The following is a 57671-nucleotide window of genomic DNA, read 5'->3' as shown; positions in this document are numbered from 1 at the left end:
CCCATCAGGGCCCCCATCATCCGCAGAATCAGGATGCATTCTCGGCCTGGCGCGAGGCCGGGCTTTTTGCCGTGGCCGACGGCATGGGCGGCCATGCCGCCGGCGATCTCGCCAGCCAGTCGATCGTCGAAATCCTGCGGGCGGTGGTCGAGCCGGGAGCGACGCTTGCCGTCCGGGTCGCGCTGGCGGAAGAGGCGATCGAGGCCGTGAATGGCGCGCTGCGCGCCAGGGCCGCAAGTTCGCTCCATAAGGACATCATCGGCTCGACCGTTGCGGTCGCGCTGGTGGGTGAGGGTATGGCGGTCAGTCTCTGGGTCGGCGATTCCCGCGTCTACCGCTTCAGCGGCGGGCGTTTGTCGCAACTGACGCGCGACCATTCGCTGGCCGAGGAAGAGGACAGTGGCAACAGCCATGTCCTGACGCGTGCGGTCGGCTCGGCCGCCCAGGTCGAGATCGAGCGCGCCGTCACCGAGATCCATCCGGGCGATACGCTCCTCGTTTGCAGCGACGGCCTGAACAAGGCCCTGAGCGATGAGGACATCGCCGGCTTTCTGAGCGAGCCACTATCGGGCCTCGCCGAGCGCCTGGTCGCCCGTGCGATCGTGGCCGGCGGACGCGACGACATCACCGCCGTCATCGCACGCTGTCGCTGACGACCGGCAGCGCAGCATGGCCAACGCGGCGAAGACGGCGATCCATCGGTCAAGCTCGTGACAACAAGGTCTGTGAAACACAGTCGATGAAACGCAGTCGCGGCAGAGTGCATCCCAAACCTCGAGAGCGGGCACTGCCCATCCCGCTCGGCACGAAGGTGCGCGAGCGCTTCAAGATCATCGACGTTATCGGCCGCGGTGGCATGAGCACGGTCTATCGCGCCATCGACCTCGTTCGCGTACGCGCCCGGGCCGTCGACACCGACGTCGCGCTCAAGGTCATCGATGTCGACGAAGGCTATCGGCAGGACGCGATTGCGCTGCTCCACCGCGAAGGGCGGCGTCTGCTCGAACTTCAGCACCCCAACATCGTCCGCGTCTATGATTCCGACGAGGACGGCTCGTTGCATTTTCTGGTGATGGAGTTGCTGCATGGCAAGACGCTCGCCCGGGCCCTGGCAGAGCGGGAAGGACAGCCGCTGGACCCTGCGGTAGCCCTGCGGATCATCGCCGGCGTCGGCGCTGGACTCAGCGCCGCCCATGCCGCTGGCATGATCCATGGCGACATCAAGCCGGGCAACATCTTCATCACCCGCGACGGCGGCGTGAAACTGATTGATTTTGGAACGGCACAGGCGACGGCGCGGCGAGACCAGCCGCTCGATGACGACGACACGTCGCTGTACATCGACCGGTTGCGGGCGGTCACACCGGCCTATGCCTCCCTCGAAATGCTGGGCGGCGATAGCCCCGATGCACGTGACGACGTCTTCTCCTTCGCCGTGATCGCTTACCTCATTCTCGCCGGCAGCCATCCCTTCGAAGGCAAGACCGCTGCGCAAGCTTGGCAGGAGGGGATGGCGCCATCGCGGCCGGCGACGCTCTCGGCGCCGCGCTGGGTCGTGCTCCGCGAAGCTCTCACCTTGGCGCGCGCTGAGCGCACGGCCCAGGTCGCCGCGTTCGCCGAACGCCTGCGCTCTCCTGGCTGGCGGGACTACTGGCGGGCCTGTCTTCACCGCTTCCCGTTGGCCTCAACAGCGGAGCAAGAACCGTCGGAGCCCGTTGCCAAGACACCCACCGGGGCATCGCCGGGTGAGCCGCCTTCGTGAACGTCTTAAACCTGTAAACAGCGCACCCTAGCGTTTCGCAACCTTGCTCGCTTCTTGGCTTTCAGCTTCGTCGGACAAGGATTGATCGGCCAGGTTTGCGAGGCGCACTGCCATGTCGGACATCTCCCTAGGCCGTGATCTGACGATCGAGTTGACGCTCGCAAACGGCGCCATTTCGACCGGGCTTCAGGTCGAGCGGCTTCAGGGAAGGGAGGCGATCTCGGAGCCCTATCGGCACCGGATCAGCTTTCGCGCGGACGCCGAGATCGCGTCCACGGACGTGGTCGGTGAAGGCGCGCGTGTGATCCTTCGGAATGAGGCCGGCACACTCGTCGTCAATGGCGTCGTCGTCGAGTTCGTCGCGGAGGATCCGTTGGGCGATCAGGGGCATGTCTATGCGGTCTCGATCGCCCCCCGGCTGAAGCTGCTCGACCTCAACCGGCAGAACCAGGTCTATGGTTCCAACAGCAAAGTCTCGGTGCGCGACCTCATCGAAGGCGAACTGAACGGGACGCTGGCTGCAAACCGCGGGCACATGACCATCGCACACGAACTCCATCTCAGTGCCTCCTACCGGCAGCGCGAGTTCATCGTCCAATACAATGAGACCGATCTCGCCTTTCTGTCGCGCTGGTGCGAGTCCAACGGCATCTTCTATTTCTTCAAGCAGGGCGACAGTGCTGAAACCGTCGTCTTCGGTGACTCCAACGTCGCCTTCGTCGCAGCCGCCCTGCCGCAGTTGCCTTATCGAAACGGCCACAGCCTGCTGGTCAGCCGGCACGCGGCGGTGACCTCCTTCGGCTTTACGGCGAGGCCCGTTTCCAAGTCGGTCGTGCTGCGCGAGTACAATCCCGAGAAGCCGGCATTGCTGCTGCGTTCGACCGCCGCGGTGGAGCCCGGAAAATCCGGAACGGTCGTCGAGTACGGCCAGTACTTCATCGAGCCCGACGAAGGCGACCATCTGGCCAAGGTGCGGGCCGAAGAGATCGGCTGCCGGGCCAAGATCTTCCGGGGGATCAGCAACGCACCGCAATTGCGGCCTGGCGTCTTCTTCGACCTGCAGGACCATCCGACGCTCGACGAGCGCTATCTCGTCATCGCGGTCGAGCATGAGGTGTCGACGCCCGCGCCCACCGGGTTCGGCGAAGCCGTGGACAACGGTGGCAAGCCCTACAGCAACCGCTTCGAGGCGATCCCGCTCTCGGTCGCCTTTCGGCCCGAGCGCAAGACGCCGCGCCCCATGGCCGCTGGGTTGTTCAACGCCTTCGTCGACGGTGAGACGGACGGCACGCGCGCCGAGGTCGACGGGCACGGCCGCTACAAGGTGCGACTGCGTTATGACGAGGGCGATAGCGCCGACGGCAAGGCCAGCGAATTCGTCCGCAAGGCCGAGCCCTATGCCGGGCCCGCCGATACCGGCATGCATTTTCCCCTGCTGAAGGGCACCGAGGTGGTGCTGAGTTGCGTCAATGGCGATATCGATCGGCCGATCATCGTCGGTGCCGTTCCCAATCCGCTGACGCCCAATGTCGTCGGCAACCGCAATCAGACGATCAACCGCTTCCGTTCGCCGTCGGGCACGATGTTCGAAATGAACGACGGACCTTCGGGCAGTTGAGCGTGGCAAGAGTTGATGCGCAAAACCGCGTCCGACTGACCCACAGCCATCCCACTGGCAGGTGGGGGCGCTGCTGCCGGCCGTTTCGGCCCCGCCGCGCGGCGAGGACCAGCGCGTCGGAGGTCTCTCCATGACTGCGATTTGGCAAGCACCGACCCAGGAGCCGGACCTCCTGAGTGAGGCGGTGATCGAAGCCGTGCGCAGCCATGTCTTCCAGAGGGAACCGGTCGGCATGACGCTCGCGGTCGTCCCCGGAACCGCCTGGCGCGAGGCGCGTCTGGCCGATGGCAGGGTCGTGAGGCTCTCTCTCTCGACGGGGGCGGGCGAAGAGACGCGCTTTGGCGTCCGCGCCAGCGCGGCGATCCGCGTCTCCGGCGAGGTCACGGTCGACGATCACGGCTATCGCCTGAACGCCGATATCGTCGTTGACCGGGCGACACGCGCCATTCTCGCTTGCGACTGTCGTCTCGACAGTGTCGGCCGCATCGGCAACTGACGGGACCGCTGCCGGCGCTGTCCGGGCCGCAGGGGCACAGGGTGAGAAGGCGCGTGCGCAACGCACCGAAACCGCGCGGAAATCTGCGCAGTCACCCCGACGACACAATGCAAATTCGGTTTTTTTGTCAGATACTTGACGTCGTGAACGCTGTGGCATGTCGCTTGCGGTCCGCTGAGTCGCCGGCAGGGGCCGGACCGTGATTCTCAAGGAGCAGGACAATGGCACTCGACGCCTACATGACCATCAAGGGTGAGAAGCAGGGCGACATCTCCAACGAAGCCAGCACGATCAAGAGCGCCGGCGCCGGCGCGAAATACGACAAGCACGGCAACGAGATCACCGTGCTCGCTTTCACCAGCGGCGTGATCATGCCGCGCGACCCCAAATCCGGCACGACCACCGGCGCGCGCATTCATCAGCCGGTCACCTTCACCAAGGTGTTCGACCGGTCGTCGCCGCTGCTCTGGCAGGCGCTCGCCAAGGGCGAGAAGCTGACCGAGATCGTCTGCAAGTTCTATCGCCCCGACACGGCGGGCCTCGGCGAGCCGGAAGAGTTCTTCGAATACAAGTGGGAGAACGCCAAGCTCTGCGACGGCAAGTCCTACCTGCCGCTGACCGTCGCGCAGGCCAACGACCATCTGCGCCCGATGGAAGACTGGTCCTTCACCTATGAGAAGGTGACCTGGAAGCACTCCAAAGCCTCGACCGAGGGCGAGGATTCCTGGCAGAATGCCTGATCACGACGAAACGAGCCGCCGCGCCATACCGGCGCGGCGGTTTTTTCATGCGCTGCTGAGAAACGGAAAAGCCCTGTCATCGCGGGGTCACCTGAGCCTTGTGAGGTGACGGTTGAGAACCGCGTAGCCCGGCCCTCGAAGAGGCGTTCGCCATGATCCAGGTCGATCTCAAACAATTGCTCGGACGCCTCAATCCCTACGTCAAACGGGCGCTGGAGACAGCCGCCGGCCTGAGTGTCGGCCGCTCCCACTATGAGGTGGCCGTCGAACATCTTCTCCTGGTGATGGCGGATGACGAGGCCCGCGATCTCGGCCTCATTCTGCGTCATCACGGGCTGGACGCGTCCGCTCTCAAGCGCGGGCTGCAGCGCGCGACGGAAATGCTCAAGACCGGCAACACCGGTCGTCCTGTCTTCGCGCCGGGTCTGATCGAACTCCTGACGGATGCCTGGCTGATCGGTTCGATCGAACTGGGGCAGTCGCAACTGCGATCCGGCGCGATCGTGGCCGCTTTGCTGGCGAATCCCAGCCGCTACGCCATGGCCGACTGGTTCGAGGCGCTGCGCGCCGTCCCTCTCGGCGAACTCAAGAGCCGTTTCCGAGACATCATAGCGGCCTCGTCCGAAGAGCCGGTCGGCGCGATCCCGGGCGCGACGGGGACGGCATCTCCTGCCGGAAGCGGGACCTTTGCTGCTGATGGGGCACTGGCGCGCTTCACCATCAACTTCACCGAGCAAGCGCGCGCCGGCAAGATCGATCCCGTCTTCGGGCGCGACCGCGAGATCCGCCAGATGATCGACATCCTCGGCCGGCGCCGCAAGAACAACCCGATCTGCGTCGGCGATCCCGGCGTCGGCAAGACCGCGGTCGTCGAGGGACTCGCACTGAAGATCGCCGAGGGCGACGTGCCGGACTTCCTGAAGAACGTGGAGTTAGTCAGCCTCGACCTTGGCATGTTGCAGGCTGGTGCCGGCGTCAAAGGCGAGTTCGAAAACCGCCTCAAGGGCATCATCGACGAGGTCAAAGCCTCGCCGAAGCCGATCGTTCTCTTCATCGACGAGGCGCATATGCTGGTCGGTGCCGGAGCATCCGCCGGCGGCGGCGATGCGGCGAATTTGCTCAAGCCCGCGCTGGCGCGGGGTGAGCTCAAGACCGTCGCCGCGACCACCTGGTCGGAATACAAGAAGTACTTCGAAAAGGATCCCGCCCTGGCCCGCCGCTTCCAGCTCGTCAAGCTCGACGAGCCCTCGCCGGCGGAGGCGATCACCATCGTGCGCGGCCTGCGCGCCGCCTATGAAAAGAGCCACGGCGTCTACGTCCGCGACGATGCGGTCGCGGCGGCGGCACAGCTCTCGGCGCGCTATATTTCCGGCCGGCAGCTCCCCGACAAGGCGGTCGATGTCCTCGACACCGCCTGTGCCCGCGTCAAGCTCTCCCTTTCGACTAAGCCCGCGGTCATCGACGATCAGGAACGTCGGGTCGCCACGCTGCGGCGCGAGCTCGGAGCGCTCGAGCGCGACCGAACCACACTGGGCCGCGACAATCCTCGGATCGCCGAGATCGAGGCGGAAATTCTCCGGATCGAGGAGGAAACCGTTGAATCCACTGCGCAATGGCAGCGTGAGAAGGCCTTGGTCGATCGCATTGTGGCACTGCGCAGCGAACTCGGCATCGGCCCGGAAGGCATGGCCAAGGCCGACGCGGCGATGATGCCTCCGCTCAATGACGATCACGCCGACGATGAGGCCGAGGATGCCGCTGAAGCGGTCGATCGCCCGAAAAGCGCGGCCGAGCAGGATCTACAGCAGGCGGTAGCCGAACTGGAGCGGACGCGCGGCAAGACGGCGATGATCCACTATGAGGTCACCGCCGACGCCGTCGGCCAGGTGGTCTCGGACTGGACCGGCATCCCGGTCGGCAGCATGGTCAAGGACGAGGCGGCGGCCATTCTGGGCATGGCCGAGAAGCTGCGTCTGCGTATCAAGGGCCAGGACCATGCGGTGGCCGCGCTGGACGAAGGCATGCGGGCCGCCAAGGCGGGGGTCAACAATCCCGGCCAGCCGATGGGCGTGTTCCTGTTCGTCGGCACCTCGGGCGTCGGCAAGACCGAGCTCGCGACGCAGCTCGCCGATCTGCTGTTCGGCGGCGAACGGTTCCTGATCACCATCAACATGTCCGAGTTCCAGGAAAAGCACACCGTCTCCAAGCTCGTCGGCGCGCCTGCCGGCTATGTCGGTTATGGCGAGGGGGGGCTGCTGACCGAGGCGGTGCGCCAGCGACCCTATTCGGTCGTGCTGCTCGACGAATGCGAGAAGGCCGATCCGGAAGTCCTGAACCTGTTCTACCAGGTCTTCGACAAGGGCACGCTCGCCGATGGCGAGGGCCGGGTGATCGACTTCAAGAATACGGTCATTATCCTGACCTCGAATTTGGCCACCGAGATCATCACGGCGCTGGGCACGCAGGAAGAGAAGCCCGACACCGGGGCGTTGACCGAGGCGATCCGGCCAACCCTGTCGCGCCATTTCAAGCCGGCGCTGCTGGCGCGCATGCAGATCGTGCCGTTCTACCCGCTGATGCCCGATGTGCTCGGCGAGATCGTCCGGCTCAAGCTCGACAAGGTCGGCAAGCGCCTGCGCGAGAGCCAGAAGATGGCGTTCCGTTACAGCGACGCCGTGGTCGAGGCGATCACTGCCCGCTGCACCGATGTCGATACCGGCGCGCGCAACATCGACCATATCGTCAACCGCACATTGTTGCCTGAGATCGCCACCGAGATCATCGGGCGGATGGGTGATGCGCATGCCCCCGACAGCCTGACGGTCGATCTCGATGCCAGCGGCTCCTTCGTTTACCGCTTTGGCGGAGGCATGACCGAGCCCATGGCCGAAGCCGCCGAATAGGAACGCGTCCGACCATGCAGGACCCGCTCTCGGTCGCCGAGGAACTGATCGAGCTGACGACGACCTTGGCGACGGAGCGCCGCCTCGAGGCGCTCCTCGGCGCCGTCGTAAGCTCGGCGCGGCGGCTGACACGGGCCGAGGGCGGGCGGGTTCTGGTGCTCGACCGCACGGGGCGCCATCTTCACGGTTTGGTGGGTCAGAACGATGCTGCGCCGGAGGCCGCGTCCTTGGCGCATGAGATCCCGGTCTATGCTGAGGGCAACGCATTCAACCTGCGTGATGCCAATGTCTTCAGCGCGGTGACCGGCAAGACCGTCAACCTTGCTGACGTCTACGACTACACCAATTTCGACTTCGCGGCGCTCTACGAGCAGGATGCGCGTTTCGGCTACCGTACGCGCTCTTTCGTCGTCGCGCCTTTGTGGAATGTCGAGGGCGTCACGCTCGGAGTATTACAACTGATCAATGTCAGGCTGACGCCCGACAGTCAGATCGGCGCGCTGCCCAAGGCGTTCGAGCGCGTCATCGCCTCCTTTGCGGCGCATGCGGCGGTCGCCATGACGAATGCCCGGCTGTTTGAGGAAAACCGCCACCTCATCCGTCAGCTTGACCGGCGTAATGCAGATCTGACCCAGGAAAACACACGTCTCAAGGTGCTGACCGCCAATACCGACGATCAGATCATCGGCGAAAGCCCGAGCTTCCAGGCTGCGCTCGATCTGGCGCGGCGGGCGGCCTCATCGCCGGTGGCGGTGCTCCTTCTGGGCGAGACCGGCACGGGCAAGGAGGTCTTCGCCCAGGCCGTGCACCGACTCGGCAAGCGCCATGAGCGCCCCTTCATCGCGCAGAACTGTGCCGCTCTGCCCGAGACGCTGCTGGAGAGCGAGCTGTTCGGGCACCGCAAAGGCGCCTTTTCCGGGGCCGTGTCGGACAAGAAGGGGCTGGTCCATGAGGCCCATGGCGGCACGCTGTTTCTCGACGAAATCGGTGACATGCCGCTGAGCCTCCAGGCCAAGATCCTGCGGCTGCTCGAAGAGGGTTCGGTGCGGCGGCTTGGTGACACGCGGCTGGAGCGCGTTGATGTCCGGATTGTTGCGGCCACCAATGCGGATCTGCCGCTGAAAATCGCTCAGGGCCTCTTCCGCGAGGATCTCTATTACCGGCTCAGCGTCTTCCCGGTGACGATACCCCCGTTGCGCGAGCGGCCCTCGGATATTCCGGTTCTGCTCGATTTCTTCCTGAACCGCATTGCTCTGAGCCATGGGCGGCCGCCCTTCGCCTTGACGCCGCATGCGCTCGACGCTCTGTGCCGCTGGCGCTATCCCGGCAATGTCCGCGAACTGAAGAACATCGCCGAACGCGCCGCGCTGCTGGTCGATGGCGACGAGCGGATCGATCTCAGACATCTGCCGGCCCATCTCGCCCGGATGTCGGCCGAGATTGTCATCCCACCGGCCGCGTCGGTGAATGACGCCAGCCTGCGCTCGGCCGTGCGCCAATATGAGGCCATCATCATCGAGAACCGCTTGCGCGAGGCCGGCTGGAATCAAAGCCGGGCCGCGCGCGTGCTGCAGATCTCACGCCGCAGCCTGGTCGAGAAGCTGCAACGCTATGCGATTCGGCCTCCTTTCTGAGATGAGCGGGCGCAGGAACGGTATGCGGGCAGTCCGAGGTCCACATGGATAGCGCAGCCGAGATCGACCGCTGCCTCGAATCCTTCTTCGCAGGCCGGCTGCCCTTCGACAGGCTCGTGATCGCGCTGAAGAGCCTGCGCGCAGCGGGGGATCAGCACGGGGCGATTCCTGAGCGGCTGCAATACTGGGTGGATCTCGGCCGTCTGCCGGTCGATCTCCAGGCCCTCATTTGCACCGAGCTCGGCCTGTCGTCCCGGCAGGCGACACAGGATGTGCTCGACGAGCCGACCGTGCCGCTGGCGGGCCGCCCCGCGCCCGCGCCGCAAGCGCCGGCGGTGGCCTTGCCGACGGGCCAGGCTATGCCGATCGGCCAAGCGATGCCGACGGGCCAAGCCATGCCCACGGGCCAAGCGATGCGCGACCGGGTCGACGAGGTCATAGTCGATGCGCTGATCGGCAATTTCACCGGGTTGCGCGGGCGCGGGCGCGGCGACAAGAGCCCGCGCGACGATGCAGCACTCGACGCCAACCTCGCCGATTTTCGCAGCCTGCGCTTCCGCCGCGACGCCAGCAATGCCGAGGCTGGCCGAGCCCGACGCTTCGAACTCGATCCCCGTCAGGAGACGCGGGCGATCGGCATCGGCACGATGCTGAAGGACCGCTTCATCCTCGACAGCGAAATTGGACGCGGGGGGATGGGAACGGTCTATAGCGCGGTCGATCGCCGCCGCCTCGAGGCGATGCACCGTCAGCCCTATGTCGCGATCAAGCTCCTGTCCGGAGATTTTCGGCGTCATCCGGACGCCCTCCGCACGATCGAGGCCGAAGCCCGCAAGGCTCAGGATCTGGCTCATCCCAATATCGTCACGGTCCACGATTTCGAGCGCGATGGACAGCACCCCTTCATTGTCATGGAATTGCTGGATGGCGTGCCGCTGGACGTGCTGCTCGCCAAGACACCCGGGAAGCCCCCGCCGCCGACGATGACGGATGCGATCATTCGCGGTCTGTGTGCCGGGCTCGCCCATGCCCATCAGTGCAGCGTCGTTCATGCCGACATCAAACCGGCGAATATTTTCGTCAGCCTGCAGCACACGGTCAAGCTGCTGGATTTCGGCATCGCCAGCGCGACCCGCGCCGGCGGCTTCGATCCGACCACGCTGGGCGGCCTGACCTTGCCCTATGCCAGTCCCGGCATGATCGAGGGCGCGGCCCGCGAGCCCTGCGACGATGTCTACGGACTGGCCTGCGTCGTTTACCTGATCCTCTCGGGGCATCACCCGTTCTCGGGCGCCTCGGCCGTCGCCGCCCGCGACCAGCGGTTGACCGCGCAGCGTCCGGCGGGGCTGTCCGACCAGGCCTGGACCGTCCTTGCTGGAGCGCTCGCCTTCGACCCGGCGCTTCGCCCAGTCGATGCCGGAGCATTCCAGCGCGCATTCTACGGCACGCCGCCTCTCGCTGGCTAACGCTCAGCCGCCGCTTGGACGAGCGCCCTCCTCGGCAGCAGGTGTATCGACCAGCGCGGCAATCGCCGCGATCCCTTCGGCATAGGCCGTCTGCGGCGCAATGAGCGAGTACAGTCCGCCGCTGCCGAGCCGAACCATCTCCTCCGTCAGCGGCAGCACGGCCGCGACGGGAACGCGGTAGGTGCTGGCGATCCGGTCCGACAACTGACGGAAGTCCAGCGAAGGCAGGACCTTGTTGACGATCAACAGCAGTTGCGGCACGCCGAGCCGCCGCGCCAGATCGAGCGTAACGGCTGTGCCCTGATAATCCTGATGGTCAGGGCGCAGAATCAGCAGCAGCGTGTCCGAAATCGCGATCGAGAGCAGGGTCTCTTCATTCACGCCGGGATGGGTGTCGATCAGCAGATAATCCAGCGCGAGACGGCTGGCGATTTCCTGGAAGCCATCATTGAGCAGGTTGACGTCATAGCCTTCCTTGATCACGCGGGCGATCTCGCCGGGCCGGATGCTGGATGGCACCAGCATGACGCAGCCACCCTTGCTGCCGGGATGTACGCCGGCGAGGTCGACGAGGCAGTCGGTGACGTCATGGGCCGCCTCTTCGATCCGGCAGCGTCCCCACAGGAAGTCGTTCAGCGTGTACCGCAACTGGTCGGGGTCGACATTGAAGAGAACGTGGATGCCCGGCGACTGGATGTCGGTGTCGATGATCGCGACGCGCCGGCCGCGATGGGCCAGTTGAGCGGCGATATTGGCCGTGGTGTTGGATTTGCCGGTGCCGCCGCGGTAGGAATGCGTCGATACGATCACGGTCATGCGGTCGGGCCCCGGCGTTCGATGTCAGCTGCCGTGGCGCTGGCGCATCTGGCGCGCCCGCTCCTGCAGCGTCCGGAAGTAGTCGGTCTCGACGATCTCGGAGACCTCGCGCTCCTTGCGTGTCTGGTCGATCTCGATCGACAGGCGCTGGACTTCGCCGCGCAGCGTCAGGTTCTCGGTGGTGACACTGCGATGGGCCTCTTCGAGCCGACGATTGGCTTCCTTGAGTTCAGCCAGCATCTCGCTCAGGCGATATTCGCGCGCCTCGATTTGCACCGCCATGCTGCCGAAGGCTTCCGCCAGTTCCTGGATCACAGGCGGAGCATCGGCTGCGACGGTCATCGCGAACAGGCTGTCGATATGGTCGTAGTCGCCACGCGCAAGTTCGCCGCAAAGCTCGCCCAACCGCTTCGCGAAGTCGCCGGAATGCTCGATCACGCCCATCTCCCTAGGCTGGCACCTTAGAGGATCAATCGTGACAGAACGAGGAAGGTCACATCGGTCCGCCGTCGTAATCGATCCGTCGCAATCGAACCCTAGTCATCGTTATCCGATGACGGCTTTACGCTTGGGGCGCCGGAATGCTGGCTCGTGGAATTCATGTCGTTCTTCGTAGCGACACGCACGAAATCCGTAAGCTGGCGGATGCGATCGAATATCTCGCCGATTCCCTGCAGTTGCCGCCGCCGATGGTGTTCAAGCTCAATCTCGCGCTCGACGAACTCATCACCAACACCATTGCCTATGGCTATGCCGAGCGGAAGGACGGTGAAATCGACATCGAGATGCGCCGTCACGACGATCGGGTCGTCGTCCGCCTGATCGACCAGGCCGTGGCTTTCGATCCCTTCGAAGTGGCTGTCGCCGACACGACCTCCCCGCTGGAGGACAGACCAGTCGGCGGTCTCGGGATCCATTTCGTCCGAACCCTGATCGACGAGGTCAGCTACAGCCGGGACGATGATCGCAACGTCATCACGCTCACGCTGCTCTTTCCCACCCCGACGGCCAGCGCTGCCGCCGATGCCTGACGTCACTCTTACCGAAACGGGAGCGCCGGCTGCCGGTGCTGCCATGATGATGGAGATCATCCGCTCATGATCGAGTCGGATTGGATTGAGGACGTTCTTGTCCTGGCCCTGAAGGGTCGGCTCGACAGCGTCAATGCGGCGGCGGTCGAAGCCTCGATCACGGATCAGATCAAGCAGGGCGCAAACCGGCTCGTGCTGGACTTTTCCGATGTGGCCTATGTCTCCAGCGCCGGCCTGCGCGTCGTCCTTGTCGTCGCCAAGCGGCTCAAGGAGATTGGCGGTCGTCTGGTCCTGATCGGCCTGACGCCCAGCGTGAATGAGGTCTTCGCGATCAGCGGTTTCCTTCAGATCCTGACCGTCTGCGACGATCGCCAGACCGCATTGACCAAACTCAGTGGCTGAACCACTTGCCGGCGGCAGGGGCTCGCCGCGGCGCGCGTCCTCGACACATCAAGCCTCCGGATCAGACAGCCGCTTTCTGTCAGCTGTGGGCTGATCCTCGCCATCTGGGAAGCAGAGCCTGAGCCAGGACTCGATCGCCGCGAGAGCGGCCGGTTCGTCGAGGAAGGGGATATGGCCGCGATCGGCCAACTCGACCCGGATCATGTCGGGCCGACGCGCCTGCATCGCGTCGGCCGTGGCAGTGCTCAGCACGTCCGAATTGGCCCCGTGGATCAGCGCCAGGGGGATGCTCTTGCAGGCTTCGAAGAGGGGCCAGGCATCGCCGAGCGGCTTGGCCATGGCGGCATCAAAGGATTGTCGCAGCGCCGGATCGTAAGGCAGGTCGATGCCTTGGGGCGTCTCGACATAATGGCGCAGCGTTTCCTCGACCCAGCGCAGTTCCGGCACCTCGCCGAAGCCCGGCATGACAAGCGGCATGCGGTCGGCGATCTCCTCGAGGCTGTCGACGGCTGGTTTCTCGCCGATATAGCGCCCGATCCGAGCCAGCCCCTCGCGCTCCAGCACGGGGCCGACATCGTTCAGGCACAGCCCCGCCACCCGGTCGGGCGCGGTCGCGGCCATCACCATGCCGAGAAGTCCGCCCCGGGAGGAGCCGATGATCGCGGCGCGCGGGATGCCGAGATGGTCCAGCAGTGTCAGCGCGTCCTGCGCTTCCTGCGCGACGCTGTAGGTCTCCGAGCCGGTCCAGTCGGAACCGCCCCGGCCGCGCGAATCGAGGCGGATCAGGCGGATACCACTCAGCCGCCGCGCCAGATAGTCGAAGTCACGGCCGTCGCGCGTCAGACCGGCCAGAGCCAGCACCGGCGGGCCGGAGCCCTCGTCACGGTAGACGAGCCAGGCGCCGTCCTTGGCCTGAAAGCGTCGCGTCGCCGTCATCGCCCGGGTCGTCCCGCCATCGAGCCGCCTCCCGTCACGCCTTGTATTCGGCGAAGCCGCGCCCGGTCTTGCGCCCCAGATAACCGGCATGGACCATCTGCTTCAGCAGCGGGCTTGCCCGGTATTTGGGATCATCGAAGCCCTCATACAGGGTTTCCATGATGTTGAGCACGACGTCGAGCCCGATCAGATCGCCCAGCGCCAGCGGTCCCATCGGATGATTGGCGCCGAGCTTCATCATGCTGTCGATGTCCTCCGGCGTGGCGAGCCCCTCATGGACGCAGTTGATCGCCTCGTTGATCAGCGGCGCCAGCAGGCGGTTCACCACGAAGCCGTAGCTGTCCTTGCTGACCCGCGGCGTTTTGCCGATGGCGCGCGTCGCCTCGGTCACTGCGTCCGCGACCGCATCCTCCGTCTGGAGGGCCCGGATGATCTCGACCAGCTGCATCACCGGGACGGGATTGAAGAAATGCATGCCGATCACCCGGCCCGGGTGCTCGGACGCGGCGGCGAGTTGCGTCAGCGAGATCGAGGATGTGTTGGAGGCGAAGATCGCATCTGGCCGGCAGATGCCGTCGAGCCGCTTCAACACGCTGGCCTTGACGTCGAACCGCTCGACGATCGCCTCGATGACGAGGTCGCGGTCTGCCATCTCTTCCAGCGCAGTCGTCCCGGTCACCAGCCCGAGCGCCGCCTGGGCCGCTTCATCGGTCAACAGTCCCTTCTTGACCTGTCGGCCGAGGCTGCCCGCCATCGTCTCGCGGGCCCGCTCGAGGGCCGGCTCGGAGAGGTCCTGCAGCAACACGGGGAAGCCGGCGACGGCGAAGATCTGGGCGATGCCATTGCCCATCGTGCCGGCGCCGATCACGCCGATGGTCTTGATCGCGGTCATGGACATCTCCGGTACCGGCAATTTGCGAAGGATGGTGTCGGGAGGGCGGCGGTCGACGGCGGGTCGCCTCCGGTCAGGTGGCAGCGGTCTCCGATAGGCCGGCGGCGGCGCGCGCGGCCCGTGCGATCACCAGATCCTCGCGGGTCGGTACGATCATCACCGTGGTGCGCGAGAATTCCGAGGAGATCACCGTCGCGCTCTCGGCGTTACGGCCATGGTCGATCTCGATGCCCATCCAGCCCAGCCGCTCGCAAACACGGCGGCGCACGACGCGGGAATTCTCGCCGATGCCACCGCAGAAGACGAGCGCGTCGATGCCGCCCATCACCGCAGCCATCGCGCCGAGTTCACGCTGGACGCGGAAGACGAAGTAATCGATGGCGCGATGGGCCTCGGCATTGTCGGCCGCCTCGAGTGTTCGCATGTCGTTCGACAGGCCGTTGGAAAGCCCGAGCAGACCGGATTCATTGTAGAGAATCTGGCGGATCTGGGCGGTGTTCAGCCCTTCCTGATCGAGCATGTAGAGCATCACGCCGGGGTTGAGTTGGCCGCAGCGCGTGCCCATAGGCAGGCCGTCCAGCGCCGAATAGCCCATCGAGGAGGCGACCGAACGGCCGCGATGGATCGCGCACATCGAGGCGCCGTTGCCGAGATGGGCGACGACGACGCGGCCCGACATCAGATGTGGTGCGATCCGCCCGAGTTCGCCGGTGACATAGTCATAGCTCAGCCCGTGGAAGCCGTAGCGGCGCACGCCGATCTCGTAATAGCGATGCGGCAGGGCGAAGGTGTCATTGACGAAGGGCTGGCCGCGATGGAAGGCGGTGTCGAAGCAGGCGACCTGCGGCACGCCCGGAAACGCCTCGGTCGCGGCGCGGATGCCGGCGATGTTGTGCGGCTGATGCAACGGCGCGAAGGGCGACAGCGTCGCGAGCGTCTCCAGCACCGCTTCGTCCACCACCACCGGGGCGGAGTAGAAGATGCCGCCATGGACGACGCGATGGCCGATCGCAGCGAAGTTCAGCGCCGGGAAGGCGCGCTTGACTGTGGCGATCACCGTCGCCAACGCCGCGGCATGGTCGGTGAAGCCGCCTTCCGCCGGTGCGATCGGCTCGCCTGCCGCGTCCTTGATCTTCATCGCGCCGTCCGGGCCGATGCGGTCGACCTGGCCGGTGGCCAGCGCAACGTCGCCCTCGGCCGGAAACAGCGCGAATTTCAGCGAGGAGGAACCGGCATTCAGCGCCAGAAAGCCGGCCCCTGAGCCCGCCAGCGGAGCGGTGGTCTCGGCGGTCATGCCATCTCTCCTTGATTGGCATGGTGCAGGGCGGCGACAGCACAGGAGGCCAGACGCGACATCGCGCTGTCGGAGCGTGAGTTCAGGATCACCGGCACACGCGCACCCAGCACCAGGCCGGCCCCTTCGGCATGGCTGACGAAAGAGAGCTGCTTGGCGAGCATGTTCCCGGCATCGATGCCGGGCACGACGAGGATGTTGGCCTGGCCGGCGACCAGGCCCTTGAGGCCCTTGCTGCGGGCCGCGCCCTGGTCGACCGCATTGTCCATGGCGAGCGGCCCATCGACCTGCCCGCCGGTGATCTGGCCGCGCTCGGCCATTTTCGATAGCAGCGCCGCATCGATCGAGGACTGGATCGCGGGATTGACCGTCTCGACCGCCGAGAGAACGCCGACGCGCGGCTCCATGCCGAGCGAGAGGGCGAGATCGATAGCGTTCTGGACGATGTCGACCTTCGTCGCGAGGTCGGGAGCGATGTTGATCGCGGCGTCCGTCACCATCACGGGCTCGGGTCGGCCGGGCACATCCATGACGAAGACATGGGTGAAGCGCCGCCCGACCCGCAGGCCCGTCGCCTTGTCCAGCATCGGCCTGAGCAGATCGTCGGTGTGGAGATGACCTTTCATCACGGCCCCGGCGCGTCCCTCATGCACCAGCTGGCAGGCCATCGCCGCCGCTGCGACATCGCCGACGACGTTGATGATCTCGAACCCCGACAGATCTGCCTCCAGAGTGAGCGCAGCGGCCCGGATCTTGTCTTCGCGCCCGATCAGGATCGGCGTGATGATGGTTTCCTTCGCCGCGAGCAGCGCGCCGCCCAGCGAATTGCCGTCATGAGGGCAGACCACGGCGACGGGCAGGGCCGGCAGCGGGCGCGCCCGCTCCAGAAGCCTCTCGAAATGCCGGTGGCGCTGCACGACGAGGCCCGGCACCTCGACGTCTTCGCGATCGAACTTCTCCTGCGGCGCGATGACGACCGCCTCGCCGCTGACGATCAGGGCCTCGTCGGAGGCCCGCACGACCTGCGTCTCCATCCGGACGACGCCGTCGGCCAGCTTCTCGACAACCTTGACCCGGCACAGAACCTCGTCGCCGGCATGGGCGCGCGCATGAAAATCGAGAACTTGACGGCGGTACAGCGTGCCGGCGCCCGGAAGCAGCATCCCCAGTACGGCTGAGATCTGCGAAGCGACGAACATGCCAGGCGCAATGTTCTCGGCCTTGCCGTCGCCATCGACATCGGTCTGCGGCAGGTGCATCGGGTTGTAGTTGCCCGATGCCGCCGCGAAGACGTAGAGGTCGTCGGGCGTGATGATGCGGCGCAACTCCGCCGTTTCGCCGGGCTGCAGCTCGGCGAAGGTTCGGTTGGTCAGATGCATCTCAATCGTCCTGTCTGGCTGCGGTCTTGCCGTTGCGGTGCCGCCGGGCGACAGCGGCGGCCTTGGCGGTTTCCGCATTGGCGGTCACGGCGTCGAGCAGCCCCGCCGTGTCCTGGACGTCCAGCAGCGGATCGTCGGTCACATCCGCGTCGTCATGGGGCAGTTCCAGTGCCGCAGCGAAGCGCTGCAGCAGCGTCTGAGTTGCCGGGGCCATCTCGGTCGCCGCTCCGGGGATGTAGCGCACCGTCTTCAAGGCGAGTTCGCGCTGTTCGGGCGTCGACAGCAGGCTCGGCAGGGTTTCGATCGCGCGATCGGGCTCATAGGTCGCGATCAGGGTCTGTTCGTGGATGATCAGAGCCCGCCTTTCGGCGCCGAGCGATTTGAACGGCTCGTCCTGGGTCAGGACCTGGCTTGAGCGCTCGAGTCGGTCACGGCGTACGGTGCCGCGATTGTCGGCCAGCAGGATCAGCATGCGGATCACGGCCTCGGGGAAGCCGCCACGCTCGATGTTGTAGAGAGCCGCCGCCACCTCGGGTAGGCCGCGCAATTCGTCGGTGCTCTTCAGCGTGCGGCGCGCCTCGTGAGTCTGGCCGAAGACGCGGGCCCAGGGTGTCGACCACAGTCCGAAGAAGGCGAGTTCATGCATCAGGTCGCGGCTGTCGCGGTAGATGTCGATCATCTGCTCCGTAGCTTGAACCCACAGCGCTTCCGCCGCGAGGAACGGATTGTCCGGCGCGGCTTTGGCACGGCTCTCGCGCACCCGCTCGGCCGCGCTCTCCAGCACCGACATGGCCGGGTTGCGCGACGAGGCGAGTGCCCGGATCATCCTCTGCGGATGCAGCGCCCGGCTGGCCTCGGCCGCGGTCTCCGTCACCAGCGCCTTGACGACCGGGCGCATCAGCGTGTCGTACATCTGGGCCTGGACCTCGGAGGCCCGCGCCACGGCGGCGAAGGGTCGCTCGTCGGCATAGCCGTCGTCGAGGGCGCGAATGTCATCGAGCGTCCGCTCGACGAAGCCGACGGTGAAGCGTTGACGGCCCGCTTCCACCTTCACGTCTTCGATGCGCATCTCGTAGAGGCCCGGTGCCAGCGCCTCGATCGTCTCAAGCGTCGTGCCGACCTCGGCATGCTCGCGCTTGGCGATCTGGGAGGAGACGAAGATGCCGAGATGGCCGACCTGATCATGCACCATGTAGATGATGCGCTGGCCGCGGATGCGAATCTCCGAGACATCGGCATAGGTCTCGGCGATCCAGTTCAGCGCCTGCTGCGGCGGCGTGATGTTGTCGCCATGGCTGGCGAAGACGATGATCGGCGCGCGGATCGCTTTGAGATCGACCGGCCGGCCGGGCTCGAGCCGGGCCTCGTTCTTCGACAGGCGGTTGCCGACGAAGAGCTGTTCGACAATCCAGCGAATTTCCGGCTCGGTCAGCAGGAAGAAACCGCCCCACCATTTCTCGAATTCCAGAAAGGTCGTGTCGCCCTTGTCGATGTCGCGGAACAGGTCGGTGTATTTGCGAAAAAGGGTTCGCGACGGGTTGAGCATCTCGAAGTTCTGGACCAGATGCGCGCCGTCGAAGATGCCGCCACCGAGGTCTGAGAGGAACATCGGGATCCAGGTCCCGCCGAGCACGCCGGCATTGTAGCGCATCGGGTTCTCGCCGATGCGGCCGGCCCAGGGTGCGACCGGCGCGCCGTTGATGACGATCGGCCCGGTCAGGTCGGTGTTGGTGGCCGCCAGCAGCAGCGTCGCCCACCCGCCCTGGCAATTGCCGGTCACGACCGGCTTGGGCGCTTTCGGATGCCGGCGCATCACCTCGCGCACGAAGGCCGCCTCGCTGCGTGTGACATAAGAGAGGTACTGGCCCGGCTCAGGCCGGCTGCGGAAGGCGACGAAATAGACCGGGTGGCCTTCGCGCAGCGCGACGCCGACCTGGCTGTCGGTCTTGAATCCGCCGATGCCGGGCCCGTGGCCGGCGCGCGGGTCGATGATGATGTAGGGCCGCAACGTGTCGTCGATGACGACGCCGTCCGGCGGCAGGATGCGCAGCAGCATGTAGTTGGAAGGGTAGGGCTGGTCGCGCCCGTCCATCACGGTTTCGTAGTCGTAGATCAGGACCGGCGGGCAGTCGGCCGCTTCATGCGCCAGAAAGATGTCGCCACGCTTGCGCAGCGTGTCAGCGGCCAGGATCGCGCGCTCGGCGGCGTCGCGCTGATACTCGAGCCAGGCCTGCGGCAACGCGGTCTTGCCCTGGGCCTGATGCAGGGCCGACAGGACCGCACCGGTCTCTTCCAAGAGCTTTCGGCTGCGCTCGGCATGGGTGTCCAGCATGCGCTTGCCCTGGCGCGCCGCGGCGGCCGACAAGATGTCGCCCGTGCTGGCGCAGGCCTCGGATTCACGCTTCGCGCTGGCGAGGCCTCGCTGAAACATGGCCATGGCATCGCCCTGCGGGCGCGGCAGACCCGACGAGACGCCGGGGTCGAACAGGTCGAAGACGCTGGCCATGGCTCGGGTATCCTTCAGGCGATGATCGAGAAGCCACCATCGATGGCGTGAATGCCACCGGTGAGATTGCGGGCCTCCGGAGAGGCCAGGAAGGCAGCCACTGCGCCGACATCCTCGATCGTGGCGAGATGGCGCGTCGGAGCGCGGCTGGCGGCCGCGTCGAGCAATTCGTCGAAGTGATCGATACCGGAGGCGGCGCGGGTCGCCAGCGGACCCGGCGAGAGCGCATGAACGCGGATTCCCTGCTCGCCGAGTTCGGCGGCCGCATAGCGAACGGCGCTTTCCAGAGCCGCCTTGACCGGGCCCATCATGTTGTAATGGCGCACGACCTGCGAGGAGCCGAAGAACGATACCGACAGGCAGGTGCCGCCAGCGGGCATCAGAGGCTCGGCGAGCCGCAGCATCTGCAGAAAGGAATGGACCGAGATCGTCATCGCCTGCGCGAAACCCTCGGACGAGCAATCGATCACGCGGCCCTGCAGGTCCGCCTTCGGCGCAAAGGCGATCGAGTGCAGCAACGTGTCGAGCCGGCCCCAGCGCTGGCCGATCTCGTCGAACAGCGCCGCCATCGCGCCGGGCTGCGTAACGTCGAGCGGCGCCATGATCTGCGCGTCGAGCGACTCGGCGAGCGGGCGAACAAAGGGTTCGGCCTTCGCATTGAGCCATGTGACGGCGAGATCGGCCCCCTGTTGACGGAAAGACTTGGCGCATCCCCAGGCGATGGAATGCTCATTGGCGATGCCGACGACGAGGACTTTCTGACCTTGCAGCGAAAACATCGTTGCCCCCCCACCGCAATGCAGCATGGCGGGAATAGGCGTCGAACCGGTGACGGTTTTCGGACAGTTCATCAACCGACGTGCCCGTCGCAGGCGACACGTCGATTGGTCAGGCTCTCGGTCGGGGCTTCTTCAGCAAGAGGTTTCGTCGTTCCGTCATAAACGGAGGGGATACCTGCCGGTTGGCAATGTCGGGGTCGTTATGGATTATTTCAGGCGCTTCACCTTTCTCTTCGCGACGCCGAACTTCGACGCGGAGGACCTCGAGGGCATCCGCTTCCACCAGATCGTCGACGAGATCGAGCGCTCCGGTTTCGAGGTCGTCAAGGCACGCAAGCTCGAAGATGCCGAAATCGCGGTCCAGACCGACGCGGCGATCGGCTGCATGGTCGTCGACTGGGGCAAGAAGGGGCTGGAGGGCAAGACGGCGGCGCTGATCAACCTGATGCGCCGGCGCGGGCTCGAATTCCCGATCATTTTGCTGATCCGCCGAAAGCGCTTCGAGGATGTGCCGGTCGAGGTGCTCGATTTCATCGACGGCTACATCTTCCTCTCCGAGGAAACGCCGCCCTTCATCGCCAAGAGCCTGATCAGCCGGCTGAAGCAATATGCCGAGACGCTGAAGACGCCGTTCTTCGGCGCGCTGGTCGACTATGCCGAGGAGGGCAATCATCTCTGGACCTGCCCCGGCCACAATGGCGGCGTCTTCTACAGCCGCAGCCCGATCGGCCGGGTCTTCATGGAGCATCTCGGCGAGGCGGTGTTCCGTGACGACCTCGACAATTCCGTGCTGGATCTTGGCGACCTGCTGACCCATGAGGGTCCGGCCCTCAAGGCCCAGAAGGAAGCGGCGCAGATCTTCGGGGCGGAGAAGACTTACTTCGTCCTCAACGGCACCTCGACCTCAAACAAGGTCGCTCTCGCCGCGCTGGTCACCGACGACGACCTCGTCCTGTTCGACCGCAACAACCACAAGGCTGCCCATCACGGCGCGCTGCTGATCTCCGGCGGCATTCCGATCTATGTACCGACCGCGCGCAATGCCTGGGGGCTGATCGGCCCGATGCGCTGGGAGGCCTTCGACGAGCAGGCTTTGCGCGAGCGCATCCGGACCAACCCGCTGGTCAAGGACAAGGATGCCTGGCAGAAGCCGCGCCCCTTCCGCGTCGCGGTGGTCGAGCAATGCACCTATGACGGCACGATCCACAGCGCCCAGATGATCCTCGATAAGATCGGCCATCTCTGCGACTACATCCTCTTCGACGAGGCTTGGGCTGGCTTCATGAAGTTCCACCCGCTCTATGCCGGGCGCTTTGCCATGGGGCTCACGGGGTTGGGGCCCGATTCGCCGGGCATCATTGCCACGCAATCGACGCACAAGCAGCTCGCGAGCTTCAGCCAGGCCTCACAGATCCACATCAAGGACCGGCACATCAAGGGCCAGAAGCGGCGCGTCGAGCACCGCCGCTTCAATGAGAGCTTCATGCAGTACGCTTCGACCTCGCCCTTCTACCCGCTCTTCGCCTCGCTAGATGTCGGCGCGCAGATGATGAAGGGCCGATCGGGCGAAGTGCTCTGGGACGACACGATCCGACTCGGCATCGAGCTGCGCAAGAAGATCCGGGCGGTCCGACGCGAGTTTGAGGAGAAGGAGGCGCGGGTTGAGCGCCGCTGGTTCTTCGAGCCGTTTGTGCCGGAGCGTGTGTCGATCCTCGATGCCGCGCGCCCGGGCGGCGTGCACGACATCGCCTGGGAGATGGTCGCCACCGACCAACTCGCCGCCGACCCGGCTTACTGGCAGCTTGCGCCGGGCGCGGGTTGGCACGGCTTTGCGGCGATGGAAGCGGGCTTCGCCATGACCGACCCCAACAAGCTGACGCTCCTCACGCCCGGTTTCGACCGTGTGACCGGCGCTTATGCGGAGCATGGCATCCCAGCGCCGGTCGTCGCCCAGTTCCTGCGCGAGAACCGGATCGTGGCCGAGAAGAACGACCTCAACTCGCTGCTCTTCCTGCTGACGCCGGGCGTCGAGGCCAGCAAGGCCGGCACGCTGATCAGCGGGCTCGTCGCCTTCAAGAAACTGCATGACGATAACGCCCTGCTCGAAGACGCGATCCCGGAGTTCTATCGGCGCAGGCCGGCGCGCTATGAGGGCGTGCGCCTGCGCGACCTCTGTGGCGAGATGCACCGCTTCTTCCGCGATCATCAGGTCAGCGAGCTTCAGAACCGGCAATTCTCCCCGGAGCATCTGCCGGAGATGGCGATGTCGCCGCATGACGCCGCCCGCTGCCTCGTCCGCAACGATGTCGACTATCTGCCGATCGATGCGATCGCCGGGCGGATCGCCACCACGCCCTTCGTTGTCTACCCTCCCGGCATCGCCACCATCGTGCCGGGCGAGCGCCTGTGTCAGCGGGCCAAGCCGATGATCGACTATCTCAGGATGTTCGAGGCCTGCTTCAATGCCTTCCCGGGTTTCGACGTCGAGATTCAGGGCGTCTATCGCGAGCATGACGCTGACGGTCGGGTCCGCCTACACACCTATGTGGTCAGCGAGCCGGTTCGAGCACTGAGGTCGGACGACGCCATGGATGTTGACCTGCCGATCTTCGTGCGTCCCTCGCGCGACGACGATGTCGAGCCCATGCTGGCCATCTATCGTCGGCATATCCGCCGCGGCATCGAGGCCGAGGTCGAAGAGACCGGAACCCCCAAGCCCGACGATCTGAAGGATCGCCGCAAGAACCTGCGCAACCGCCGCCTGCCGCATCTTGTGGCGACGCGCGGCGGCGAGGTCGTGGGCTATGCCTATGTCGTTCCCTTTCGCAAGCGTCCGGCCTACCGCTTCACGGTGAAGCATTCGATTTACGTGCATCACGAGCATCTCGGACGTGGCATCGGGAGGCTGCTGATGCAGGCGCTGATCGACGCCTGCGCTGTGGCCGGCTTCCGCCAGATGATCGGCTATATCGACGGGGAGAACACCGCCTCGCTTGCTCTTCACGAGCGCTTCGGCTTCGTCAGGGTTGGATTGCTGCCGGGTGTCGCCTATCGCTATGGCAAATGGTCCGACAGCGTCATGGTGCAGCGCTCGCTCGGCGCCGGTGCGACAGGGCCTGTTGCTGCCGAGGCCTCTCAGCGGTGACGAACTCGGTCTTCCCGTCCCTCTGGCAGAGCTTGAGATGGCGCTGAGCGGCCAAAGTGTTACCGCTCGAGTCCATGTGAGGCCTGCGTTCGGCTTGAACTTCTCGGTTCAGATCGGCACCACCAGCAGATGTCGGTATCGGTCGCTGCGTGCCCCCGCAACCAAATCAAAACACCACAAAACGCCCGCAGCCAAAAGCCGCGGGCGTTTTTGCGTCAAGGGGCTTCAACTCCGGTATGCGCCGCCACCGTCGACGTCCAGCACGGTGCCGCTGACATAGCCGCAGGCGGGCGAGCTCAGGAACGCCGCCGCATTGGCGATCTCCTCCGGCTCGATCAGCCGGTTCGAGCGGCAGGCCGGTCAGCATCTCTTCCCAGCGTTCCTCGTCGCCGAAGCGGATTTTCGCACGCGTCCGGCTGAGCGAGATGATGCGGTCGGTGCGCGTCTGGGCGGGGTTGACCCCGAAGACCCGGACTCCCCAATCCACCGAGTGTCCACCCACCGCCCTGGTGAAGGCCATCAGCGCGGCGTTGCCCGTGCCACCGCAGATGTAGTCGTAGCGCGGGCTGCGACCCGCGCCGCCGATGATGTTGACGATCACGCCGGTCCCCCGGTCCTTCATGGCCGCGAGCCGGCGCGCTCCGTCGCGTCGATCACGCGATCGTGGAGACGGCGGCGCGGCCGTGGTCGGAGGCGCTGGGTCTAGAGGGGGCCGCGCAACGGCGGGACGGCGCCTTGCAGCAACGCGACGAGCTGGCTCTGCTGCCGCGTGTCGGTCTTCTGGAAGATGCGCGCGAGATGCGTCCGGGCGGTCGAAATCCTGACGCCCTGCAGGGCCGCCGCCTGCGCGAGCGACAGCCCCCCGGCGAGGGCGGAAGCGATACGGGCTTCGCAGTCGGTGAGGTGGAAGAGCTGGCGGCTGCTCGCAGCGATTTCGTCGACCTGCCCGAGCGGCTTCAGCGCGATCAGCAGCCGCTCGGGCGAGGGTCGATCGGCCCGGCGTGGTGACGCGGGGACCACACAGATCGACAGGGACTGGGTCTCTTCGCGATCGCTGCGCAGAATCAGGCTGCTGCGCTGCCCGCCGAATTCGTCTCGGGCGCCGAAGGCGCCCTCCAGCAGCCGCTTGAGATCGCGCTGGTCGCCCGGGTGCCGGGCGACCAGGCGGCTCAGCCGTAGGGAGAGCAGGCCGTCCGGGCCCGACAGGAGGTCGTCGGCGCTGCGGTTGACATAGACGACGCGTCCGTCCCGCTCGACGAGGATGATCGCCAGCGTCACCATATCGAGCGCGCTGCGCGCCTCGTCGCGCTGCAGGCGCAACTGCCCCACCTCCCGGCTGAGCATCGAAACGCGACGCAGCAGAGGCGTCAGGCGCTGCAGCAGGGCGACCTCGCTTGGACCGAACGGCTCCTGACGCTGCCCGCGCTGAACGTCGAAGAACCACTGGCGGGTGCGGCTTTCGCCCAGGCGGCAGCCGATGCCGCCATACATGTCCTGCGGCGCCATCCATTCGCGCCAGCCCCGGCTGGCCCGCAGCGCCTCGAGGCCGAAGAGATCGCCGTCGCGATAGACGGTGCCGACGGGCACGGCACGCAGCGCATCGCCGAAGCGAAGAAACTCATCCGACAAATCCGTGTAGCAGCGCCGCTGCATCGCCTCGTCACTGTTGGTGCTGACCGCGTCGGCTGGCGACAGGCCAGGCCCGAGCGAGGCGTGGCACGCTTTCGAGCCATCGAAGAGCTGCCTCAGTTGCTCGACGGCGGCCGGCATGCGGGCGTCATCGAGTGCGCCTTCGAGCAGGCTGTCCACCGTCGCGATCACCGTATCGATGCTGGGGACGGACATCGCCAATCCTCGTTCGCCGTGCTGCCCATGCGGACCCGACCACCGAACCTACCATCGGCAGGCGCAGTCGGAAAGTCCAAAAGCAGTCCATTCCAGGTGAGCCTCTCAGCGCGACGTCCCGATGAGCTGATCGATGTCCGCCTGTGTCCCGAGCGCCTGGAACACACCCGGCCGACGCGTTGCGATGGCGCCGGCCGCCGCGGCGTGGAGAAGGGCTTCGGCCGTGCTTCGCCGCCGGGCCAGGGCGACACCGAGCGTTGCGGCAAAGGCATCGCCCGCACCGAGCGAATCGACCGAGTCGACCGGCAGCGCGGCTTGGCCCGTCGCTCCCTCGGCGGAGAGCGCGACCGCACCGGCCGCGCCGAGCGTCATCACGACGAGACGGGGACCGTGGGCGAGCACCGCGGGCCCCCATTCCGCGACGAAGCGGGCCGGCTCGGCGGGGTCGAGGCATCCGGGCAGGATCTGCTCTGCCAGCGCTTCCGCCTCCGTCTGGTTGAGCACGAGAATATGCGTATCGGCCAGGATCTCCGGGGCGACCGGCCTGAAGGGGGAGGGATTGAGCAGGGTCGCGATGCCGCTCCGCTGCGCCAGCGCGAAGGCCTCCCGGATCGGCGCGTCGCCGATCTCGAATTGAGCCATCACGAGGTCGCAGGCCGCCAGCCGGTCGGCCGCCGCGCGCACATGCTCCGTCCCGAGCGCTCGGTTGGCGCCGGCGTCGACGGCGAGGCAGGTTTCACCCTGTGCGTCGGTGAAGCCGACACCGCTGCCGGTCTTTCCGGCGACGCGGATCAGCATCGCCGCCGGCAGCCCGGCCTGCTCGAGCGCCGGCGCGGCGAAGCTCGAGGCCAGGTCGTCCCCGACGGCGAGCAGCCCGTCGACCTCTGTGCCGAGGCGTCGCGCGGCAATGGCGAGGTTCAGTCCCTTGCCTCCCGGTTCGATTGTGACGATATCGGCTGCGAGCGATTCTCCTGGGCGGGGGAAGCGTGAGACCTTGGCCGAACAGGACACCACGAAACTGCCGAGAACGAACACAGACGCTTTGGCCATGGCTTTTGATCCCTGTCGTTCGCTGGACGGGCGGATGCCGCATCCCCGCCGCCGATGACACCGCGCAAGCTGCCCAACGTTCTGGCGAGGCCGCCGTTCCAGGATCTCCTCGAACTGCGCAATGATACCGCCAAGCCCTTGTATCAGCAGCTCGAGGATCAGCTCACGCAGTTGATCGGCGACGGCACCCTACCCGCGGGGACGACGTTGCCGGCCGAGCGGCAGCTGGCCGAGCGGCTGGCGCTCAGCCGCAGCACCGTGCAGCGGGCCTATAACGCGCTGCGCCAGCGCAAGCTGCTGAGCGCGCAGGGACGTCTGGGCTCGATCGTGCAGGGCCCGGGCTCGCGGCTGCATTCCGGCATGGACCGCCTCAAGGGCTTCACCGAGGAAATGCGGGATCTCGGCCGCGTGCCGTCGTCGCGCATCCTGGAGCGGGCCGTGGTCATCGACGGCGCGATTGCGCAGGTCTTCGGCCTTCCCGCGTCAGCCCGCTTCCTCAAGCTGGTGCGTGTTCGAAGCGGAGACGCGATTCCGCTGTCGCGCGAGGTCGCCTGGTACAATCTCGAACGCGCGCCCGCGCTCGAGCAGGCCGATCTCACTGGGTCAGTCTATGCACAACTCGCGGCGCTCGGCGCGCCGCTGGCGCATTGCGAGCAGACCATCGAGGCGACGGCACCGACCGTCGACGAATGCGCCATCTTCGGCTTCGCCACGCCGCTGCCCTGCCTGCTGATCAAGCGCCGCAGTTTCGGCCGTGACGGCGACATGCTCGAATATGTCGAAGGCCTGTTTCGGGGCGACACCTATACCTACAAGCTCTCGCTGCGCATCTGAGCGCGGCCCGCGCGCCGATGGTGCGGCTGCGCAAGGGCGGCGGCCTGTTGAACCACCATGCGACCTGTCGCGACCAATGAAGGAGGCCGAACAAGCCTGAATGTCATGTCCGGGGCTGACCGGCTGTTCCACGGGAGACCGCGACCATGCTCGGAATCGGAGATGCTCCTCGCATGTCTATGATCTTCAGCATTCCATCCACCGCGGCGCTTCAGGCCGTCCCGCCCCGTGCCGATCACCGGCAGGACAACGCGCCGCAACATGGCCGCGGCGGCAAGCCGCTCTTCATCATCGACGCCGATCTGCGTGTGCATTTCAGCAGTCCGGGAGCGGCGGCACTGGCGCGGGAAGGCCTCGGTGGCGACGGGCGCCTGACCTGTTGCGACAAGCTCTTCGCAGCGCGGCTGCAGACCTGGCTCAAGCGCCGCTGCTCCGGCGCGGCGTCCGAAGAGATCCGGCTGCCGCTCGTCCTTCGCTGCGGCCGTCAGGCGATCGTGGATGCCGTGCATCTCGCCGAAGCCGGCATGGATCTGTTCGTGCTGACGGTCGACGATCCGCAACGCATGATCGACCGCAAGGTCGACGAGGTCGCCGAGGCCTGCGGCCTGACCCCCACCGAAGCGCGCATGCTCGGCCTCATCGTCAAGGGCCTCGACACCGTCGTCGCCGCCAGGAAGCTCGGCATCGCTCGGACGACGGCCCGCACCCATCTCCAGCGCCTCTTCGCCAAGACGGGGACGGCGCGCCAGAGCGAACTCGTGCGCTTCGTCGCGACCTTCATCGAGGAGGCGGCCTGAAAGGCGAGGGGTCCCCGTTCAGCCAGGCTGCCGCGCGTCGATCCACCCGCCGACGAGGTTCCGGCCGAGCAGGAATTCGGAGCTGAACCGGTCCCGCCGCAGCGGCTCGATCGCGATCGGCGCATCAAGGGACGCCCGCTGCTCCGCCAGCGCGCGGACCGCCTCGCCATGTGACACAGCCCTGAAGGCGATCTCGGTTCCCGGACGCGCCTGGGCGAGGCGGCCGAGATCGGCGCCGATCACGGTCGCGATCTTGGGGTAGCCCCCGGTCGACTGGCGGTCCGCCATCAGCACGATGGGCTGGCCTTCGCCGGGAACCTGGATCGCGCCCATGGCGACGCCGTCGGAGGGGATGTTGAAGCCCCCCGCATGGCGCAGGACAGGGCCTTCGAGAAAGCAGGCCATGCGGTCACCGCGCGGCGAGATCCGCCAGGGCCCAGCCAGAAAGGCCGCCATCTGGTCTTCGGCGAAATAGTCCTGCTGTGGGCCGGGCAGCACCCTGATGACATCGGCCGGCAGGTTGAGCAGCGGTGCGACGATCGTTCCGCTGTCCGCTGCGCGCGCGCCCGGCGACACCGCAATCCGGTCGCCGGCCTGCAGCATCCGCCCGTCGAGGCCACCCATGCTTGTGCGCGCATGCGTCGCGCGCGAACCGAGAACGGCGGGGAGATCGAGCTTCCCTGCAACGGCGAGATAGCACCACATGCCCGCCGCGCCGGCGCGCAGCCGCAGCTTCGCACCCGGTTCGAGCGTCGCGACGACCGCCGCCGGCAGAGGCTGGTCGTCGAGCGTCGTCTGGAAGGTTCCCCCTGCCACCGCGATCGTCAGCGGGCCGTCCTCGGCGGTGATCTCGATGCCCCCGAGCGAGATCTCGAGGGCCGCGCTGTCCTCGCGGTTCCCGACGGCGCGGTTGGCGACGGCGTGGGCGAGGGCATCCATCGGCCCGGCCACCGTCACGCCATAGCGGAGATAACCGTGGCGGCCGCCATCCTGCACGGTAACGCCGGGGCCACAGGAGAGAATGCGCAGCGCCGTCATGCGGGCGTCCGGAGGGCCACGACCTCGCCTGCGTCTGCGCGCGCCTCCAGCGCTGCGAAGGTGGCGGGATCGATCGCCTCGAAGCGCAGGCTGTCCCCCGGCTCGAACAGGAAGGCGCTCGCCCGCTCCGGGGCATAGAGCCGCTCCGGCGTGCGGCCGACGACATACCAGCCCGTCGGCATCGCGAAACTGGCGATGGCGCTCAGGCCGCCTCCGACCAGCACCACCTTGCTGTCATGCGGCGGGCGAGGCCGGGCCCGCCGCGAGATCGCCAGCGGCTCCGGCAGCCCCCCGAGATAGGTGAAGCCCGGCGAGAACCCGTACATGTAGATGCGGTAGCGCGCCGCGGCATGCAGATCGGCGGCCCGCTCGGGCGGCATCCCCAGCAGTGCCGCCATCTCGGCGAGGTCTTCGCCATGCGGGAGGGCATAGCAGCAGGGGATCGTCCAGAGCGCGCCCGGCCGGAGGTCGGCCGACGCCGCTCCCAGCCGCTCCTCGACCAGGCCGACGAGCCGGGCACGATCCAATCGGAGCGGATCGTAATGGATCATCAGCGAGCGATAGGTCGGCACGAGTTCGCGCAGGCCCTCGGGAGGCGCGGCCGCCAGCGCCGCGTCGAGCGCCAGGACGCGGTCGCTGATCGCGGGATCGACGCTGCGGCCGAATTCGACCACGAGCGCCGATTCGCCCGCATCGAGGAAGACGGGGCCGGCGGCAGCCACGTCGCTCATGCGAAGGCGGCGATGCGGATGCCGGCCTGCTCCAGCGCCGTCCGGACGGCGCGCGCCGTCGCCACCGCATGGTCGGAATCGCCATGGACGCAGATGGAGTCGATGCCCGTCGCCAGCCGTCGCCCGGAGAGCGTGATCAGCGCCCCTTCCTGCACCATCGCGACGACGCGCTCTGCGGCTTCCGCTGCATCCGTGATCATCGCGCCCGGCAGGTGGCGCCCGACCAGCTGCCCCTCCTCGGTGTAACCCCGGTCGGCGAAAATCTCCTGATGGACCCGCAGCCCGGCCGCCTCGCCGGCCGCGACCTGGGCGGTCAGCGCCGTGCCCAGCAGGGCAAGACCGGGATCGACCGCCTTGATCGCCCGCGCGATCGCATCGGCCACCGGCCGCTCCTCGCAGGAGATGTTGCCGAGCGCGCCATGCGGTTTCACATAGGTGATGCGATGGCCGGCATAGCTCGCGAGAGCCGCCGCCGCGCCGATCTGATAGGCGACGAGCCGCTCGATCTCGCCCGTCGAAAAGGGAATCCGCCGCCGGCCGAAGCCCCAGAGATCCGGAAAACCCGGATGCGCCCCGACCGCGACCCCGCGCTCCCTGGCGATCGAGAAGGCCTGCGCCATGATCTCGGGATCGCCGGCATGCAGCCCGCAGGCGACATTGGCCGAGGTCACGATCTGGAGCATGGCGGCGTCGTCGCCGCAGCGATAGGCGCCGAAGCCTTCGGCGAGGTCCGCATTGAGATCGACGGTCGTCATGGCAGCATCCACTCGGGTCCCTTGACCTGGGACCATAAGCGCATCGCATCGGCCGGAGAAGGCGCGATCGCTGCCGGGGGGAGCATCGCTGGCTGGGACGCCCGCGAGACACGCGATCCACCAGAGGAATCATGACACGCGCGCCCTTCGCCCCGTCCATGGCCAAAGGGAAGAGGCGCTGCGCCTTGGTCGACAGAGCGCGTTCCACCTTATGGACCTGTGTCGAGTTCTTGCCTGACTCAACGTCAGCGACAGGTGATCGCGGACAACATGGTTTATCGTTCTTTAAGCTCTCCGGAATATCAACGCTGCCGTAGCGACAGGCGTCGCTTCAAGACATGCCTTTCGTTGTGGCGGTCGGGAGCGGGGACTCGCGATCATGATCAGCCTCGGAGCCGCACCATGTTCAAGACGAAGACCATCCGCTGCTGGCTCATCGGGACCGTGGCGGCGCTCGCCGGCAGCAGGGCAAGCAACGGTGACGCAAGACGCCGCAACGATTCAGCAACATGTATTTCATCTCAAATCCGTGCGCGAACATGCTGAGAGCATGGAACTGGATGAGACATTGCTCGCGCCACGATAGACTCAAGTCACGGTTCGAACAATGAGCGCCACGGTTTCTTGAACGTTCGTGCCAGAGTCATGGCATCATGATGTCTAAAGGTAAGGCAGGTACAGCCGAAAATTGAGGCAGATTTAACCTCGGATATTTACTTAACGTTAAGTACGAAAAGGAAGACTGGTTTCTAGACTCTCGATGCGGTTGGTTCGGAGACATGAGCGTTTTTTCAGTCAGAACGGTCCTCATGTCTCGTGTCGTCGGTGTTCCTGCGCGATCCACGGCGTGCGTGGATGTCATCTGTGTGTCGCGACGGCGGAATGCAGCGCGCCACACCAGAGCAATCGCAACGTTATCACGCGTTGACTAATAGTCAGCGATCATCTGCGGCAAAGAGCGACGAGGTCAATCCGATGTTTGCGAACGCATCCCTTTCGAAAAAATTCGCTGTTTCATTCGGGATTTTGATCTCGATATTTTTGACAGTCACCCTCATTACCCTACATATCCATGGCCGGTTGGCCTCTGCTGATCGATGGAATTCGCACACTTTCAAGGTTCTAGATTCATCTAATGAATTGATTACGTCTGTTGTCAATAAAGAAACGGGGATTCGTGGTTTTCTTGTCTCTGGAGATAAGAAATTCCTTGAACCGTACGAAGAAGGTATTAAACGATTTAATGCCAGTTTGTCGAATTTATTGTCTTTGACCTCTGACAACGCGCAGCAGGGCGTACGCCTGAAGCGCATCGGTGAGATCATGGCGGAATGGCATGCCAATGTGTCAGGCCCGGAAATCGCGCTCGGAAGTGTCCCGGAGACCTTAGACAAGGCTCGCGCAATCGAAGCCTCCGGTATTGGTAAACAATACATCGATAATCTTCGGTCGGTTCATAAGGCATTTGAAGATGCGGAGCGCTCGTTACTGGTCGCCCGTGCTCAGGACAAAAACGATGCCATGTTTCTCTCGACGGCGGCCCTTTACCTGGGCGCTGGAATGTTCCTGCTCGCCTCCCTTGGAATCGGCTGGTTGCTCAGTCGCAACATTGGTGGTGCGATCAAGGAATTGACTGGCACCATGACCGAAATGGCTGCTGGCAACTATGCAATCACGGTCCCAAACAGCGATCGCCGTGACGAGATCGGCACGATGGCCAAGGCGCTGAAGGTCTTCCACGAGGACCTGGTCAAGGTGCGCGCGCTCGAGGAGCAGGAGCGCGCCGCAGCCGAGCGCCGCCTCCGTGCCGCGGAAAACATGGCCCTCGTCGTCTCCGATGTCGGCGAGGTCGTGGCGGCGGCGGCGGCGGGCGATTTCTCGGCGCGGCTGCAGATCGACCAGGCCGACGAGCAGATGCAGAAGCTCGTCGCCGGCATCAACGAGATCAACGCCGTGGTCGATTCCGCCACCAGCGAATTCGCCCGCACGCTCGCGGCGGTCGCCGGCGGCGACCTGACGGTGCGGGTCGATGCCGCCTATCGCGGCAAATTCGCCGAGCTCAAGGGCGCGATCAACGACACGGTCGAGCGGCTCTCCTCGACCGTGAAGACGATCCAGCTCACCTCGGCCGATGTCGGGCTCGCCGCCCGCGAGATCAACACGGGGGCCGACGATCTGTCGAAGCGCACCGAGGAGCAGGCCTCCTCGCTGGAAGAAACCGCGGCGACCACCGAGGAGCTCGCGGCTTCCGTGAAGGCCTCGGCCCAGGCCTCGCGCGAGGCGGCGGCGATCTCGGACGAGGCGATGAAGGCGGCGCAGGCCGGCGGCGCCATCGCCGGGAAGGCGGTCGACGCCATGGCCCGCATCGAGGACGCCTCGACCAAGATCTCCGACATCATCCGGGTGATCGACGACATCGCCTTCCAGACCAATCTGCTGGCGCTGAACGCAGCCGTCGAGGCCGCCCGGGCCGGCGATGCCGGCAAGGGCTTCGCGGTCGTGGCCTCGGAGGTGCGCACCCTGGCGCAGCGCTCCGGCGAGGCGGCCAAGGACATCTCGGCCCTGATCTCCTCCTCCAACAGCGAGGTCGGCGAGGGCGTCAAGCTCGTCCGCCAGGCCGGCGAGGCGCTGGAGCAGATCCTCGGGGCCTCCCGCAAGGTCGCCGCCACCATCGCCGACATTTCGGCGGCGTCGGGCGAGCAGGCCAATGGCATCGACGAGATGAGCCAGGCGGTGGCCCATCTCGACGAGATGACCCAGCAGAACGCCGCGCTGGCCGAACAGAGCGCGGCCTCCGCCGGCTCGCTCTCCAACCGCATCGGACAGCTCAACGACCTCGTCGCAGCCTTCAGGACCGAGGGTGGATCCGCGGTTCGCTCGGCGCCCCTGTCGAGCGAGCCTGCGCGTCTGCGCCAGCTCGCCGAATCCGCCTTCTCCGCGGCGAAACCGGCCCCGCGCAGCCGGCCCGCTCCGGCCCCGGCCAAGAAGGTCGCCAACAGCCGTGGCGGCGATGCGGGCTGGGCCGAGTTCTGAGCCCGTCGCTGGCCTGACGACATCGGAAACGGCCGGGGCGCGACATCGCCCCGGCCGTTTCTGTCTTGAAGCCGAGCGCAGGTCTCGATGCCGGCGCAGATCCTGAAGCGCGGGGAGCGGCCGGCCCTCGGCCCCGGATGCCTCGCCCCGGCTAGAAATTGACCTTGTCGGCGCCCTTGAGCTGCAGCACCGCGCGAGCGTCCTCGGGGGTCGCGACTTCGAGTCCGAGCCCCTCGATGATCATGCGGGCCGCCCGGACCTGATCGGCGTTCGACTTCGCGAACTGACCCGGACCGAGCCAGAGCGAATCCTCGAGACCGACCCGCAGATTGCCGCCCATCGAGACCGCCATCGCGGCGATCGGCAGCTGATGCCGCCCCGCACCCAGCACTGACCACTGGTACTGGTCGCCGAACAGCCGGTCGGCCGTGCGCTTCATGTGGATGACGTCTTCCGGATGCGGCCCGATCCCGCCGAGGATGCCGAAGACGGACTGCACGAAGAAGGGCGGCTTCACCAGCCCGCGATCGACGAAATGGGCCAGCGTATAGAGATGGCCGATGTCGTAGCACTCGATCTCGAAGCGCGTGTTGTTCTCCGCGCAGGTGGTGAGGATGTTCTCGATGTCCTGGAAGGTGTTCTTGAAGATCCGGTCCTTCGAGCCCTCGAGATAGGGCCGCTCCCAATCGTGCTTGAAATCCTTGAACCGGGCCAGCATCGGGTAGAGCCCGAAATTCATCGAGCCCATGTTGAGCGAGGCGACCTCGGGCTTGAAATGTGCGCAGGGGCCCAGCCGCTCCTCGACGCCCATGGTCGGGGCGCCGCCGGTGGTGATGTTGATCACGCAGTCCGAGCGCTGCTTGATCACCTTCAGGAAGGGCTCGAAGGCCTCCGGCGACTGGTCTGGCTGGCCGGTGACGGGGTTGCGCGCATGGACATGCACCAAAGCCGCGCCGGCTTCGGCCGCTCCCACCGCCGCATCGATGATTTCCTCGGCCGTCACCGGAAGATGCGACGACATCGACGGCGTATGGATCGCGCCGGTGACCGCGCAGGTGATGATGACTTTGCGGTTCTTTGCCATGGCGGAGGTGTCCTTTCGGCTGTTCGTATCGTCTGTCGGCTCATCGTCATTGCGAGCGGAGCGAAGCAATCCTGGAGGACATCGAGCGCGGCCGCCCCCGGATTGCTTCGCTGCGCTCGCAATGACGTGTCATTCCGGCTTGCTTTTCGAGGCGCGCTTGTGCGCCTGCAGCGCCGCCAGCCGCGTGTCGCGCCAGTCGCTCAGGCGCTTCACCCGCTCGGGCGACTGCGCGCCGCGCCATTCGCTCATCACGGTCTCGACCGTCGCGGCCTCGAACGGATTGCCGAGCCCCTCGGACGACTTCACCATGCGGTCGAGCGAGGCGGAATAGCGCGCGCAGTAATCGGGGATGCCGCCGGGCGCGTTGAGCTCGATCGTCTCGAACGGCCCCATGAAGGACCAGCGCAGGCCCAGGCCATCGCGGATCGTCTTGTCGACATCCTCGGCGCTGGCGACGCCCTCGCCGACGATGCGGAAGGCCTCCGCCAGCAGAACGGCCTGCAGCCGGTTCAGCACGAAGCCGGGCTTTTCCTTGCGCAGCACGATCGGCACCTGGCCGGCCTGCTCGTAGATCGCCCGCGCCCGCTCGACCACATCCGGGTCGGTCCAGGGTGCCGGCGCCAGCTCGACGATCGGCACGAGATGGGGCGGGTTGACCGGATGCGCGACGAGGCAGCGCGCCCGGCCCGCCAGGGTTTCGCTGAACACCGAGGCCATGATGAAGGAGGTCGAGGACGCCAGGATGGTGGAGGGCGGACAGAGCGCATCCATCTCGGCGAAGAGCTGCTGCTTGGCCGCGACGGTTTCAGGCCCGTTCTCCTGAACGAGATCGGCGCCGGTCAGAACGTCGGCGAGGTCGCGGGCGACGCGGATGCGCGACAGCGATCCCTTCGGATCCTCGACCAGCCCATGGCCCGCGAGTTCCTCGAGATTGGTGCCGATATGGGTGCGCGCCGCCTCCGCCGCGCCGGGCGCAACGTCATGCAGCGCGACGGAACAGCCATGGCTGGCGAAGACGGTGGCCCAGGCGCGGCCGATCAGGCCCGAACCGACGATGGCGATGTGGGTCATGGGAGACAGTCCTTGGGGCAAATCATGTTTCGGCCTCATCCTGAGGAGCGATCCGCAGGATCGCGTCTCGAAGGATGCTCCAGATGCTTCCGGATCCTTCTGGACCATCCTTCGAAACGCCGCTGCGCGGCTCCTCAGGATGAGGGCTGAGGAAGAGAACGGCCTGGCTCACAGCCACAACACCTGCCGGCGCAGCGCGAGATCTTGGCTCAGCGCGCGCGACGGGCCGGTATGGACCACGCTGCCGCGCTCGAGCACGACGGTGCGGTCCGACAGGGCAAGTGCCAGGTCGAGGTGGTGGTCGACGATGACGATGCCGATCTCCTGGCGGAGTTTGTCGAAGGCCTCGAACAGCTCCTCGACGACGGCCGGCGCCAGTCCCTCGAAGGGCTCGTCGAGCAGGAGCACGCGGGTGTCGCCCGAGAGCGCGCGCGCCACCGCCACCATCTGCTGCTCGCCACCCGACAGATAGTCGGCCGGCGAATGCCAGCGCTGCTTGATGCGCGGGAAGAAGGCGAAGATCTTGTCGTCGTCCCAATGCGTGCCGTTGCCGGTGACGCGCTTGAGCCGGCCGAGCTCCATATTGTCCTTGACGCTCATGCCCGCGAACAGCCCGCGGCCCTGCGGCACATAGGCGATGCCGGCGCGCGCGATCGCGGCGGGCGGCTGCCCGGCGATCTCCTGGCCCGCGAGCGTGATCGTGCCGCTCGCCGGCGGGGCGATGCCGGTGATGGTCTTGAGCAGGGTCGACTTGCCGGCGCCGTTGCGGCCGAGCAGCGCGACGATCTCGTTCTCATGCACGTCGAGCGTGACCTGCCTGAGGATGTGGCTCTTGCCGTAGAAGGTGTCGACCTTGTCGAGGCAGAGCAGCACGGGGCTGCGCGCGGCGCTCTGGCGCGGTTTCTCGGCCAGCGCATGGGCGCCCGAGCCGATATAGATCTCCTGCACACGCGGCGACGAGCGCGCATCCTCGACCGTGCCGTCGACCAGCACCGAGCCCTCGTTCATCACCGTGACATGGTCGGCGATGGCGAAGACGCGGTCGATGTCATGCTCGACCAGCAGCACCGGCAGGTCGGTCGAGATCGACTTGATCAGATTGCCGACGCGCTCGCGCTCGGCCGCCGCCAGGCCTGCCAGCGGCTCGTCGAGCAGCAGCACGCGCGGCTTCGTGGCGAGCGCCAGACTCATGTCGAGCAGGCGCTGGCCGCCGTAGCTGAGCGATCCCGCCTCCGCCGTCTCGATGCCGCGCAGGCCCATCGTGTCGATCACGGTGGTCGTCTGGGCGTTGACCTCTTCGAGCGCCCCGGCCGGCCGCCAGAACCCGAAGCGCGCCTCGGCGCGGGCCTGGACGGCGAGCCGCACATTCTCCTCGACCGACAGCGTCGGGAACAGGTTGGTGATCTGGAAGGCGCGCCCGATGCCGGCCTGCGTGATCGCCTCAGGCGACATCCCGCCGATCGCGCGCTCGCGCAGCCGCACCTCACCGCGATCAGGCGGAAACAGGCCGGAAATCAGGTTGAAGGCCGTGGTCTTGCCGGCGCCATTGGGGCCGATCAGCGCATGCAGCCGCCGGTCGGCCATGGTGATGTCGACGCCCTCGACCGCCTTGATGCCGCCGAAGCTCTTGGCCAGCCCCCGCGCGGTCAGGATCGGTCCGTCGGTCGGGTCGCTCGGCTTCATGAAGGCGGGCAGCGTCACGGTGCCGGCCTTGCGCTCCGACATCGCCGCATCGCCCACGACCGACTTGCGGAAGGGCCGCAGGAGGCGCTCGCCGAAGCCGACGATGCCGGTCGGCGAGAACACGATGAAGCCGACGAACAGCAGCCCGAACCAGAACAGCCAGTTCGGCGTGATGCTGGAGAGGTAGTCTCGGAAGATCACGAAGAACAGCGCGCCGAGCGCCGGCCCCAGGAAGGAGCGCATGCCGCCGATGACGACCATCGCCAGCAATTCGCCGGAGAAGGCGACCGAGATCGGCTCCGCCGAGGTCATCCGGTTGTTGAACAGCAGCAGCGAGCCGGCGAGCCCCGTCAGCGCGGCCGAGAGCGTGAAGGCGATCAGCTTGTAGCGGTCGGTGGCATAGCCGAGGAAACGCGCGCGCTGTTCGTTCTCCCGGATCGCCACCAGAACGGTGCCGACGGGCGAGCGATGGAAGCGCCAGAGCCCGTAGACCACCGCCATGCCGATCAGCGCCACGAGGACATAGAAGCGCGAGGCCTGCTCGAAATCGATGCCGAGGAAGAGCGGCCGCTTGATGCCGCCGAGCCCGTCCTCACCGCCGGTGACCGCCGTCCAGCGGAAGGCGACCGAATAGGTCATGGCGGCCAGCGCCAGCGTCAGCAGCGAGAAATAGACCCCCTTGCGGCGCAGGATCAGCGCCCCGAACGCAAACGCGATCAGGCCGACGAACAGCACAGCCAGGAGGATCGGCAGGGCGAACTGGCCCGGCAGCCAGTTGCGCTGGATCAGCCCGGCGGCATAGGCCGCGAGCCCGAACCAGGCGCCATGGCCGAAGGAGACGAGCCCCGTGGTGCCGACGAGGATGTTCAGCGCCATGCAGGCGATGGCGAAGACGACGATCTCGGTCGCCGAGGTCGTGCCGAGCCCGATGACATCCATCAGGAAGGGCAAAGCGAGCAGGCCGGCGGCGGCGATGAAGAGCGGCGCGTGGTCGCGCTGTGCGGGTGTCATCGCGGCCTCACTCGAAACGCTGGATGCGTTCGCCGAACAGGCCGCGGGGCCGGAACAGCAGGACGAGCAGCATCATCAGGTAGATCACGGCGGTGGACCATTGCGTGTAGCCAAGCCCGATCGTGATGCCCTTCACCAGCCCGACCATCAGCGCGGCCACCACCACGCCCCAGAACGAGCCCAGGCCTCCGATGACGACGACGACGAAGGCGGGGGTGATGATCTCCTGCCCCATGGCGGGATGGATCGAATAGATCGGCGCCAGCAGAACGCCGGCCAGCCCCGCCAGCCCGATGCCGATGCCGGCGACCGCGACCATGTAGGGTTGCAGCGAAATGCCGAGCGCGCCGACCATGTCGGGATTCTGAACGCCGGCGCGCACGACGCGGCCGAAGGCGGTGCGCTGCAGCAGGAACCACAGGCCCAGCACGCAGCCCGCCGCGATCAGCAGCAGCATCGCCCGGTAGCGCGAATAGATGAAGTCGCCGATGAAGATCTGGCCGCGCAGCGCGGGCGGGATCGAGAAGGAGAGCGGCGGCGCCCCGAAGATCATGCGCAGCGACTGCTCGGCGACCATGGCGAGCCCGAAGGTCAAAAGCAGCGAGAGGATCGGGTCCGAGCGGTAGAAGCGCTGGAACAGCCCGCGCTCGACGACGATGCCGATCAGCGCCACCAGCACGGGCGAGGCCACCATGGCGCCGCCGAATCCGATATGCGGGGCGAGCACGATCGTGAGATAGGCGCCGATCGCATAGAAGGCGCCATGCGCCAGGTTGACGATGCCGCCCAGCGAGAAGATCAGCGACAGGCCGAGCGCGATCAGGAGGTAATAGACCCCGTCGAGCAGCCCGTTCAGCACCTGCTGGATGAAGAGGGTGAGCAAGGATTGGCCTTTATCGGAATGCGCGCTGCAGGAAGAGGCCTTCAGCGTGGCGCGTCATGGTCGGGCTTGACCCGACCATCTCGGAAACCAGAGGTCTCCCGTCATGCGATTCCCGGGTCGGCGCTGCGCGCCGCCCGAGAATGACGGATGGGCCCTCAGCTCATCTTGCAGACGGCCTCGTCGCCGCTGGTGGCGATGACCTCCATGTCCTCGTTCGGACCGGGCACGGCGGCCGAGGAGGTGAAGAGATCCCACGGGTTCTTGACCTGTGCGGCCGGCAGCGCCGTGATCGTGTACATCTCGCTGATGAGCTGGTGGTCGGAGGCGCGGAAATAGCCCGGCCGACCCTTGAGCACATCGAACTTGGCGCCCTTTTCCCAGTATTCGAGGATCTTGGCGGTCTCGGTCGATTTCAGCTCGCTCATCGACTGCGCCATGATCTTGACGGCCATGTAGTCGCCCCAGGCCTGGTTCTCCGGCGGCTTGCCGTATTTCTTGGTGAAGGCGGCGACAAAGGCCTTGGTGCCGGGGGTGTCGATCAGATGGTGCCAGACGCAGGGCCAGATGCCGGCGAAATTGTCCTTGCCCGCAGCCCAGGCCAGCGCCGTGTCGAAGCCGAAGCCGGCGACCGGGAAGGTCAGGCCGAACTCCGAATACTGCTTCAGGAAGTTGGTGATCTGGTTGCCCGCGAGGTTCGAGATCACGAGGTCGGGCTTGGCGGCGCGGATTTCGAGCAGCAGCGCCGAGAAGTCGGTCGCGTCGGTCGGCACCAGCTTGTCGGCGGCGAACTGGCCGCCATTGGCCTGCATGAAGCGCTTGGCGACCTTGAGCAGGTCATGGCCGAAGGCGTAGTCGGCGGTGAGCGAGAACCACTTCTTGCCCTTCACCAGCCCCTGCGCCATCAGCGAGCGGCCGCAGCTCTTCACATACATCGAGTTCTGGTGCTCGACATGGAACATGTAGCGGTTGCAGCTTTCGCCGCGCAGCGCGTCCGAATTGCCGCCGGTGTTGACGAAGAGCGTCTTGTTGCGCGCCGCGACCTGCGAGATGGTCAGGCAGGAGGCCGAGGAGATTTCGCCGAGGATGCAGGTGACCTTGTCGCGCTCGATCATGCGCTCGGCCTTGGTCGAGGCCGTCTGCGGGTTGACCGAATCCTCCTTCAGCGCCTCGAGCTTGCGGCCGTTGACGCCACCTGCCGCGTTGATCTCCTCGACCGCGAGATCGACCGCCATCACACCATATTCGCCGAGCGGGCCGAGGAAGCCCGTGCGCGGCGTCAGATGGCCGAAGCGGATCGCGTCGGGCGTCTGCGCCAGGATGATCGAGGGGCTGGCGATCAGGCCGGCGGCAGTGCCGGCGCCGAGACCCGCCAGCGCCTGCCGGCGCGAGAGTCGGGTCGTCTTCAACAGGTCTGACATGAGCGTTCCTCCCAGAACGAGCGCCGCGCCCTTGCGGCGTCGGCGGATGTTGATCAGCGGTCTGACGCCGCTTGTCGTGATCTGTGATCACAGTTAGGTTGGCAGACATGACCGCCGCTGTCCAGCCCTTGCGAGCCGCCGCCGAGCGCCCGGATTCAACGGGTGACGCAGACACCTCTGCGCTCGACGCAATCGGCTCCTTGGCGCGCGAGACGCTGGGCGAGCGCGTGACGGGCGAGCTGCGCGCCCTCCTCGTCGCGGGCCGCCTTGCGCCGGGCGAGAAGCTGTCGCTGCGGCGCGTCGCCGAGGCGCTCGGCGTCTCTATGATGCCGGTGCGCGAGGCGGTCAGCCGGCTCGCGGCCGACGGCGCGCTGGAGGTGCTGCCGGGGCGGGCGGTGCGCGTGCCCGTGCTCTCGCTGGCGCAATTCCGCGAACTGACGCGGCTGCGCCTCGTCGTCGAGGGCTTCGCGGCGGAGGAGGCGGCACGCCAGGCGACGCCCGCCGATATCGACCGGATCGAGGCCTTCGATGCAGCCTTCCGCCAGGCGGCGAGCGCAGATCCCCCGGACAGCGCGGCCGCCGTCGCGGCCAATCGTGACCTGCATTTCGCGCTCTACGAGGCGGCCGCCATGCCGAGCCTGATCGAGATGATCGAGCGGCTCTGGCTCAAGGCCGGGCCGATCCTCAATCTCGACATGCGCCACGAGCCGCGTCGTCTCGAGGGCGGCAGCGCCATGCAGGCCCATGCCCGCCTGCTGGAAGCCGTGCGCCGCCGGGATGCGCTGGCCGCCCGCGCGGCGCTGGAAGACGACATCGCGGCCGCCGCCGCCCATATCGCGGAAACGGGCCAACTTAGGGCCTGACGGGGAGAGTTCTGATGGATCTGCAGATCGAGGGGCTGCGCGTGCTGGTGACGGCCGGCGCCAACGGCATCGGCCGCGCCACGGCGCGCGCCTTCGCGGCCGAGGGCGCCAAGGTCCATATCTGCGACGTGGATCGCGCCGCGCTCGCCGATATGGCCAGGAGCGACCCGGCGATGACGCAGTCGGTCTGCGACGTCTCGGACCGGGCCGCCGTCGCGCAACTGATGGAGGAGGCACTGGCGGCGCTGGGCGGGCTCGACTGCCTGGTCAACAACGCCGGTATCGCGGGGCCGACGGGACGCGTCGACGAGATCGCGCCAGAGGACTGGGATTCCTGCGTCGCCATCGACCTCACCGGTCAGTTCAACTGCACGCGGCTTGCCGTCCCGCATCTCAAGCAGTCGAAGAACGCCTCGATCGTCAATCTCTCCAGCCAGGCCGGCAAGCACGGCTTTCCGCTGCGCTCGCCCTATGCCGCGGCGAAATGGGGCGTCATCGGCTTCACCAAGGCGCTCTCCGCCGAACTCGGCGAATTCGGCATCCGCGCCAATGCGATCTGCCCCGGTCTCGTCGAGGGACCGCGCATCCAGAGCGTCATCGCCAACAAGGCGCGCAGCTTCAACGTCTCGCATGACGAGATGACGCAGCGCCTCTTCGCCGGCGTCTCGATCAAGCAGTTCGTCGATCCCGCCGATATCGCCAAACAGATCGTCTTCCTGGCCTCGCCCTTCGCCAGGACGATCTCGGGACAGGAGATCTCGGTCTGCGGCGACACGCGCATGCTGGCCTGAGCGGGCCCCGAGCCGCCCGGCTTTGTCGCTAGGGGGCGATGTGCGCCTGCGATGAGCGGCGCACCACCAATTCGACGGGCAGGCGCATCTCCCGCTCCACGGGGCGACGCGCCACCAATTCGATCAGGGTCTGGGCGGCGAGATTGCCGATCCGGCCCGTGGGGACGTGGACGGTCGTCAGGCCCGGCGAGACATGAGCCGACATGTCCAGATTGTCGATCCCGACCACGCTGAGGTCATCGGGCACCGTCATGCCGCGCGCATGCGCCTCTTCCAGGCAGCCGATGGCGAAAACGTCGATGCCGCCGATCAGCGCGGTCGGCCGGTCGTCACGGTCCAGCAGCATCGCGCATCCGGCGCGCCCGCCGGCCAGGGTCAGCGCCTGCTCGATGACGAGGGTGTCGGGCAGGGACAGGCCCGCTTCCGCCAAAGCGGTCCTGGCGCCGGCGAGCCGCGCCCTCTGGCGATCATTGAATTGCAGATGGCCGACGATCATGCCGATCCGGCTGTGACCGAGGCCGATCAGGTGCTGCGCGGCCAGTCGGCCGGCCATGGCGTTGTCGATGGTCACGGCGGTGAAATGCCCATCCCCGCACCAGGTCAGCACCACCGGCAGGCCCGAACTGCGCAGCAGGGCCGTCGTCTCCGGAGCCCGTTCGGCGCCGACCAGCATCAGCCCGTCGACGCCGCGCCCCAAAAGCGCTCGCACGGCCTGCGTCTCGGCGGCGGGGCTGGCCTCGTGAGAGGCGACCAGCAGCAGATAGCCCGATTGTGCCAGGGTCGCCTGCATGGCTTGCAGCGCGCGCGCGAAGATGGCGCTGTCGAGCGTGGGCACGATCGCGCCGATCGTCATCGACCGGCCGGAAGCGAGCGCGCGTGCGGCCCCGTCGGGCAGATAGCCGAGGCGCTGGGCACTGGCCCTGACACGAGCCAGCGTCTCCGGCGAGAGAAGCTCGGGTTGGGCGATGGCACGCGACACGGTCGCGGCGGATACGCCCGCATCCCGGGCCACATCGCTGAGCTTGACGCGCACTGCGCTCACCACCGTGTTTATGAAAGTTCTTTCATTCGATCTAGGCTCATCTCGCTCTCGACAGCAAGCGGAACCCTCAGCCGACAGCAAAATTCAACAGAGGTTGACACACCGTCGATGATCTGGAACCTTTGCTGAAAGCGCTTTCATCAGAAGAGCGCATCGGGGAACGCCATGATCGGAAGACGGGGATGGGTCGGCTTGGGCTCGGTGGCGGCTGTGCTGCTGCTGTGGTTCGGCCTGACCACGGCGACGGGCTTCGTCTCGCCCGGCCGTTTCCCGTCCCCTGCCGACTTCTGGCTGTCGCTGAACCAGATCAGCACGCGCGGCTATGCCGGCGGCGGGCTGGCGGCTCATGCGCTGCAGAGCGTCAAGCTGGTCGTGATGGGCTTCGTTGTGGCGATCGCGACGGGTGTGCCGCTCGGCCTCTGGATGGGCTGGGACCGGCGCGCCGAGGCCGCGATCAACCCGATCTTCCTGATCATTCGGCCGATCCCGCCCTTGGCCTGGATCCCGCTCGCGATCCTCTGGCTCGGCCTCGGCGACGGCGCCAAGATCATGGTGATCTGGTTTGCCGCCTTCGTGCCTTCGGTGATCAATTCCTTCGCCGGCGTGCGCAACATCGATCGCCCGATCATCGAGGCCGCGCAGATGCTGGGCACGCCGCGCTGGCGGATGGTCACTGAGGTGATCGCGCCGGCCGCCGCACCGATGATCTTCACCGGCCTGCGCCTCTCGCTCCAGGCCTCCTGGACGACGCTGGTCGCAGCCGAACTCGTCGGCGCCCTCGCCGGCATCGGCTTCGTGCTCAACATGGCCCAGCAGGACATCTACCCGGGCATGATCCTGGTGGGGATGGTGACAGTCGGCGTGCTCGGCTGGGCGACGACCTATGCGCTCGGCCGGGTAGAGCGGCGCGCGCTCGCCTGGAATGTGGCGGGGAGGGATTGATGCAGACGATCCCGCTTCGCCTGAGCGAGAAATGCGCCTGGGGCGCGCTGGGTCTCGTCGGCTTCATCGGGCTCTGGGCGGCGCTGTCGGCCTTCGGCATCGTGCCACGCCAGTTCCTGCCGTCGCCGCTCGATGTCCTCACCCGCTTCGTCCATCTGCTGACCAACCCCTTCGCCGGGGCGACGCTGCCGCAGCATCTTGCCTCGAGCTTCCAGCGCTATGCCTATGGCGTGCTGCTGGCGGCCTTCATCGGCGTGCCGCTCGGCCTGCTGATGGGCTGGTTCCGCTGGCTCGACGACGTCGTCACCCCGCTCTTCGACGGCTTGCGCTTCATAGCGCCGATCGCCTGGGTGCCCTTCGCCGCTTTGTGGTTCGGCGTCGGCATCGGCGGACCGATTCTGATCATCTTCGCGGGCGCCTTCCCGCCCTGCCTGATCAATGCCTATCGCGGCGCCCGCTTCGTCGAGCCCCGCCTCATCGAGGCGGCGCGCATGCTCGGCACCGGGCATCTGCGGATGATCTTGGAAATCCTGCTGCCGGCGGCGACGCCCTCGATCGTCTCGGGCCTGCGCGTCTCGGCGGGGCTGGGCTGGCAATCGCTGGTCGGGGCGGAACTGATCGTCGCGGCGGCCGGGGTCGGATTCATGATGGTGCAGGCCCAGGCCAATGTCGCGACGCCGACCGTGATGGCCGGCATGGTCGCGATCGGCCTCGTCGGCATGGCGATCGACGTGATGCTGCGGCAGGGCGAAGCCTGGCTTCGCCGCCGCCGCGGCCTCCAGGCGTAAGGGAACGAAGGCGATGGGTTCGATCCGTTTCGACAAGGTCGACAAGGTCTTTGGTCCGGTCTCGGGCGGCGTGAAGGCGCTCGACGACATCAATCTGGAGATTGCCGACAAGGAGTTCGTCGCGATCGTCGGCCCCTCCGGCTGCGGCAAGACGACCTGTCTGCGCATGGTCGCCGGCTTCGAGCCGCCCAGCGCCGGCATCGTCAGCGTCAACGGCAAGACTGTGACGGAGCCGGGCCCCGATCGCGCCGTGGTCTTCCAGCAATTCGCATTGTTTCCGTGGAAGACGGTGCGCGAGAACATCGAACTCGGCCTGCGCAACAAGAACCTGCCGAAGGGCGAGCGCGACGGGCTCGTCGCCGGCGCGCTCAAGCTCATGAACCTCGAGAGCCACGCCGACGCCTTCCCGCATCAGCTCTCGGGCGGCATGCAGCAGCGCGTCGCGATCGCGCGGGCCTATGTCCTCGACCCCGAAGTGCTGCTGATGGACGAGCCCTTCGGCGCGCTCGACGCGCAGACGCGCGTCGTCATGCAGGAGGAACTGGTGCGGCTGGCGCGGGTCAATCCCCGCACCGTGCTGTTCATCACCCATGCGGTGGAAGAGGCGGTCTACCTCGCCGACCGGGTGGCGATCATGACCCGCCGCCCGGGTCGCATCAAGGAGGTGCTCGACATCCGCTCGGTGCGAGAGGCCGAGAACTGGGACCGCCACGAGCGCATCGAGGATGTGATGGATCTCGAATCCTTCGTCCATCTGCGCACCCAGATCTGGAAGTCGCTGCGCGAGGAGAAGGGCGCCCATGGGGTCTGACCTCGCCACGCTGCCGCGCCTCGCGCGCGACCTGACCGAGCCGGAGCCGATTCCTGAGGCGGGCATCGCGCGCGCCTGCGAACTGATGCGCTCGGGCCGGCTGTTCCGCTATGGCGAGATGGGCGCCGACCAGAACGACGTTGCCCTGCTGGAGCAGGAATTCGCCGCCTTCGTCGGCCGGCGTTACTGCGTCGCGGTCAACTCCGGCGGTGCGGCCCTGTGCCTGGCGCTGAAGGTGCTGGATCTGCAGCCGGGCGAGCCGGTGCTGGTCAACGGCTTCACGCTGGCGCCGGTGCCGGGCGCGATCCTGCATGCCGGTGGCCGGCCGGTGCTGGTCGAGGTCGGCCCGGACTACGTCATCGATTGCGCGAATCTGCGCGCCAAGGCCCGCGCCTCGGGTGCCCGCATCCTGCTGCTGTCGCATATGCGCGGGCACATCGCCGACATGGATGCGGTGATGGCCGCCTGCGACGAACTCGGCCTGCTGCTGGTCGAGGATTGCGCCCATGCGCTCTGCGCCGCCTGGGACGGCCGCGCCATCGGTACCTTCGGGGCGGCTGCCGCCTTCAGCGCCCAGACCTACAAGCATCTCAATGCCGGCGAGGGCGGTTTCCTCGTGCTGGACGATGACGACCGCATCGCCCGGGCCATCCTGCATTCGGGCAGCTACATGCTGCACGCCCAGCATCGCAGCGCGCCACCGGCCGAGGTGATCGCCGCCTGGGAGGAACGGACCCCCAATTTCAGCATGCGGATGACGGCGCTCGCCGCCGCGCTGCTGCGGCCGCAACTGCACGATCTGCCGCGCCGCGCCGCGCGCTGGAACGCCATCCATGACCGCCTAGGGGCGGCCATTGCGCGCTCGCAGCATGTCCGGCTGCCGCCGCGCTCGCCCAAGGAGCGCTATGGCGCGACCTCCGTCCAGTTCTCGCTGCTCGGCTTTGGCGACGATGAGATCGCCGCGGTGCTCGATCGCTGCGCCGCCCGCGGCCTGCCGATCAAATGGTTCGGCGCCGGCCGGCAGCGCGGCTTCACCAGCGCGCCGCGCCATTGGCGCTATGCCGGCGAGCAGGGGCCGATGGCGCAGACCCACGCCATCCTCGCCGGGCTCTGCGACATCCGCACGCCGCTGTCGCTCAGCGATGAAGATTGCGACCTCGCTGCCGAGATCCTGCGCGAGGCTATCGAGACCGTCGTCTCCGCACGCGCGGAGACAGGGAAAACCGGGCGAGCCGCAACAGGCTGAGACCGGGCTAACCACAACAGGGAGAAAACGAAGATGAAACGCATCGTTGCCGGACTGGGTATCGCCGCCGCACTGGCCTTTGCCGCGCCTTCGCCGAGCCAGGCGCAGACCGCCATCGGCGTCAGCTACCAGCCCTCGCTCTACTGGGCCCTGCCGTTCCACTACGCCAATGTGAAGGGCTGGTGGAAGGATGTCGGCCTGACCCCGAACTTCTCGACATTCCCGGCCGGCGCGCCGCAGATCGCGGCGTCGGCCGCCAAGTCCTGGGATGTCGGCGGCACCGGTTCGGTTCCCGCCGTGCTCGGCGCGGTGCGCTTCAACATCCTGACCATCGGCATCACCAACGATGAGTCGAAGACCAATGCGATGATGGTCCGCGGCGACAAGTTCGACGCGATCAAGGCCGATCCGAAGCTGCTGAAGGGCCAGAAGCTGCTGCTCACCACCAATTCCACGGTGGATTACGCGGCCCGCAAATGCCTGACCAAGTTCGGCCTGCAGCAGAGCGACATGCAGTTCGTCAATCTCGGCCAGGCCCAGATCATCACCGCGATCACCTCCAACAATGGCGATGTCGCGGGCGTCTGGGCGCCCAACACCTACACGCTCGAGGAGCGCGCCAACGCCAAATATCTCTGCTCGGGCGCCGATGCGAACGCGATCGTGCCCGGCGCGCTGATCGTGCGCGGCGACTTTGCCAAGGAGCGTCCGGACGACGTGGCGAAATTCCTCGCCGTCTTCCTGCGCGGCTGGTCCTGGGCCAAGGCCAACCCGGCCGAGGCGCGCACGCTGGCGCTCGACTTCTACAAGCAGGGCGGCCTCGAAGTGACGCCCAAGGCGATGGACCAGGAGTTCGCGCTGCGGCCGACCTTCGGCCTCGACGAGCAGCTCAAGCTGATGGCGCGGGCCTCCGGCGCCTCGACGGTGGATGGCTGGTTCTCCGAGATCGGGAAGTTCATCACCGAGGTCGGCACCATTCCCTCCAACCCGGACGCCAAGAGCTACGTCACCGACGACTTCCTGAAGCGCGTCGCGGCCGACCCCAAGCTCAAGGCCTTCGCGACCGAGTTCGACAAGAAGTAAGCCAGCTCATCACCGACCGCTGCGGTGACGCCTCCCGGCGTCACCGCCACCACCCCCTGCGCTCCGAAGCGGACCTAAAGCCATGGCCATCACCCATCTCAAGACCGCGACCAAGACGCCGGAAACGGAAACCGACACCGCACGCGCGGTTGTGACCGAGATGCTCGCCGCGATCGAGGCCGGGGGCGAGCAGGCGGTGAAGGACTATGCCCTCAAGCTCGACAAATGGGACGGGCCGATCGTCCTCGACCAGGCCGCCATCGCCGAGCGCATCCGCGACGTGCCGCAAAGCGTCAAGGATGACATCAGCTTCGCCGCCGGCCAGGTGCGCCGCTTCGCCGAGGCGCAGCGCGCCTCCTGCCAGGATTTTTCGCTGGAGATTTCGCCCGGCCTGCATCTCGGGCAGAAGCTCGTGCCGGTGAACACGGCCGGCTGCTATGTGCCGACCGGCCGCTATGCCCATATCGCCTCGGCCTACATGTCCGTCGCCACCGCCAAGGCCGCCGGCGTCAAGACCGTCGTCGCCTGCTCCGCCCCGTTCCGTGGGCAGGGCATCCACCCCCATGTGCTCTATGCGCTGACGGTGGCGGGCGCCGATATCATCATGTGCCTGGGCGGTGTCCAGGCGGTCGCGGCCATGACCTTCGGCCTGTTCACCGGCAAGCCGGCCGACATCATCGTCGGCCCCGGCAACAAATTCGTCGCCGAGGCCAAGCGCATGCTGTTCGGCAAGGTCGGGATCGACGTGTTCGCCGGGCCCTCCGAGGTCGCCGTGATCGCCGATGACAGCGCCGATCCGCTGATCGTCGCGACCGATCTCGTCGGCCAGGCCGAGCATGGCCATGAGAGCCCGGCCTGGCTGATCACCTCCTCGCGGCGCATTGCCGACGAGGTCGCCAGGCTGATGCCGGAGCTGATCGCGACCCTGCCGCCCACGGCGCGCGATGCCGCAGGCGCCGCCTGGCGCGACTATGGCGAGATCGTCGTCTGCGACACGCGCGAGGAGATGGTTACGGTGTCGGACGCCTACGCCTGCGAGCATCTCGAGGTGCATTGCAGCGAGCTCGACTGGTGGCATGCCAACCTCAGCAATTACGGCTCGCTGTTCCTGGGCGAGGAAACCAATGTCGCCTTCGGCGACAAGGTCTCGGGCCCCAACCACATCCTCCCGACCAAATTCGCGGCTCGCTACTCGGCGGGTCTGTCAGTCCATAAATTCCTGAAGCCCCTGACATGGCAGCGCATGGACCGCGCCGCCTGCCAGCGCATCGCCCCCGTCTCGGCCCGGATCTCACGGCTGGAGGGCATGGAGGCGCATGCCCGCACCAGCGATGCGCGCATGGTCAAATATGCGCCGGGCTCGAATGTCGATCTCGGCTCAGCCGTCGAGGTCTGAGCGATGTTCAGGCTGACCTCTCTCTTCGACCTGACCGGCAAGACGGCGCTGGTTACCGGCGGCAACAGCGGCATCGGGCTCGCCATGGCCCGCGCGCTGGGGCTGGCGGGCGCGCATCTCGTCATCGTCGCAAGGCGGGAAGACGCGCTGCGCGAGGCGGCCGAGGGGCTGAAGGCGGAAGGCATCGAGGCCGACTTCGTCGCCGCTGACCTCGCCTCGCCGGAGGCGGGCGCCACCCTGGCGGCGGCCTGCGAGCGGCTGGGGCGGACCATCGACATCCTCGTCAATGTCGCCGGGCTCAATCTGCGCCAGCGCTTCATGCAGGTTTCGGCCGAGGGCTTCGACCTGCACATGGCCGTGCATCTGCGCGCGCCCTTCCTGCTGACTCAGGCCTTTGCGCCCGGGATGGCGCAGCGCGGCTATGGCCGCATCGTCAACATCGCCTCGCTGCAGAGCTACCGGGCTTTCCCTGACTGTGCGCCCTATGGCGCGGCGAAGGGCGGCGTCGTGCAGCTGACGCGGGCCATCGCCGAGGAATGGTCGCGCCATGGCGTCACCTGCAACGCGATCGCGCCGGGTTTTTTCCCGACGCCGCTGACCGCCCCCGTCTTCGCCGACCCGGCCCGCGCCGCCAAAAACGCGGCGCAGACCGCCATCGGCCGCAATGGCGAGCTCGACGATCTCGCCGGCGCCACGGTCTTCCTGGCTTCGCCGGCCTCGGCCTATGTCACCGGCCAGACGCTGGCCGTCGATGGCGGTTTCACCGCCAAATGAGGAGGGTCGCCGCATGAAGGCGCTGGTCTATACCGGCCCCAACGGCCTTGTTTTCCGCGATGAGCCGGACCCGGTCCCGCTGGCCGACGAGGTGCTGGTCCGCGTCGAGGCGGTCGGCATCTGCGGCTCGGACATGCATGCCTATCACGGCTTCGATGCGCGCCGCCCGCCGCCGCTGATCCTGGGCCACGAGGCGGCGGGGCGCATCGCGACGGGCCCGCGTGCCGGCGAGCGCGTCACCATCAATCCGCTCGTGGTCGACCCGGCCTGCCCCTATGCGATCGAGGGGCGCTGGCATCTCTCGCCGACGCGGCAGATCATCTCGATGCAACCGAGGCCCGGCGCCTTCGCCGAGCTGGTGCGCATTCCCGAGCGCAACCTGACGCCAATACCCGACGCCATGCCGATCGCCCATGCGGCGCTGGCCGAGCCCGTCGCGGTCTCCTGGCATGCGGTGCGGACCGGAATGCAGCGGCTTCACCAGCCGCTCGCGGCCTGCCGGGTCGTGGTGCTCGGCGGCGGCGCGATCGGGCTCGCCGCCGCCCTGGTCGCGCGGCTGTTCGGCGCCCGCGACCTCGTCATCGGCGAAACCAACCCGCAGCGCCGCGCGACGGTGGAGGCGGAAGGCATCGCGGTCTATCGGCCCGGCGAGGACGAGCCGGACGACAACAGCGCCGATCTCGTCATCGACGCGGTCGGCGCCGATGCGACCCGGGCGGCCGCCTGCCGCATGGCGCGCCCCGGTGGCGTCATTGTCCATGTCGGCCTGCTGCCCGGGCAGGGCGGCCTCGACATCCGCAAGATCACCCTCCAGGAGATCACGCTGGCCGGCGTCTACTGCTACACCCCCGCCGATTTCGGTCAGACCGTCGAGGCCCTGGCACAGGGCCGCCTCGGCGCCCTCGGCTGGACGGAGCACCGCCCGCTCCGTGAGGGCGCCGGGGCCTTCGCCGACATCGACGCCGGCCGCGTCGGCGCCGCCAAGATCATCCTCGAAACCTGAAACGCGGTCGCGACGGTGAGGATGGCGGCAAGGCGGCCGCTAAAAGGGGCGCCGCCCCCGGAGGCGACTCGGCGGCTGTCTGTTGCGGCGCGACTTGTAACGTCAGAAGAGGCGACGGCTCGTCTCCGTCAAATTTCTCAGCCGCATCAAGGAGATGGGCTGGTGCTGCGAGAGAGGATTGAACTCTCGACCTCACCATTACCAATGGTGTGCTCTACCACTGAGCTACCGCAGCAGGATCGTCGGCCAGGGTGTCCTGCGGTCGCCGGGGCGAGGGGCAGGGCGGGCGTCGTTCCGAAGCGGCGTCCTGATGCCACAAGCGCCGGGTGGACGCAACCCACATCGTCGCGGCGCGGCCGAGATGGCTCCGGCCCTGCGCTCGGCCGTCGGCGCGACGCCGGCCCGCCTGTGTTCAATCCGGCAGCAGCAGCCGCGGATCGATGCGGAAGAGCCGGGCGTCACCGAGGAGATGGGCGCTGAAGCCGGCGCCGAGCAGCGGGCGAAAGGCTTCGTCGCGCAGGTTCAGCCCGCCGGCATAGGCGCCCATCGCCGGCATGACGCAGCGCTGCATCGAGAGCGCGAAGCAGCGCCGCCGCAGCGCCCGCCCGCGCATCCTGATCTTGGCGGCCGGATGAAGATGGCCGGCGATCTCGAAGCCCGTCTCCTGCGCATCGGGCTCATGGCGCAGGGTGACGCCGCAAAGATCGACCGTCGCGGCGCTGTCGCCCCCCATCGCCGAGCTGATCTGCGGGTCGTGGTTGCCGGTCACCCAGAGCCAGTCGCGGCCCGCCTGCAGCCGCTGCAGCGTCGCGCGGTTGTTTTCGTCGAGGCGGATTTCCGCGTCCCGGTCATGGAAGCTGTCGCCGAGCGCGATGACGCGGCGCGGTGCATGGCGCGCGATCGCGGCCGACAGCGCGGCCAGCGTCGCCGCCGAATCATAGGGCGGCAGGAAGACGCCGCGCCTTGCGTAGGAGGAGCCTTTTTCGAGATGCAGGTCGGCCACGACGAGCGTGCGCTCGTCGGGCAGCCAGAGCGCGCCCGAATGATCGGGCACGACCACGAGCCGGCCGAGCAGGAAGACTGCCTCGGCAGGTGCCCGGTCGCTCGCCGCCACTGCGTTCACGCCATCGCCTCTTCGGTCAGCATCGCCTCGGCCTCCGCCAGAATCTCGTCGGCCGCCTCGCCATAGACCGCCTCGCGGCCGATCTCGAGCATGACGGAGACGCCCAGCGGCGACACATGATCCAGTGGCTGATGCACGATTCGCCCGCTGATCCGTGTCAGCATCTGGCCCAGCCGCTTGATGTCGAGCAAGCCCGTCGCGGCATCCGCGCGTGCGGCCTTGAGCAGCACATGCTCGGGCTCGTGCCGGCGCAGCACGTCGTAGACCAGGTCGGTCGACATGGTGACCTGCCGGCCGTTCTTCTCCTGGCCGGGAAAACGCCGCTCGATCAGGCCGGCGATCACGGCGCATTGCCGGAAGGTGCGCTTCATCAGCGCCGATTCCGCCAGCCACTCCTCGAGATCGTCGCCCAGCATGTCCTGCGAGAACAGCTCGTCGAGGCTCAAGGCTCCGCGCGCGATCGCGGCGGACATGTCGCCGAGCCCCCAGCAGGCCATGCCGTAGTCGTTGCAGACGAAGCCGAGCGGCCGCATCCGCGCGCGTTCCAGCCGCCGCGTCAGCAGCATGCCGAGCGTCTGGTGCGCCAGCCGCCCCTCGAAGGGATAGGCCACCAGGTAGAACCGCCCGCCGCGCGGGAAGGTCTCGACCAGGAGCTCGCCGGGCTGGGGCAGGCGCGATTTCAGCCGCTGCGCATGCAGCCAGGAGGACACCTCCTCGGGCAGGCTGTCCCACTCCTTCGGGTTGGCGAGCATCGCCCGCACGCGCGCGGCGAGAAAGGTCGAGAGCGGGAACTTGCCGCCATTGTAGGAGGGGATCTTCGGGTCGGTGCCGGGCGCCGCGCGCGAGCAGACCGCCTCATTGCCGGTGATGCCCTCGAAGCGCAGCACCTCGCCAGCGAAGATGAAGGTGTCGCCCGGCGTCATCGTCTCGGCGAAATACTCCTCAACCTCGCCGAGAATCCGGCCGCCGCGGGTCACCCGCGAAGGCTCGCCCGGCTTGCCCGCGCGCCCGCGTCCGAGCCGGACCTTGAGCATCGTCGATTCGACGATGGTGCCGACATTCATGCGGTATTGCTGGATGATCTTGGCGTTGGTGGCGCGCCAATGCCCGGCCTTGTCCTGGCGCAGCTTGGCGAAACGCTCATAGCTCTTCAGAGCGTAGCCGCCGGTCGCGACGAAATGGACGACGGCGTCGAAGTCCGCTCGCTCCAGCCCGCCATAGGGCGAGGCGGTGCAGACCTCCTGGTAAAGCGCGTCAGCCTCGAAGCCGTCCGAGCAGGCGACGCCGAGCACATGCTGGGCCAGCACGTCGAGCGCCCCGATGCGGGCATCCGCCGTGTCCTGCGCGGCCTCGGCCACGGCGTCGAGCGCGGCCCGGCACTCCAGCAGCTCGAACCGGTTGGAGGGAACGAGCAGCGCCTGCGACGGCTCGTCCATGCGGTGGTTGGAGCGGCCGATGCGCTGCATCAGCCGGCTTGCGCCCTTCGGCGCGCCGATATTGACGACGAGGTCGACATCGCCCCAGTCGATGCCGAGATCGAGCGTCGCGGTGCAGACCACCGCCTTCAGCCGGCCCTCGGCCATCGCTGCCTCGACCTTGCGGCGCTGCGTGGCGTCGAGCGAGCCGTGATGCAGCGCGATCGGCAGGTTGTCGTCATTGATGGTCCACAGCGCCTGGAAGGCGAATTCGGCCTGCATCCGGGTGTTGACGAAGACCAGCGTCAGCTTGTGCGCCTTGATGGCCGCGTAGATCGCCCCCATCGCATGGCCGGTGGTGTGGCCGGCCAGCGGCAGGCGGGTCGGCGTCTGCAGGATGCCGATGCGCGCCGCCGCCCCGCCCTTCACGGTGACGAGGCCGGCCGGCGTCTCGCTGCCGCCGAGGAAGCGCTGCAGATCGGCCGGCTCGCGCACCGTCGCCGAGAGCCCGACTGCGCTGACCTGCGGGGCGAGGCTGCGCAGCCGCGCCAGATCGAGCGACAGCAGGTCGCCGCGCTTGGAGGTGACCAGCGCATGCAGCTCGTCCAGCACGATCCGGCGCAGGCTGGCGAAGAAGGGGGCGGCGTCGCGATGCGAGACCAGCAGCGCGAGCTGCTCGGGCGTCGTCAGCAGGATGTCGGGGGGCGTGCGGAGCTGGCGCGTGCGCTTGGCGGCCGAGGTGTCGCCGGTGCGGGTCTCGACCGTGATGGGCAATCCCATCTCGCGGATCGGCGCCTCGAGATTGCGCGCGATGTCGACGGCGAGCGCCTTCAGCGGCGAGATGTAGAGCGTGTGCAGCCCCTCGCGTTTCGCTTTGGGCACGGCCTGGCGCTGCGACAGCTCGACCAGCGAGGGCAGGAAGCCGGCGAGCGTCTTGCCGGCCCCGGTCGGCGCCACCAGCAGCGTCGAGCGGCCGGCCCGGGCTTCCTCCAGCAAAGCGAGCTGGTGTGGTCGCGCGCTCCAGCCGCGGCTGGCGAACCAGTCCGTGAAAGCGGGCGGAAGAGCGGGGAGGGTGGCCATGCCGGCCGAAGATAGGGGGCGGTGAGGGAGAACGAAAGGGGAATAAGGCGGGTGGGGCCGCTATGGGCCGTGAAGTCGCGAGCGGTATCGCCGGGGGACGTCGAGATGGTCGCGCCCGACCCTTTGCCGTCATTCCCGTGTCGGCAGAGCCCGGATATCTCGCCAGTACTCCTCCGCAACGTCTGCATCGATCTCAACTGGCATCGTGCTGCCGGGATAGAGCCGATCGGCACCGTCTTTGCGAGGCCCAGAGATCCAATAGTGTTCTCCGGTTTCGGCCTCGAAGTAATTGGCCTTGAAGCCCCGCCCGCCTAGCCGCTGGAATTCTTTCTCGCCGTAGCGCAGCGATTGCCCCGACTTGGACAGGGTTACCCGGCCAATCCGCGCGGGCCCATTCAGCCCCTCGGACTTGTTTTCGATATACATAATGCGGGTTTTTCTGACGCTCATGGCGAATCAGTATCGCAACAAATCCTCAATGCGTGCTTTCGACCCGGAGCAGACATTAGCAGCGCGGCAAGCTTTAGGCGATCATCTGAGATGCGCGTAGCTGCAATCTCGGATTTTCAGCCTGAGCAGCGGAGAGCCACTTGAGATTTGGCATCAATCTTCGCGGCGACCTCGCGAAACTCCAGAATGATGAACTCGCTTCTCATTTCGAGAAGTGCGTCACCTACCGGGGATGGCTCGAGTCGCACGCAGGCGACCGGGCAAACCGTTGGCTTTACAAGACCGGGCTCGCGATGCCCTTTGGCAGAGGCCCTTTGCATGCCCGCATCTGCTATCGGATTATGGGCCTAGTTTATGGAGGCTCTTGGAACGGTTTGAACGGTCGCTCTTTGGGTGACCTTTTCGTCCTAGATTGCGAAATCAAGGACGTTGTGGACGAAATGAAGCGCCGTGGGCATACCGCTCAACGGCACCACACGAGCCGCTGAGCAACGCCCGCTTCCGACCCGTAGCGGTACCTCCTCACCGCTTCTCCGCCACCACCAGCAGGCCGGGCACGGCCACGCCGCGATCCTGCCGTGTGCTGACGGCCTCGGTCGCCAGGACGGTGAAGCCGGCCGCCTCGAGCCGCAGCCGCAGCCAGGTCTCCGCATGCGCGAACCGCCGATCCGCCCCGACGACGACGCCCTCGCCCTCATGGCTCTGCACGGTGAAGGCGAACAGGCCGCCGCGACTCAGGACGCGCGCGCTCTGGGCGAAGGCGGGCGCGAGTTCGCCGAGATAGACGAAGACATCCGCCGCGAGCACCAGATCGGCGCCGGCATCCGGCCGGCTGGCCAGGAAGGCGGTCAGGCCGGCCACAGCGAGCTTGTCGTAGAGCGGCGAGCCATCGGGCAGGGTCTTGGCCCGCGCCCGCTCGATCATGCGCGGCGAGACATCGCAACCTGCGAGAAAACCGCAGGCGCCGCGGATCGCCTCGCCCATCAGCCCTGTGCCGCAGCCGAGGTCGAACACGGTCTCGAACCGGAAGGCGCGTCCGGCGTTCTCACAGAGCCGTGCCAGCGTGGCCTTGATCAGCTCCGGAGCATTGTAGTGCAGCGCCTGCGTCAGATGGCTGTCGAAGCGCTCGGCATAGCCGTCGAAGAGCGTGCCGGAAAAGTTCTCCGAGGTCGCGTCTTCCGCCGGCATGGCGCCGATGCGGGCGAGATCGAGCCGGGCGCCGAAATGGTCGTTGGGGTCGAGCGTCAGGCATTGCCGCCAGGCGGTCGCTGCCTCTTCCTTGTGGCCCAGCGCCTCCTGCGCGAGGCCGTAGAGATGCCAGGCAGCGGTGAAGTGGTAGGCTTGCGCCAGGGTCTGGTCGAGGATCTCGACGCAGGCCTGCGCGTCTCCCTCCTTGAAGGCGGCTTCGGCCCAGCCATAGCGGCGGTCCAGCGTCGGATCGCCGGAACTGGCGGAATGCGCGGTCGGGGCCTTTTCGATCATGCGCGCGGGTCTATCTGAGGAGTATGACGCTGGCCAGACGCAACGCGCCGGGGACGATGCGCCCCTCCGATCTGCTGATCCCGACGCCGGCCGGCCTCTGGTGCCCTCCGGCTGATGTGTACATCGACCCGGTGCGGCCGGTGGCGCGGGCGCTGATCACGCATGGCCATTCCGACCATGCCCGCGCCGGGCACGGCGCCGTGCTGGCGACGCGCGAGACGCTCGCGATCATGGCGCTGCGCTATGGCGAGGGCTTCACCGGCCAGCGGCAGGAGGCCGTGCCGGGCGAGACGGTGCGGATCGGGGCGGTGGACTTCACCTTCGTGCCGGCCGGGCATGTGCTCGGATCG

At 67.0% G+C, this 57671-nt stretch carries 49 protein-coding genes, 1 tRNA gene and 1 pseudogene (2 of these 51 cut by a window edge); 26 read left to right on the top strand and 25 right to left on the bottom strand.

Annotated features, from left to right (window positions below; all coding sequences use genetic code 11):
- The 8 genes from SJY11_RS22110 to SJY11_RS22075 form a co-directional block, all read left to right on the top strand.
- Positions 1–653: the 3' portion of a PP2C family protein-serine/threonine phosphatase gene (locus SJY11_RS22110; RefSeq protein ID WP_376988886.1), read on the top strand. The gene continues 49 nt to the left of window position 1, outside the view; 653 of the gene's 702 nt are visible here — the last part of the coding sequence; the start codon falls outside the window, past its left edge; the stop codon is at positions 651–653.
- Between the two features lie 86 nt (positions 654–739).
- Positions 740–1762, top strand: coding sequence for a serine/threonine-protein kinase (locus SJY11_RS22105; RefSeq protein ID WP_376988885.1), 1023 nt, complete (start codon positions 740–742; stop codon positions 1760–1762).
- Between the two features lie 112 nt (positions 1763–1874).
- Positions 1875–3380, top strand: coding sequence for a type VI secretion system Vgr family protein (locus SJY11_RS22100; protein ID WP_376988884.1), 1506 nt, complete (start codon positions 1875–1877; stop codon positions 3378–3380).
- Between the two features lie 130 nt (positions 3381–3510).
- Positions 3511–3876, top strand: coding sequence for a hypothetical protein (locus SJY11_RS22095; RefSeq protein WP_376988883.1), 366 nt, complete (start codon positions 3511–3513; stop codon positions 3874–3876).
- A gap of 221 nt (positions 3877–4097) precedes the next feature.
- Positions 4098–4616: an Hcp family type VI secretion system effector gene (locus SJY11_RS22090; protein WP_376988882.1), complete on the top strand. Its 519-nt coding sequence runs from the start codon at positions 4098–4100 to the stop codon at positions 4614–4616.
- Between the two features lie 152 nt (positions 4617–4768).
- Positions 4769–7519, top strand: coding sequence for a type VI secretion system ATPase TssH (tssH, locus tag SJY11_RS22085; RefSeq protein WP_376988881.1), 2751 nt, complete (start codon positions 4769–4771; stop codon positions 7517–7519).
- Between the two features lie 14 nt (positions 7520–7533).
- The gene (locus tag SJY11_RS22080; RefSeq protein WP_376988878.1) at positions 7534–9153 is read left to right on the top strand and encodes a sigma 54-interacting transcriptional regulator; all 1620 of its coding nucleotides are present in this window, start codon (positions 7534–7536) and stop codon (positions 9151–9153) included.
- 44 nt (positions 9154–9197) lie between these two features.
- A complete protein-coding gene (locus tag SJY11_RS22075; protein WP_376988877.1) occupies positions 9198–10619 on the top strand; it encodes a serine/threonine-protein kinase in 1422 nt (473 codons plus the stop codon).
- A gap of 3 nt (positions 10620–10622) precedes the next feature.
- On the opposite strand, the gene SJY11_RS22070 is transcribed toward SJY11_RS22075, so the two are convergent.
- Entirely contained in the window at positions 10623–11435 is an 813-nt protein-coding gene (locus tag SJY11_RS22070) for a MinD/ParA family ATP-binding protein (protein WP_376988876.1), read from the bottom strand.
- Positions 11436–11459: 24 nt separating this feature from the next.
- Positions 11460–11873, bottom strand: coding sequence for a hypothetical protein (locus tag SJY11_RS22065; RefSeq protein ID WP_376988875.1), 414 nt, complete (start codon positions 11871–11873; stop codon positions 11460–11462).
- A 143-nt stretch (positions 11874–12016) separates the two neighbouring features.
- Between SJY11_RS22065 and SJY11_RS22060 the strand changes: the two genes are divergently transcribed.
- Positions 12017–12466, top strand: coding sequence for an ATP-binding protein (locus SJY11_RS22060; RefSeq protein ID WP_376988874.1), 450 nt, complete (start codon positions 12017–12019; stop codon positions 12464–12466).
- Positions 12467–12532: 66 nt separating this feature from the next.
- On the top strand, positions 12533–12868 hold the full coding sequence (locus tag SJY11_RS22055; protein WP_346358898.1) for an STAS domain-containing protein: 336 nt from the start codon (positions 12533–12535) through the stop codon (positions 12866–12868).
- Between the two features lie 48 nt (positions 12869–12916).
- Here the strand turns inward: SJY11_RS22055 and SJY11_RS22050 are convergent, their stop codons facing one another.
- The 6 genes from SJY11_RS22050 to fabI form a co-directional block, all read right to left on the bottom strand.
- Positions 12917–13804, bottom strand: coding sequence for an alpha/beta fold hydrolase (locus SJY11_RS22050; protein ID WP_376988873.1), 888 nt, complete (start codon positions 13802–13804; stop codon positions 12917–12919).
- A gap of 34 nt (positions 13805–13838) precedes the next feature.
- Positions 13839–14696, bottom strand: coding sequence for a 3-hydroxybutyryl-CoA dehydrogenase (locus SJY11_RS22045; protein ID WP_376988872.1), 858 nt, complete (start codon positions 14694–14696; stop codon positions 13839–13841).
- A 73-nt stretch (positions 14697–14769) separates the two neighbouring features.
- On the bottom strand, positions 14770–15990 hold the full coding sequence (locus SJY11_RS22040; protein ID WP_376988871.1) for an acetate/propionate family kinase: 1221 nt from the start codon (positions 15988–15990) through the stop codon (positions 14770–14772).
- Positions 15987–17369, bottom strand: a complete 1383-nt coding sequence (locus SJY11_RS22035; RefSeq protein WP_376988870.1) for a bifunctional enoyl-CoA hydratase/phosphate acetyltransferase — start codon at positions 17367–17369, stop codon at positions 15987–15989. The genes SJY11_RS22040 and SJY11_RS22035 overlap by 4 nt, the downstream gene beginning before the upstream one ends.
- A 1-nt stretch (position 17370) precedes the next feature.
- Positions 17371–19875, bottom strand: a complete 2505-nt coding sequence (locus tag SJY11_RS22030; protein ID WP_376988868.1) for a DUF3141 domain-containing protein — start codon at positions 19873–19875, stop codon at positions 17371–17373.
- A gap of 14 nt (positions 19876–19889) precedes the next feature.
- Positions 19890–20654 carry an enoyl-ACP reductase FabI gene (gene fabI, locus SJY11_RS22025; protein WP_376988867.1) on the bottom strand — a complete coding sequence of 255 codons (765 nt, stop codon included), beginning with the start codon at positions 20652–20654 and terminating at the stop codon, positions 19890–19892.
- 202 nt (positions 20655–20856) lie between these two features.
- On the opposite strand from fabI, the pseudogene SJY11_RS22020 reads away from it, so the two are divergent.
- Positions 20857–23211 (top strand): annotated as a pseudogene (locus SJY11_RS22020) (Orn/Lys/Arg family decarboxylase); the annotation flags it as partial.
- 30 nt (positions 23212–23241) lie between these two features.
- Positions 23242–23799, top strand: a complete 558-nt coding sequence (locus tag SJY11_RS22015) for a GNAT family N-acetyltransferase (RefSeq protein WP_376989392.1) — start codon at positions 23242–23244, stop codon at positions 23797–23799.
- Between the two features lie 166 nt (positions 23800–23965).
- Here SJY11_RS22015 and SJY11_RS24630 read toward each other — a convergent pair whose 3' ends face one another.
- The 3 genes from SJY11_RS24630 to SJY11_RS21995 form a co-directional block, all read right to left on the bottom strand.
- Positions 23966–24421 carry an SDR family NAD(P)-dependent oxidoreductase gene (locus SJY11_RS24630; protein ID WP_465247443.1) on the bottom strand — a complete coding sequence of 152 codons (456 nt, stop codon included), beginning with the start codon at positions 24419–24421 and terminating at the stop codon, positions 23966–23968.
- A gap of 80 nt (positions 24422–24501) precedes the next feature.
- Positions 24502–25644 (bottom strand): helix-turn-helix transcriptional regulator, encoded by a 1143-nt coding sequence (locus SJY11_RS22000; RefSeq protein ID WP_376988866.1) that lies wholly within the window; start codon positions 25642–25644, stop codon positions 24502–24504.
- A 105-nt stretch (positions 25645–25749) separates the two neighbouring features.
- The gene (locus tag SJY11_RS21995) at positions 25750–26694 is read right to left on the bottom strand and encodes a PfkB family carbohydrate kinase (protein WP_376988865.1); all 945 of its coding nucleotides are present in this window, start codon (positions 26692–26694) and stop codon (positions 25750–25752) included.
- A gap of 54 nt (positions 26695–26748) precedes the next feature.
- Here SJY11_RS21995 and SJY11_RS21990 point away from each other — a divergent pair, with 54 nt between their 5' ends.
- Positions 26749–27528 (top strand): GntR family transcriptional regulator, encoded by a 780-nt coding sequence (locus tag SJY11_RS21990; protein WP_376988864.1) that lies wholly within the window; start codon positions 26749–26751, stop codon positions 27526–27528.
- Between the two features lie 173 nt (positions 27529–27701).
- On the top strand, positions 27702–28325 hold the full coding sequence (locus tag SJY11_RS21985; protein WP_326908378.1) for a helix-turn-helix transcriptional regulator: 624 nt from the start codon (positions 27702–27704) through the stop codon (positions 28323–28325).
- Between the two features lie 18 nt (positions 28326–28343).
- Here the strand turns inward: SJY11_RS21985 and SJY11_RS21980 are convergent, their stop codons facing one another.
- From SJY11_RS21980 to SJY11_RS21970, 3 genes are read right to left on the bottom strand one after another with little or no spacing between them, the layout of a single operon-like run.
- Positions 28344–29363 carry a 5-oxoprolinase subunit C family protein gene (locus tag SJY11_RS21980; RefSeq protein WP_376988862.1) on the bottom strand — a complete coding sequence of 340 codons (1020 nt, stop codon included), beginning with the start codon at positions 29361–29363 and terminating at the stop codon, positions 28344–28346.
- Positions 29360–30094 carry a 5-oxoprolinase subunit B family protein gene (locus SJY11_RS21975; protein WP_376988861.1) on the bottom strand — a complete coding sequence of 245 codons (735 nt, stop codon included), beginning with the start codon at positions 30092–30094 and terminating at the stop codon, positions 29360–29362. Before SJY11_RS21975 ends, SJY11_RS21980 begins: the two co-directional genes overlap by 4 nt.
- Entirely contained in the window at positions 30091–30849 is a 759-nt protein-coding gene (locus tag SJY11_RS21970) for a 5-oxoprolinase subunit PxpA (protein ID WP_376988859.1), read from the bottom strand. The genes SJY11_RS21975 and SJY11_RS21970 overlap by 4 nt, the downstream gene beginning before the upstream one ends.
- Before the next feature lie 882 nt (positions 30850–31731).
- Here SJY11_RS21970 and SJY11_RS21965 point away from each other — a divergent pair.
- On the top strand, positions 31732–33882 hold the full coding sequence (locus SJY11_RS21965; protein WP_376988857.1) for a methyl-accepting chemotaxis protein: 2151 nt from the start codon (positions 31732–31734) through the stop codon (positions 33880–33882).
- A gap of 151 nt (positions 33883–34033) precedes the next feature.
- Here SJY11_RS21965 and kce read toward each other — a convergent pair whose 3' ends face one another.
- The 5 genes from kce to SJY11_RS21940 all read right to left on the bottom strand — a co-directional run bounded on the left by kce (position 34034) and on the right by SJY11_RS21940 (position 41032).
- The gene (gene kce, locus SJY11_RS21960; protein ID WP_376988855.1) at positions 34034–34966 is read right to left on the bottom strand and encodes a 3,5-dioxohexanoate:acetyl-CoA acetone transferase; all 933 of its coding nucleotides are present in this window, start codon (positions 34964–34966) and stop codon (positions 34034–34036) included.
- Positions 34967–35095: 129 nt separating this feature from the next.
- Positions 35096–36037 carry a 3-hydroxyacyl-CoA dehydrogenase gene (locus SJY11_RS21955; protein WP_376988853.1) on the bottom strand — a complete coding sequence of 314 codons (942 nt, stop codon included), beginning with the start codon at positions 36035–36037 and terminating at the stop codon, positions 35096–35098.
- A 168-nt stretch (positions 36038–36205) separates the two neighbouring features.
- Positions 36206–38731, bottom strand: coding sequence for a branched-chain amino acid ABC transporter ATP-binding protein/permease (locus SJY11_RS21950; protein WP_376988852.1), 2526 nt, complete (start codon positions 38729–38731; stop codon positions 36206–36208).
- 7 nt (positions 38732–38738) lie between these two features.
- A complete protein-coding gene (locus tag SJY11_RS21945; RefSeq protein ID WP_192641722.1) occupies positions 38739–39614 on the bottom strand; it encodes a branched-chain amino acid ABC transporter permease in 876 nt (291 codons plus the stop codon).
- A 155-nt stretch (positions 39615–39769) separates the two neighbouring features.
- Positions 39770–41032 carry an ABC transporter substrate-binding protein gene (locus SJY11_RS21940; RefSeq protein WP_376988851.1) on the bottom strand — a complete coding sequence of 421 codons (1263 nt, stop codon included), beginning with the start codon at positions 41030–41032 and terminating at the stop codon, positions 39770–39772.
- A gap of 107 nt (positions 41033–41139) precedes the next feature.
- On the opposite strand from SJY11_RS21940, the gene SJY11_RS21935 reads away from it, so the two are divergent.
- Positions 41140–41895 carry a GntR family transcriptional regulator gene (locus SJY11_RS21935; RefSeq protein WP_376988850.1) on the top strand — a complete coding sequence of 252 codons (756 nt, stop codon included), beginning with the start codon at positions 41140–41142 and terminating at the stop codon, positions 41893–41895.
- Positions 41896–41909: 14 nt separating this feature from the next.
- Complete coding sequence (locus tag SJY11_RS21930) at positions 41910–42686, top strand: SDR family oxidoreductase (protein WP_376988849.1); 777 nt, start codon at positions 41910–41912, stop codon at positions 42684–42686.
- 28 nt (positions 42687–42714) lie between these two features.
- Here the strand turns inward: SJY11_RS21930 and SJY11_RS21925 are convergent, their stop codons facing one another.
- Positions 42715–43809, bottom strand: a complete 1095-nt coding sequence (locus SJY11_RS21925) for a LacI family DNA-binding transcriptional regulator (protein WP_376988848.1) — start codon at positions 43807–43809, stop codon at positions 42715–42717.
- Between the two features lie 84 nt (positions 43810–43893).
- Between SJY11_RS21925 and SJY11_RS21920 the strand changes: the two genes are divergently transcribed.
- The 8 genes from SJY11_RS21920 to SJY11_RS21885 all read left to right on the top strand — a co-directional run bounded on the left by SJY11_RS21920 (position 43894) and on the right by SJY11_RS21885 (position 51771).
- The gene (locus SJY11_RS21920; RefSeq protein WP_376988847.1) at positions 43894–44670 is read left to right on the top strand and encodes an ABC transporter permease; all 777 of its coding nucleotides are present in this window, start codon (positions 43894–43896) and stop codon (positions 44668–44670) included.
- Entirely contained in the window at positions 44670–45458 is a 789-nt protein-coding gene (locus SJY11_RS21915) for an ABC transporter permease (protein WP_291824904.1), read from the top strand. Before SJY11_RS21920 ends, SJY11_RS21915 begins: the two co-directional genes overlap by 1 nt.
- 13 nt (positions 45459–45471) lie before the next feature.
- On the top strand, positions 45472–46269 hold the full coding sequence (locus tag SJY11_RS21910; RefSeq protein WP_376988846.1) for an ABC transporter ATP-binding protein: 798 nt from the start codon (positions 45472–45474) through the stop codon (positions 46267–46269).
- Positions 46259–47515 (top strand): DegT/DnrJ/EryC1/StrS family aminotransferase, encoded by a 1257-nt coding sequence (locus SJY11_RS21905; protein WP_376988845.1) that lies wholly within the window; start codon positions 46259–46261, stop codon positions 47513–47515. The genes SJY11_RS21910 and SJY11_RS21905 overlap by 11 nt, the downstream gene beginning before the upstream one ends.
- Before the next feature lie 33 nt (positions 47516–47548).
- On the top strand, positions 47549–48598 hold the full coding sequence (locus SJY11_RS21900; RefSeq protein WP_376988844.1) for an ABC transporter substrate-binding protein: 1050 nt from the start codon (positions 47549–47551) through the stop codon (positions 48596–48598).
- An 82-nt stretch (positions 48599–48680) separates the two neighbouring features.
- Complete coding sequence (gene hpsN, locus SJY11_RS21895) at positions 48681–49994, top strand: sulfopropanediol 3-dehydrogenase (protein WP_376988843.1); 1314 nt, start codon at positions 48681–48683, stop codon at positions 49992–49994.
- A 3-nt stretch (positions 49995–49997) separates the two neighbouring features.
- Positions 49998–50768: an SDR family NAD(P)-dependent oxidoreductase gene (locus SJY11_RS21890; protein WP_376988842.1), complete on the top strand. Its 771-nt coding sequence runs from the start codon at positions 49998–50000 to the stop codon at positions 50766–50768.
- A gap of 13 nt (positions 50769–50781) precedes the next feature.
- A complete protein-coding gene (locus SJY11_RS21885; RefSeq protein ID WP_376988841.1) occupies positions 50782–51771 on the top strand; it encodes a zinc-dependent alcohol dehydrogenase in 990 nt (329 codons plus the stop codon).
- Positions 51772–51931: 160 nt separating this feature from the next.
- Here the strand turns inward: SJY11_RS21885 and SJY11_RS21880 are convergent.
- The 5 genes from SJY11_RS21880 to SJY11_RS21860 form a co-directional block, all read right to left on the bottom strand.
- Positions 51932–52006, bottom strand: a tRNA-Thr gene (locus SJY11_RS21880).
- Positions 52007–52183: 177 nt separating this feature from the next.
- On the bottom strand, positions 52184–52894 hold the full coding sequence (gene pdeM, locus SJY11_RS21875) for a ligase-associated DNA damage response endonuclease PdeM (RefSeq protein WP_376988840.1): 711 nt from the start codon (positions 52892–52894) through the stop codon (positions 52184–52186).
- A complete protein-coding gene (locus SJY11_RS21870) occupies positions 52891–55389 on the bottom strand; it encodes a ligase-associated DNA damage response DEXH box helicase (RefSeq protein WP_376988839.1) in 2499 nt (832 codons plus the stop codon). The genes pdeM and SJY11_RS21870 overlap by 4 nt, the downstream gene beginning before the upstream one ends.
- Before the next feature lie 129 nt (positions 55390–55518).
- Positions 55519–55839, bottom strand: coding sequence for a 1-deoxy-D-xylulose-5-phosphate synthase (locus SJY11_RS21865; RefSeq protein ID WP_376988838.1), 321 nt, complete (start codon positions 55837–55839; stop codon positions 55519–55521).
- A gap of 522 nt (positions 55840–56361) precedes the next feature.
- Positions 56362–57321 carry a class I SAM-dependent DNA methyltransferase gene (locus tag SJY11_RS21860; RefSeq protein ID WP_376988837.1) on the bottom strand — a complete coding sequence of 320 codons (960 nt, stop codon included), beginning with the start codon at positions 57319–57321 and terminating at the stop codon, positions 56362–56364.
- A 23-nt stretch (positions 57322–57344) separates the two neighbouring features.
- Between SJY11_RS21860 and SJY11_RS21855 the strand changes: the two genes are divergently transcribed.
- A protein-coding gene (locus SJY11_RS21855; RefSeq protein ID WP_376988836.1) for a ligase-associated DNA damage response exonuclease crosses the window boundary here: on the top strand, positions 57345–57671 show its 5' portion. 750 nt of this gene lie beyond the right edge of the window; only the first 327 of its 1077 coding nucleotides appear in the window; the start codon lies at positions 57345–57347; the stop codon falls past the right edge of the window.

The organism is Allobosea sp. R86505, assembly GCF_042466375.1.
In the GTDB taxonomy this organism is placed as follows: domain Bacteria; phylum Pseudomonadota; class Alphaproteobacteria; order Rhizobiales; family Beijerinckiaceae; genus Allobosea.
The sequence above is the reverse complement of the archived record's forward strand: the minus strand, read 5'-3'. Positions and strand labels throughout refer to the sequence as shown.

Coding starts and splice junctions, on each gene's coding strand:
- SJY11_RS22105 (WP_376988885.1), top strand. CDS start 740: ATGAAACGCAGTCGCGGCAGAGTGCATCCCAAACCTCGAGAGCGGGCA.
- SJY11_RS22100 (WP_376988884.1), top strand. CDS start 1,875: ATGTCGGACATCTCCCTAGGCCGTGATCTGACGATCGAGTTGACGCTC.
- SJY11_RS22095 (WP_376988883.1), top strand. CDS start 3,511: ATGACTGCGATTTGGCAAGCACCGACCCAGGAGCCGGACCTCCTGAGT.
- SJY11_RS22090 (WP_376988882.1), top strand. CDS start 4,098: ATGGCACTCGACGCCTACATGACCATCAAGGGTGAGAAGCAGGGCGAC.
- tssH (WP_376988881.1), top strand. CDS start 4,769: ATGATCCAGGTCGATCTCAAACAATTGCTCGGACGCCTCAATCCCTAC.
- SJY11_RS22080 (WP_376988878.1), top strand. CDS start 7,534: ATGCAGGACCCGCTCTCGGTCGCCGAGGAACTGATCGAGCTGACGACG.
- SJY11_RS22075 (WP_376988877.1), top strand. CDS start 9,198: ATGGATAGCGCAGCCGAGATCGACCGCTGCCTCGAATCCTTCTTCGCA.
- SJY11_RS22070 (WP_376988876.1), bottom strand. CDS start 11,435: ATGACCGTGATCGTATCGACGCATTCCTACCGCGGCGGCACCGGCAAA.
- SJY11_RS22060 (WP_376988874.1), top strand. CDS start 12,017: ATGCTGGCTCGTGGAATTCATGTCGTTCTTCGTAGCGACACGCACGAA.
- SJY11_RS22055 (WP_346358898.1), top strand. CDS start 12,533: ATGATCGAGTCGGATTGGATTGAGGACGTTCTTGTCCTGGCCCTGAAG.
- SJY11_RS22050 (WP_376988873.1), bottom strand. CDS start 13,804: ATGACGGCGACGCGACGCTTTCAGGCCAAGGACGGCGCCTGGCTCGTC.
- SJY11_RS22045 (WP_376988872.1), bottom strand. CDS start 14,696: ATGACCGCGATCAAGACCATCGGCGTGATCGGCGCCGGCACGATGGGC.
- SJY11_RS22040 (WP_376988871.1), bottom strand. CDS start 15,990: ATGACCGCCGAGACCACCGCTCCGCTGGCGGGCTCAGGGGCCGGCTTT.
- SJY11_RS22035 (WP_376988870.1), bottom strand. CDS start 17,369: ATGCATCTGACCAACCGAACCTTCGCCGAGCTGCAGCCCGGCGAAACG.
- SJY11_RS22030 (WP_376988868.1), bottom strand. CDS start 19,875: ATGGCCAGCGTCTTCGACCTGTTCGACCCCGGCGTCTCGTCGGGTCTG.
- fabI (WP_376988867.1), bottom strand. CDS start 20,654: ATGTTTTCGCTGCAAGGTCAGAAAGTCCTCGTCGTCGGCATCGCCAAT.
- SJY11_RS22015 (WP_376989392.1), top strand. CDS start 23,242: ATGGATGTTGACCTGCCGATCTTCGTGCGTCCCTCGCGCGACGACGAT.
- SJY11_RS24630 (WP_465247443.1), bottom strand. CDS start 24,421: ATGAAGGACCGGGGGACCGGCGTGATCGTCAACATCATCGGCGGCGCG.
- SJY11_RS22000 (WP_376988866.1), bottom strand. CDS start 25,644: ATGTCCGTCCCCAGCATCGATACGGTGATCGCGACGGTGGACAGCCTG.
- SJY11_RS21995 (WP_376988865.1), bottom strand. CDS start 26,694: ATGGCCAAAGCGTCTGTGTTCGTTCTCGGCAGTTTCGTGGTGTCCTGT.
- SJY11_RS21990 (WP_376988864.1), top strand. CDS start 26,749: ATGACACCGCGCAAGCTGCCCAACGTTCTGGCGAGGCCGCCGTTCCAG.
- SJY11_RS21985 (WP_326908378.1), top strand. CDS start 27,702: ATGTCTATGATCTTCAGCATTCCATCCACCGCGGCGCTTCAGGCCGTC.
- SJY11_RS21980 (WP_376988862.1), bottom strand. CDS start 29,363: ATGACGGCGCTGCGCATTCTCTCCTGTGGCCCCGGCGTTACCGTGCAG.
- SJY11_RS21975 (WP_376988861.1), bottom strand. CDS start 30,094: ATGAGCGACGTGGCTGCCGCCGGCCCCGTCTTCCTCGATGCGGGCGAA.
- SJY11_RS21970 (WP_376988859.1), bottom strand. CDS start 30,849: ATGACGACCGTCGATCTCAATGCGGACCTCGCCGAAGGCTTCGGCGCC.
- SJY11_RS21965 (WP_376988857.1), top strand. CDS start 31,732: ATGCAGCGCGCCACACCAGAGCAATCGCAACGTTATCACGCGTTGACT.
- kce (WP_376988855.1), bottom strand. CDS start 34,966: ATGGCAAAGAACCGCAAAGTCATCATCACCTGCGCGGTCACCGGCGCG.
- SJY11_RS21955 (WP_376988853.1), bottom strand. CDS start 36,037: ATGACCCACATCGCCATCGTCGGTTCGGGCCTGATCGGCCGCGCCTGG.
- SJY11_RS21950 (WP_376988852.1), bottom strand. CDS start 38,731: ATGACACCCGCACAGCGCGACCACGCGCCGCTCTTCATCGCCGCCGCC.
- SJY11_RS21940 (WP_376988851.1), bottom strand. CDS start 41,032: ATGTCAGACCTGTTGAAGACGACCCGACTCTCGCGCCGGCAGGCGCTG.
- SJY11_RS21935 (WP_376988850.1), top strand. CDS start 41,140: ATGACCGCCGCTGTCCAGCCCTTGCGAGCCGCCGCCGAGCGCCCGGAT.
- SJY11_RS21930 (WP_376988849.1), top strand. CDS start 41,910: ATGGATCTGCAGATCGAGGGGCTGCGCGTGCTGGTGACGGCCGGCGCC.
- SJY11_RS21920 (WP_376988847.1), top strand. CDS start 43,894: ATGATCGGAAGACGGGGATGGGTCGGCTTGGGCTCGGTGGCGGCTGTG.
- SJY11_RS21915 (WP_291824904.1), top strand. CDS start 44,670: ATGCAGACGATCCCGCTTCGCCTGAGCGAGAAATGCGCCTGGGGCGCG.
- SJY11_RS21910 (WP_376988846.1), top strand. CDS start 45,472: ATGGGTTCGATCCGTTTCGACAAGGTCGACAAGGTCTTTGGTCCGGTC.
- SJY11_RS21905 (WP_376988845.1), top strand. CDS start 46,259: ATGGGGTCTGACCTCGCCACGCTGCCGCGCCTCGCGCGCGACCTGACC.
- SJY11_RS21900 (WP_376988844.1), top strand. CDS start 47,549: ATGAAACGCATCGTTGCCGGACTGGGTATCGCCGCCGCACTGGCCTTT.
- hpsN (WP_376988843.1), top strand. CDS start 48,681: ATGGCCATCACCCATCTCAAGACCGCGACCAAGACGCCGGAAACGGAA.
- SJY11_RS21890 (WP_376988842.1), top strand. CDS start 49,998: ATGTTCAGGCTGACCTCTCTCTTCGACCTGACCGGCAAGACGGCGCTG.
- SJY11_RS21885 (WP_376988841.1), top strand. CDS start 50,782: ATGAAGGCGCTGGTCTATACCGGCCCCAACGGCCTTGTTTTCCGCGAT.
- SJY11_RS21870 (WP_376988839.1), bottom strand. CDS start 55,389: ATGGCCACCCTCCCCGCTCTTCCGCCCGCTTTCACGGACTGGTTCGCC.
- SJY11_RS21865 (WP_376988838.1), bottom strand. CDS start 55,839: ATGAGCGTCAGAAAAACCCGCATTATGTATATCGAAAACAAGTCCGAG.
- SJY11_RS21860 (WP_376988837.1), bottom strand. CDS start 57,321: ATGATCGAAAAGGCCCCGACCGCGCATTCCGCCAGTTCCGGCGATCCG.